The sequence below is a fragment of the Pseudocitrobacter sp. 2023LY-00077 genome (assembly GCF_055796175.1).
Genome location: NZ_JBSPEI010000010.1, coordinates 173015 through 230685 on the forward strand (window position 1 = coordinate 173015; position 57671 = coordinate 230685).

52 protein-coding genes (2 of these 52 running past the window's edge) are annotated in these 57671 nt (G+C 55.0%); 35 read left to right on the forward strand and 17 right to left on the reverse strand.

Annotation, left to right across the window (positions count from 1 at the left end):
- The 4 genes from gluQRS to thpR form a co-directional block, all read right to left on the reverse strand.
- On the reverse strand, window positions 1-106 hold the start of the coding sequence (gene gluQRS, locus ACWWFX_RS14635) for a tRNA glutamyl-Q(34) synthetase GluQRS (RefSeq protein WP_276221652.1). 785 nt of this gene lie to the left of the window's left edge; only the first 106 of its 891 coding nucleotides appear in the window; it begins with the start codon at window positions 104-106; its stop codon lies beyond the left edge, outside the window.
- 74 nt (window positions 107-180) lie between these two features.
- Window positions 181-636, reverse strand: a complete 456-nt coding sequence (gene dksA / locus ACWWFX_RS14640) for an RNA polymerase-binding protein DksA (RefSeq protein WP_002463986.1) — start codon at window positions 634-636, stop codon at window positions 181-183.
- Window positions 637-801: 165 nt separating this feature from the next.
- Window positions 802-1515 (reverse strand): DNA/RNA nuclease SfsA, encoded by a 714-nt coding sequence (gene sfsA / locus ACWWFX_RS14645; RefSeq protein WP_473224122.1) that lies wholly within the window; start codon window positions 1513-1515, stop codon window positions 802-804.
- A gap of 13 nt (window positions 1516-1528) precedes the next feature.
- Window positions 1529-2059 (reverse strand): RNA 2',3'-cyclic phosphodiesterase, encoded by a 531-nt coding sequence (thpR, locus tag ACWWFX_RS14650; protein ID WP_276221650.1) that lies wholly within the window; start codon window positions 2057-2059, stop codon window positions 1529-1531.
- A gap of 73 nt (window positions 2060-2132) precedes the next feature.
- On the opposite strand from thpR, the gene hrpB reads away from it, so the two are divergent.
- The 6 genes from hrpB (at window position 2133) to fhuB (ending at window position 13405) form a co-directional block, all read left to right on the forward strand.
- Entirely contained in the window at window positions 2133-4562 is a 2430-nt protein-coding gene (gene hrpB / locus ACWWFX_RS14655; protein ID WP_473224123.1) for an ATP-dependent helicase HrpB, read from the forward strand.
- Window positions 4563-4692: 130 nt separating this feature from the next.
- Complete coding sequence (mrcB, locus tag ACWWFX_RS14660) at window positions 4693-7236, forward strand: bifunctional glycosyl transferase/transpeptidase (protein ID WP_327621845.1); 2544 nt, start codon at window positions 4693-4695, stop codon at window positions 7234-7236.
- 241 nt (window positions 7237-7477) lie between these two features.
- Window positions 7478-9688 (forward strand): ferrichrome porin FhuA, encoded by a 2211-nt coding sequence (gene fhuA / locus ACWWFX_RS14665; RefSeq protein WP_473224124.1) that lies wholly within the window; start codon window positions 7478-7480, stop codon window positions 9686-9688.
- A 50-nt stretch (window positions 9689-9738) separates the two neighbouring features.
- Window positions 9739-10536 carry a Fe3+-hydroxamate ABC transporter ATP-binding protein FhuC gene (fhuC, locus tag ACWWFX_RS14670; protein ID WP_231825344.1) on the forward strand — a complete coding sequence of 266 codons (798 nt, stop codon included), beginning with the start codon at window positions 9739-9741 and terminating at the stop codon, window positions 10534-10536.
- Entirely contained in the window at window positions 10536-11426 is an 891-nt protein-coding gene (fhuD, locus tag ACWWFX_RS14675) for a Fe(3+)-hydroxamate ABC transporter substrate-binding protein FhuD (protein ID WP_473224125.1), read from the forward strand. Before fhuC ends, fhuD begins: the two co-directional genes overlap by 1 nt.
- Window positions 11423-13405, forward strand: coding sequence for a Fe(3+)-hydroxamate ABC transporter permease FhuB (fhuB, locus tag ACWWFX_RS14680; protein ID WP_473224126.1), 1983 nt, complete (start codon window positions 11423-11425; stop codon window positions 13403-13405). The genes fhuD and fhuB overlap by 4 nt, the downstream gene beginning before the upstream one ends.
- A 95-nt stretch (window positions 13406-13500) precedes the next feature.
- On the opposite strand, the gene hemL is transcribed toward fhuB, so the two are convergent.
- Window positions 13501-14781 (reverse strand): glutamate-1-semialdehyde 2,1-aminomutase, encoded by a 1281-nt coding sequence (hemL, locus tag ACWWFX_RS14685; RefSeq protein ID WP_456147174.1) that lies wholly within the window; start codon window positions 14779-14781, stop codon window positions 13501-13503.
- Between the two features lie 183 nt (window positions 14782-14964).
- Here hemL and clcA point away from each other — a divergent pair, with 183 nt between their 5' ends.
- The 3 genes from clcA to ACWWFX_RS14700 all read left to right on the forward strand — a co-directional run bounded on the left by clcA (window position 14965) and on the right by ACWWFX_RS14700 (window position 17417).
- Complete coding sequence (gene clcA, locus ACWWFX_RS14690) at window positions 14965-16401, forward strand: H(+)/Cl(-) exchange transporter ClcA (RefSeq protein ID WP_473224127.1); 1437 nt, start codon at window positions 14965-14967, stop codon at window positions 16399-16401.
- Window positions 16402-16482: 81 nt separating this feature from the next.
- A complete protein-coding gene (gene erpA / locus ACWWFX_RS14695) occupies window positions 16483-16827 on the forward strand; it encodes an iron-sulfur cluster insertion protein ErpA (protein ID WP_015965859.1) in 345 nt (114 codons plus the stop codon).
- 155 nt (window positions 16828-16982) lie between these two features.
- Entirely contained in the window at window positions 16983-17417 is a 435-nt protein-coding gene (locus ACWWFX_RS14700; protein ID WP_473224128.1) for a DUF3617 domain-containing protein, read from the forward strand.
- A gap of 41 nt (window positions 17418-17458) precedes the next feature.
- Here the strand turns inward: ACWWFX_RS14700 and ACWWFX_RS14705 are convergent, their stop codons facing one another.
- The 3 genes from ACWWFX_RS14705 to mtnN are packed head-to-tail and all read right to left on the reverse strand — an operon-like array spanning window position 17459 to window position 19590.
- Window positions 17459-18082 carry a TRIC cation channel family protein gene (locus ACWWFX_RS14705; RefSeq protein WP_015965857.1) on the reverse strand — a complete coding sequence of 208 codons (624 nt, stop codon included), beginning with the start codon at window positions 18080-18082 and terminating at the stop codon, window positions 17459-17461.
- A gap of 16 nt (window positions 18083-18098) precedes the next feature.
- Window positions 18099-18899, reverse strand: coding sequence for a vitamin B12 ABC transporter substrate-binding protein BtuF (gene btuF, locus ACWWFX_RS14710; RefSeq protein ID WP_473224129.1), 801 nt, complete (start codon window positions 18897-18899; stop codon window positions 18099-18101).
- Window positions 18892-19590 (reverse strand): 5'-methylthioadenosine/S-adenosylhomocysteine nucleosidase, encoded by a 699-nt coding sequence (gene mtnN, locus ACWWFX_RS14715; protein WP_253898998.1) that lies wholly within the window; start codon window positions 19588-19590, stop codon window positions 18892-18894. Before mtnN ends, btuF begins: the two co-directional genes overlap by 8 nt.
- 83 nt (window positions 19591-19673) lie before the next feature.
- Between mtnN and dgt the strand changes: the two genes are divergently transcribed.
- The 3 genes from dgt (at window position 19674) to cdaR (ending at window position 24074) form a co-directional block, all read left to right on the forward strand.
- Window positions 19674-21188: a dGTPase gene (dgt, locus tag ACWWFX_RS14720; RefSeq protein WP_473224130.1), complete on the forward strand. Its 1515-nt coding sequence runs from the start codon at window positions 19674-19676 to the stop codon at window positions 21186-21188.
- Between the two features lie 135 nt (window positions 21189-21323).
- Complete coding sequence (gene degP / locus ACWWFX_RS14725; protein WP_276221629.1) at window positions 21324-22757, forward strand: serine endoprotease DegP; 1434 nt, start codon at window positions 21324-21326, stop codon at window positions 22755-22757.
- Between the two features lie 159 nt (window positions 22758-22916).
- Entirely contained in the window at window positions 22917-24074 is a 1158-nt protein-coding gene (cdaR, locus tag ACWWFX_RS14730; RefSeq protein ID WP_015965852.1) for a DNA-binding transcriptional regulator CdaR, read from the forward strand.
- A 123-nt stretch (window positions 24075-24197) separates the two neighbouring features.
- On the opposite strand, the gene ACWWFX_RS14735 is transcribed toward cdaR, so the two are convergent.
- The 6 genes from ACWWFX_RS14735 to map form a co-directional block, all read right to left on the reverse strand.
- The gene (locus tag ACWWFX_RS14735; protein WP_015965851.1) at window positions 24198-24587 is read right to left on the reverse strand and encodes a DUF3461 family protein; all 390 of its coding nucleotides are present in this window, start codon (window positions 24585-24587) and stop codon (window positions 24198-24200) included.
- 119 nt (window positions 24588-24706) lie between these two features.
- On the reverse strand, window positions 24707-25417 hold the full coding sequence (locus tag ACWWFX_RS14740) for a hypothetical protein (RefSeq protein ID WP_473224131.1): 711 nt from the start codon (window positions 25415-25417) through the stop codon (window positions 24707-24709).
- 11 nt (window positions 25418-25428) lie between these two features.
- Window positions 25429-26259 (reverse strand): phosphodiesterase YaeI, encoded by an 831-nt coding sequence (yaeI, locus tag ACWWFX_RS14745; RefSeq protein ID WP_473224132.1) that lies wholly within the window; start codon window positions 26257-26259, stop codon window positions 25429-25431.
- Window positions 26260-26313: 54 nt separating this feature from the next.
- Window positions 26314-27138 carry a 2,3,4,5-tetrahydropyridine-2,6-dicarboxylate N-succinyltransferase gene (gene dapD / locus ACWWFX_RS14750; RefSeq protein ID WP_231825335.1) on the reverse strand — a complete coding sequence of 275 codons (825 nt, stop codon included), beginning with the start codon at window positions 27136-27138 and terminating at the stop codon, window positions 26314-26316.
- Window positions 27139-27170: 32 nt separating this feature from the next.
- Window positions 27171-29843 carry a bifunctional uridylyltransferase/uridylyl-removing protein GlnD gene (gene glnD, locus ACWWFX_RS14755; protein ID WP_473224133.1) on the reverse strand — a complete coding sequence of 891 codons (2673 nt, stop codon included), beginning with the start codon at window positions 29841-29843 and terminating at the stop codon, window positions 27171-27173.
- A 120-nt stretch (window positions 29844-29963) separates the two neighbouring features.
- Window positions 29964-30758 (reverse strand): type I methionyl aminopeptidase, encoded by a 795-nt coding sequence (gene map, locus ACWWFX_RS14760; RefSeq protein WP_276221620.1) that lies wholly within the window; start codon window positions 30756-30758, stop codon window positions 29964-29966.
- A 321-nt stretch (window positions 30759-31079) separates the two neighbouring features.
- Between map and rpsB the strand changes: the two genes are divergently transcribed.
- The 20 genes from rpsB to tilS all read left to right on the forward strand — a co-directional run bounded on the left by rpsB (window position 31080) and on the right by tilS (window position 54620).
- The gene (rpsB, locus tag ACWWFX_RS14765) at window positions 31080-31805 is read left to right on the forward strand and encodes a 30S ribosomal protein S2 (protein WP_015965847.1); all 726 of its coding nucleotides are present in this window, start codon (window positions 31080-31082) and stop codon (window positions 31803-31805) included.
- A 138-nt stretch (window positions 31806-31943) separates the two neighbouring features.
- Window positions 31944-32795, forward strand: a complete 852-nt coding sequence (tsf, locus tag ACWWFX_RS14770) for a translation elongation factor Ts (RefSeq protein ID WP_015965846.1) — start codon at window positions 31944-31946, stop codon at window positions 32793-32795.
- A gap of 146 nt (window positions 32796-32941) precedes the next feature.
- The gene (pyrH, locus tag ACWWFX_RS14775) at window positions 32942-33667 is read left to right on the forward strand and encodes a UMP kinase (RefSeq protein ID WP_276221617.1); all 726 of its coding nucleotides are present in this window, start codon (window positions 32942-32944) and stop codon (window positions 33665-33667) included.
- A 143-nt stretch (window positions 33668-33810) separates the two neighbouring features.
- Window positions 33811-34368: a ribosome recycling factor gene (gene frr, locus ACWWFX_RS14780; RefSeq protein ID WP_276221616.1), complete on the forward strand. Its 558-nt coding sequence runs from the start codon at window positions 33811-33813 to the stop codon at window positions 34366-34368.
- 106 nt (window positions 34369-34474) lie between these two features.
- A complete protein-coding gene (gene ispC, locus ACWWFX_RS14785; protein ID WP_473224134.1) occupies window positions 34475-35671 on the forward strand; it encodes a 1-deoxy-D-xylulose-5-phosphate reductoisomerase in 1197 nt (398 codons plus the stop codon).
- 189 nt (window positions 35672-35860) lie between these two features.
- On the forward strand, window positions 35861-36613 hold the full coding sequence (gene ispU, locus ACWWFX_RS14790) for a (2E,6E)-farnesyl-diphosphate-specific ditrans,polycis-undecaprenyl-diphosphate synthase (RefSeq protein WP_015965842.1): 753 nt from the start codon (window positions 35861-35863) through the stop codon (window positions 36611-36613).
- 18 nt (window positions 36614-36631) lie between these two features.
- The gene (gene cdsA / locus ACWWFX_RS14795) at window positions 36632-37489 is read left to right on the forward strand and encodes a phosphatidate cytidylyltransferase (protein WP_041686315.1); all 858 of its coding nucleotides are present in this window, start codon (window positions 36632-36634) and stop codon (window positions 37487-37489) included.
- Window positions 37490-37500: 11 nt separating this feature from the next.
- Entirely contained in the window at window positions 37501-38853 is a 1353-nt protein-coding gene (gene rseP / locus ACWWFX_RS14800; protein WP_015965840.1) for a sigma E protease regulator RseP, read from the forward strand.
- Window positions 38854-38882: 29 nt separating this feature from the next.
- Complete coding sequence (bamA, locus tag ACWWFX_RS14805) at window positions 38883-41303, forward strand: outer membrane protein assembly factor BamA (RefSeq protein ID WP_473224135.1); 2421 nt, start codon at window positions 38883-38885, stop codon at window positions 41301-41303.
- A 124-nt stretch (window positions 41304-41427) separates the two neighbouring features.
- Window positions 41428-41913, forward strand: a complete 486-nt coding sequence (skp, locus tag ACWWFX_RS14810) for a molecular chaperone Skp (RefSeq protein ID WP_276221604.1) — start codon at window positions 41428-41430, stop codon at window positions 41911-41913.
- A 3-nt stretch (window positions 41914-41916) separates the two neighbouring features.
- On the forward strand, window positions 41917-42942 hold the full coding sequence (gene lpxD / locus ACWWFX_RS14815; RefSeq protein WP_456147182.1) for a UDP-3-O-(3-hydroxymyristoyl)glucosamine N-acyltransferase: 1026 nt from the start codon (window positions 41917-41919) through the stop codon (window positions 42940-42942).
- Between the two features lie 145 nt (window positions 42943-43087).
- The gene (gene fabZ / locus ACWWFX_RS14820) at window positions 43088-43543 is read left to right on the forward strand and encodes a 3-hydroxyacyl-ACP dehydratase FabZ (protein WP_015965836.1); all 456 of its coding nucleotides are present in this window, start codon (window positions 43088-43090) and stop codon (window positions 43541-43543) included.
- A 3-nt stretch (window positions 43544-43546) separates the two neighbouring features.
- The gene (lpxA, locus tag ACWWFX_RS14825) at window positions 43547-44335 is read left to right on the forward strand and encodes an acyl-ACP--UDP-N-acetylglucosamine O-acyltransferase (RefSeq protein ID WP_276221599.1); all 789 of its coding nucleotides are present in this window, start codon (window positions 43547-43549) and stop codon (window positions 44333-44335) included.
- On the forward strand, window positions 44335-45483 hold the full coding sequence (lpxB, locus tag ACWWFX_RS14830) for a lipid-A-disaccharide synthase (protein ID WP_276221597.1): 1149 nt from the start codon (window positions 44335-44337) through the stop codon (window positions 45481-45483). Before lpxA ends, lpxB begins: the two co-directional genes overlap by 1 nt.
- Window positions 45480-46076 carry a ribonuclease HII gene (gene rnhB / locus ACWWFX_RS14835; protein ID WP_149463183.1) on the forward strand — a complete coding sequence of 199 codons (597 nt, stop codon included), beginning with the start codon at window positions 45480-45482 and terminating at the stop codon, window positions 46074-46076. The genes lpxB and rnhB overlap by 4 nt, the downstream gene beginning before the upstream one ends.
- A 39-nt stretch (window positions 46077-46115) precedes the next feature.
- Complete coding sequence (gene dnaE, locus ACWWFX_RS14840) at window positions 46116-49598, forward strand: DNA polymerase III subunit alpha (protein ID WP_276221593.1); 3483 nt, start codon at window positions 46116-46118, stop codon at window positions 49596-49598.
- A gap of 12 nt (window positions 49599-49610) precedes the next feature.
- On the forward strand, window positions 49611-50570 hold the full coding sequence (gene accA, locus ACWWFX_RS14845; protein WP_276221591.1) for an acetyl-CoA carboxylase carboxyl transferase subunit alpha: 960 nt from the start codon (window positions 49611-49613) through the stop codon (window positions 50568-50570).
- A 104-nt stretch (window positions 50571-50674) separates the two neighbouring features.
- Window positions 50675-52828 carry a lysine decarboxylase LdcC gene (gene ldcC, locus ACWWFX_RS14850; protein WP_276221589.1) on the forward strand — a complete coding sequence of 718 codons (2154 nt, stop codon included), beginning with the start codon at window positions 50675-50677 and terminating at the stop codon, window positions 52826-52828.
- 45 nt (window positions 52829-52873) lie between these two features.
- Window positions 52874-53263, forward strand: a complete 390-nt coding sequence (locus tag ACWWFX_RS14855; protein ID WP_473224136.1) for a VOC family protein — start codon at window positions 52874-52876, stop codon at window positions 53261-53263.
- A gap of 61 nt (window positions 53264-53324) precedes the next feature.
- Window positions 53325-54620, forward strand: a complete 1296-nt coding sequence (tilS, locus tag ACWWFX_RS14860; RefSeq protein ID WP_473224137.1) for a tRNA lysidine(34) synthetase TilS — start codon at window positions 53325-53327, stop codon at window positions 54618-54620.
- A gap of 16 nt (window positions 54621-54636) precedes the next feature.
- Here tilS and rof read toward each other — a convergent pair whose 3' ends face one another.
- Together rof and ACWWFX_RS14870 are read right to left on the reverse strand one after the other, a co-directional pair.
- A complete protein-coding gene (gene rof, locus ACWWFX_RS14865) occupies window positions 54637-54897 on the reverse strand; it encodes a Rho-binding antiterminator (protein ID WP_015965827.1) in 261 nt (86 codons plus the stop codon).
- Window positions 54884-55084: a YaeP family protein gene (locus ACWWFX_RS14870; protein WP_015965826.1), complete on the reverse strand. Its 201-nt coding sequence runs from the start codon at window positions 55082-55084 to the stop codon at window positions 54884-54886. The genes rof and ACWWFX_RS14870 overlap by 14 nt, the downstream gene beginning before the upstream one ends.
- Window positions 55085-55278: 194 nt before the next feature.
- Between ACWWFX_RS14870 and ACWWFX_RS14875 the strand changes: the two genes are divergently transcribed.
- Genes ACWWFX_RS14875 through nlpE form a run of 3 tightly spaced genes read left to right on the forward strand, consistent with a single transcriptional unit; the run spans window position 55279 to window position 56970 of the window.
- Window positions 55279-55824, forward strand: coding sequence for a YaeQ family protein (locus ACWWFX_RS14875; RefSeq protein WP_473224138.1), 546 nt, complete (start codon window positions 55279-55281; stop codon window positions 55822-55824).
- Window positions 55821-56234, forward strand: a complete 414-nt coding sequence (gene arfB, locus ACWWFX_RS14880; protein WP_231825321.1) for an alternative ribosome rescue aminoacyl-tRNA hydrolase ArfB — start codon at window positions 55821-55823, stop codon at window positions 56232-56234. Before ACWWFX_RS14875 ends, arfB begins: the two co-directional genes overlap by 4 nt.
- Before the next feature lie 37 nt (window positions 56235-56271).
- Entirely contained in the window at window positions 56272-56970 is a 699-nt protein-coding gene (nlpE, locus tag ACWWFX_RS14885) for an envelope stress response activation lipoprotein NlpE (RefSeq protein WP_456147186.1), read from the forward strand.
- 83 nt (window positions 56971-57053) lie between these two features.
- On the opposite strand, the gene proS is transcribed toward nlpE, so the two are convergent.
- Window positions 57054-57671: the 3' portion of a proline--tRNA ligase gene (gene proS / locus ACWWFX_RS14890; protein ID WP_276221578.1), read on the reverse strand. Its footprint extends 1101 nt past the window's final position; only the last 618 of its 1719 coding nucleotides appear in the window; its start codon lies off the right edge, out of view; the stop codon is at window positions 57054-57056.

Consider the following 57671-nt stretch of genomic DNA (forward strand, 5'->3'; position numbering starts at 1 on the left):
GGGCGCGTGCCTGGAGATAGCTGCCAAGCGCGGCTATCAGCGAACCAAAATGCAGCTCACCGGATGGGGAGGGGGCAAATCGCCCGATGTAAGGTTGTGATGACATGCTTATAGCGTCTATAAAAACGGCAAGGCGGGAATCGCTCCCGCCTTGAGAATAGTTATGGTCGTTAGCGCTGGTTAGCCGGCCATCTGTTTTTCGCGGATTTCCGCCAGCGTCTTGCAGTCAATGCACAGATCGGCAGTCGGACGCGCTTCCAGACGACGGATGCCAATTTCGACACCGCACGATTCGCAGAAGCCGAAATCTTCGTCCTCTACTTTCTTCAGCGTTTTCTCGATCTTTTTAATCAGCTTACGCTCGCGATCGCGGTTACGCAGTTCGAGGCTGAACTCTTCTTCCTGGGCTGCACGGTCAACCGGGTCCGGGAAGTTGGCTGCTTCATCCTGCATGTGTGTAACGGTGCGATCGACTTCATCCCGAAGTTGATTACGCCATGCTTCCAGAATACGACGGAAGTGCGCCAGCTGGGCTTCGTTCATATACTCTTCGCCCGGCTTCTCCTGGTACGGCTCCACCCCAGCGATGGCGAGAATACTCAGGGACGATGTTTTACGGTTTTGCCCTTCTTGCATGTTGCTTCTCCTTAACACGCACTATCGATCCCCGTGTTCGGGGGAAAAATCAGGCCGCTATAAATAGCAGATGCGATTCCGTATGGCAATTATCTAAACGTAACACTTGACAATGCTGTGAGGAAAAGCGTATTTGCGACGCAGCCCGAACACTTAATATCCAGATCACACCCGTGGTAACGTGACGGGCAACGGTGATCTCAGAGTGATGTTATCGGCAGAAAGTTCCGCTTTATAAGCCAGAATCTCTACCCCCCGTTTATGTGCTTCCGCTAACAGTTGTGCGTATTGAGCATCAATATGGTGTGCAGGTGCGAAATATTCAATGGCTGAGTGTAAAACAGTGAACAATAACACCGCCCGATCGCCCGCTGCGACAACGCCCATCAGCTCGCGTAAATGCTTCTGCCCGCGCAAAGTGACTGCATCCGGGAAGTAGCCATACTCCTTTTCCGCCAGCGTGACCGATTTCACTTCAATATAGCACCGGGGGCGATTATCCGCCTGTAACATAAGGTCAATTCTGCTGCCTTCTGCACCATATTTCACTTCAGTTTTCAGTGAACTATAGCCAACCAGCGCCGGAATCGTTTCAGACAGAATCGCCTCTTTGGCAAGCTGATTGGCGCGTTGCGTATTGACACAAATGAATGCCCCGGACTGGGTCTGAGTCATTTCCCACGTATGCGGATATTTGCGTTTAGTATTTTCTGACGTGGAATACCACACTGTGTCGCCAGGCGTGGCGCAGCCGGTCATTGCGCCGGTATTTGGGCAATGAATGGTGAGAGTTTCGCCTTCCGGCGTAACCACGTCGGCAAGGAAGCGTTTATAGCGTTGAATCAGCGTGGCGTGCTGGAGAGCGGGCGTAAAATCCATAAGGCGTCCTTGATTATTCTGAAAGTGTCCAGCGTTGAAGTGGGGTATAGCGCGTTCGACCGTTAATGAAGTTCGACTCATAAAGCACAAACTCGCTCACCGGGATTTCCCAGTGAAAGCCGGGAGCCGGAATCGGCACCGCATGCGCCGTATTACGCAGCAAAGTAAGATGCGGATGAAACGGCTGCGGGCTCTGATAACAGCCGCTACGCGCCGCCTGGGCTCTTAGCAGATTAGCCAGCTGTAACAAGCCACGCGGCGGCTGACGCGTGCCCAGCCACACCACGCGGGAACGCAGCCATTGCCCGGCGTCGTCGAGATGCAGCGTAAAGCCCGGCTGGCGGATGCGGCCCGCCATTGTCGCCAGAGCGGCCTGCTTCTCGGCGCTAATCTCACCCAGAAACGCCAGAGTGATGTGCATATTCGCCGCCGCAACCGGCCTTCCCGCGTCATCCGGGAAGTTATCCGCTCGCCAGCGCACAATCTGGCGCTGGATTTTGGTCGGGATCTCAATGGCGAAAAAGACTCTTTTCGACTCAGACATAGTGGGTACTCGGTAATGAATTGTGGCGATGCTACAATGTCCGCCTTTCAATGTTAACCCTTTGGAGCCAAACGTGTCGCTGTTGCCGGTCGCCGCTGTTCTACCCGATCTTCTTTCCGCACTGGCAAACGCGCCTGTGGTACTGCTTAACGCGCCGACGGGGGCGGGGAAATCGACATGGCTGCCGCTGCAAATTTTGCGCGAGGGTAACATTAACGGGCGGATTATTCTGCTTGAGCCGCGCAGGCTGGCGGCGCGGAATGTCGCGCAACGACTGGCTGAACTACTGGATGAAAAGCCCGGCGAAACGGTCGGTTACCGGATGCGTGCGGAAACCTGTGTGGGGCCGAATACGCGTCTTGAAGTGGTGACTGAAGGTATTCTGACGCGCATGATCCAGCACGATCCCGAACTGACGGACGTAGGGCTGGTGATCCTCGATGAATTCCATGAACGCAGTTTACAGGCGGACCTCGCGCTCGCCCTGCTGCTGGACGTTCAGCAGGGGCTTCGCGACGACCTGAAACTACTGATTATGTCCGCCACGCTGGACAACGATAAGCTGCAAAGCTTGTTGCCGGATGCGCCGGTGGTCGCCTCGGAAGGGCGCGCATTCCCGGTGGATCGCCGCTATCAGGCGCTACCTGCCCATCAACGATTTGATGAAGCTGTGGCCATCGCCACGGCGGAACTGCTCCGCGCAGAGCCGGGCTCGCTGCTGCTGTTTTTGCCTGGCGTGGGTGAAATCCAGCGCGTGCAGGCGCATCTGGCATCGCGCGTGGCTTCTGATGTGCTGCTGTGTCCACTCTACGGTGCATTGCCGCTCAGCGAACAGCGTCAGGCTATTCTTCCTGCGCCTGTCGGCAAGCGTAAAGTCGTGCTGGCCACCAATATTGCCGAAACCAGTCTGACTATCGAAGGTATCCGCCTGGTGGTCGATTGCGCGCAGGAGCGCGTGGCACGCTTTGACGTGCGCACGGGCTTAACCCGATTGTTAACCCAACGCATCAGTCAGGCATCGATGACCCAGCGTGCAGGCCGCGCAGGGCGACTGGAACCGGGTATCTGTTTACATCTGCTGGGAAAAGAGCAGGCGGAACGCGCCACTGCGCAAAGCGATGCGGAAATTCTGCAAAGCGACCTCTCTTCGCTTCAGTTAGAGCTGCTGCAATGGGGTTGCTATGACCCTCAGCAGTTAAGCTGGCTGGATGCGCCGCCCGCGGCCAATCTGGCTGCCGCACGTCGCTTACTTACGCAGTTACAGGCGCTGGACGGCGAACGTCTGACCGCGCAGGGGCAGAAAATGGCGGTGCTGGGTAACGACCCGCGTCTGGCGGCGATGCTGATTGCGGCGAAAAGTGACGATGAGGCTGCCACGGCGGCCCGACTGGCGGCGATTCTCGAAGAGCCGCCGCGGGGTGCGGGTAGCGATTTGGGTCAGGCGTTTTCGCGCAATCAGTCGAACTGGCAACAGCGTAGTCAGCAGTTGCTCAGGCGTTTGAATCGGCGCGGCGGCAAAGCGGATAGCGACGCCATTCCCGCGCTGCTGGCGCAGGGTTTTCCTGACCGTATCGCCCGCCGACGCGGGCTGGATGGGCGCTATCAGCTGGCGAACGGTATGGGCGCAATGCTCGATAGCGATGATGCGTTAAGCCGCCATGAATGGCTGATTGCGCCGCTGCTGTTACAGGGCAACGCGTCGCCCGATGCGCGTATTTTACAGGCGTACGCGCTGGATGTTGACGCACTGGCGGCACGATGCCCTCAGCTGCTTGAACAGTCCGATACCATCGAATGGGACGAGGCGCAGGGAACCCTGAAAGCCTTGCGCCGTAGCCGCATTGGGCAACTGACGGTAAAAGTCCAGCCGCTGGCAAAACCCTCGGAAGACGAATTGCATCAGGCGATGCTCAACGGCATTCGCGATAAGGGTTTAAATGTTCTGAACTGGACAGAAGACGCGCAGCAGCTACGCTTGCGTCTGCAATGTGCTGCGCGCTGGTTGCCAGATGAAGCCTGGCCGGCGGTTGATGAGGCGTCGCTGCTGGCGGAACTCGAAGCCTGGCTGCTGCCGCATATGAATGGCGTAAAATCGCTGCGCGCGTTGAAAAACGTCAATGTCAGGGCGGCGTTACACGACTGGCTTCCCTGGTCATTACGACAACGTCTGGATAGTGAGCTACCAACTCATTACACTGTGCCCACCGGAAGCCGGATAGCTATTCGCTACGATGATGAAAATCCGCCCGCGCTGGCGGTGCGAATGCAGGAGATGTTTGGTGAGGCGAGCACGCCGACTATCGCCCAGGGGCGCGTGCCGCTGGTGCTTGAATTGCTCTCCCCGGCGCAGCGGCCATTGCAGATTACGCGCGATTTAAGCGCATTCTGGCAGGGGGCGTACCGGGAGGTGCAAAAAGAGATGAAAGGGCGTTATCCCAAACATGTCTGGCCGGACGATCCGGCGAACACCGCGCCGACGCGGCGGACGAAAAAGTATTCGTGAGGGAATTTTCCCCCCTCTCCCTCAAGGGAGAGGGGATAGATCGAGCAAAAATTGAGAGATATCTTCTTCTGTTCCAAAACGGAAGAACTGAGAATCAGGCCTTTGCGCCTGAATGTTGCGGAGAGAAAGCATGGCGGGGAATGACCGCGAGCCGATTGGACGTAAAGGCAAGCCTGCGCGTCCGGCGAAACAAAAGGTGAGCCGTCGTCGCCTCAGAGATGAGGATTACGACGACGATTATGATGATGACTATGAGGATGATGAGCCAATGCCACCACGTAAAGGAAAGGGCAAGGGCGGCAAGCCTCGTAGAAAACACGGCTGGTTCTGGCTGCTGGTGAAGCTGGCTATCGTTTTTGCCGTTCTGCTGGCGATTTACGGTGTCTATCTGGACCAGAAAATTCGCAGCCGTATCGACGGTAAAGTCTGGCAGCTGCCGGCGGCGGTGTATGGCCGCATGGTTAACCTTGAGCCGGATATGCCCATCAGCAAGAAAGAGATGGTGCAGCTGTTAACGGCGACACAGTACCGCCAGGTGACCGCGATGACGCGTCCGGGCGAGTTCACGGTGCAGGCCAACAGCATTGAGATGATCCGTCGTCCATTCGATTTCCCGGACAGTAAAGAAGGGCAGGTACGCGCACGTCTGACCTTTGACGGCGATCATCTGGAAACCATTGAGAATATTGAAAATAACCGCCAGTTCGGTTTCTTCCGTCTCGATCCGCGTCTGATCACCATGCTCTCGTCACCAAACGGCGAGCAGCGCCTGTTTGTGCCGCGTAGCGGTTTCCCGGACCTGCTGGTGGATACTCTGCTGGCAACCGAAGACCGCCACTTCTACGAGCATGATGGTGTGAGCCTCTACTCTATCGGTCGTGCGGTGCTGGCGAACCTGACGGCGGGCCGGACGGTGCAGGGCGCGAGTACGCTGACTCAGCAGCTGGTGAAGAACCTGTTCCTCTCCAGCGAACGTTCCTACTGGCGTAAAGCCAACGAAGCGTACATGGCTGTGCTGATGGATGCGCGCTACAGCAAGGATCGCATCCTTGAGCTGTATATGAACGAGGTCTATCTCGGTCAGAGCGGCGATAACGAAATTCGCGGTTTCCCGCTGGCTAGCCTGTACTACTTTGGCCGTCCGGTGGAAGAGCTGAGTCTCGATCAGCAAGCGCTGCTGGTAGGGATGGTGAAAGGGGCGTCCATCTACAACCCGTGGCGTAACCCGAAACTGGCGCTGGAGCGTCGTAACCTGGTGCTGCGTCTGCTACAGCAGCAGAACGTTATCGACCAGGAGCTGTATGACATGCTCAGCGCGCGTCCTCTGGGCGTGCAGCCGCGCGGTGGGGTGATTTCACCGCAGCCAGCGTTTATGCAGATGGTGCGTCAGGAACTGCAGGCGAAACTGGGTGATAAAGTGAAAGATCTCTCCGGCGTGAAGATCTTCACCACCTTCGACTCAGTGGCACAGGATGCGGCAGAAAAAGCCGCAACGGAAGGCATTCCGGTGCTGAAGAAACAGCGTAAGTTGAGCGATCTCGAAACGGCGATGGTGGTGGTTGACCGCTTTAGCGGTGAAGTCCGCGCGATGGTCGGCGGCGCAGAGCCGCAGTTTGCCGGTTATAACCGCGCGATGCAGGCCCGTCGTTCCATTGGCTCGCTGGCGAAACCGGCTACCTATCTGACGGCATTAAGTCAGCCGAATCAGTATCGCCTGAACACCTGGATTGCCGATGCGCCGATTTCTCTGCGTCAGCCAAATGGCCAGGTGTGGTCTCCGCAGAACGATGACCGTCGCTTTAGCGGTCAGGTGATGCTGGTGGATGCACTGACGCGTTCCATGAACGTGCCGACGGTTAACCTCGGTATGGCGCTGGGCTTGCCGGCAATTACCGATACCTGGCAGAAACTGGGCGTGCCGAAAGATCAGCTGCACCCGGTTCCGGCGATGATCCTGGGCGCACTAAACCTGACGCCGATCGAAGTGGCGCAGGCGTTCCAGACCATCTCCAGCGGCGGTAACCGCGCGACGCTTTCTGCATTGCGTTCGGTAATTGCGGAAGACGGCACGGTGCTGTATCAGAGCTACCCGCAGGCTGAGCGTGCCGTTCCGGCACAGGCCGCGTATATGACGCTGTGGACCATGCAGCAGGTTGTCCAACGGGGTACGGGTCGTCAGCTGGGCGCAAAATATCCGGGCCTGCATCTGGCGGGTAAAACGGGTACCACCAACAACAATGTCGATACCTGGTTTGCCGGGATCGACGGCCGTGAAGTGGTGATCACCTGGGTCGGTCGCGATAACAACCAGCCGACTAAGCTGTACGGGGCGAGCGGTGCAATGTCGATTTATCAACGCTATCTGGCAAACCAGTCACCGATCCCGCTGGTGCTGACGCCGCCGGAAGATATTGTCGATATGGGCGTCGATTACAACGGCAACTTTGTGTGCTCTGGCGGTTCACGTATGTTGCCGGTGTGGACGACCGACCCGGATGCACTCTGCCAACAGGGTGAGATGATGCAGCAGCAACAGGAGCAGCAGTCGGGCAATCCGTTCGACCAGTCCTCTCAGCCGCAGCAGCAACAGCAGCCACAGGAGCAGCCGAAGAAAGAAGAGAAAGACAGCGACGGCGTCGCTGGCTGGATCAAGGATATGTTTGGCGGTAATTAATATCGTCAACGCGCAAAGCCCGCTGAGTTAAGCGGGCTTTTTTATGCGCGATTGTCAGAATGTCGTAATGACTAAAACCAATCTATTAACCCTCTGTTTTCATCTGGTTATTTCTTGAACCTTTAACCCACCATACCCCCTATATTGCTTGCTATATCGCCGCCGTTTGGCCTATTATTCGGCGGTTATAATAATAATTCTCGTTTACGTTATCATTCATCATTTCATCAGAGATATACCAATGGCGCATCTGAAAACTGCTCAGCCAAACCACTCGCTGCGTAAAATCGCAGTCGTAGTAGCCACAGCGGTTAGCGGCATGTCTGTCTACGCACAGGCGGCGGTTGAACCGAAAGAAGAAACTATCACCGTCACTGCGGCTCCTGTTTCCCAGGAAAGCGCGTGGGGCCCGGCACCGACTGTCGCGGCGAAACGTTCAGCGACCGCAACCAAGACCGACACGCCGATTGAAAAGACGCCGCAGTCTGTTTCGGTTATCACTCGTCAGGAAATGGATACTCGTCAGCCGACTACGGTAAAAGATGCGATGGCCTATACGCCGAGCGTTTTCTCTACCCGTGGTAGCTCTTCCACTTATGATGTTGTTTCTATTCGCGGATTTACTGCACCTACTACCGTAAACACCAACCAGTATCTGGATGGTATGAAACTTCAGGGTAACAACTATTCTGAAGTCTCCATGGACCCCTATTTCCTGGAACGCGTTGAAGTTATGCGCGGGCCAACGTCTGTGCTGTACGGCAACAGCAACCCAGGCGGTATCGTGAGCATGGTCAGCAAACGCCCGACCACCGAACCCCTGCGCGAAATTCAGTTTAAAATGGGAACGGACAACCTGTGGCAGACCGGCTTTGACTTCAGCGACGCGATCGATGATGCGGGCGTGTGGTCCTATCGTCTGACGGGTTTAGGACGCAGCCAGGACACCCAGCAAGAGATGGCGAAATCAACTCGCTACGCGATTGCGCCTTCCTTCAGCTGGCGTCCGGATGATAAAACTGACTTCACCTTCCTGAGCAACTTCCAGAGCGATCCGGATGCGGGTTACTATGGCTGGCTGCCGCGTGAAGGCACAGTTGTGCCTTATGTTGATGCGAACGGTAACTCACATAAGTTGCCGACCGATTTCAACGAAGGCGAAAAAGACAACAAGATGCAGCGTCGCCAGCAGATGGTGGGCTACAACTTCTCTCATGCGTTTAACGATACCTTCACCGTGCGCCAGAACCTGCGCTACGACCAGGTGAAAACGCTTTATAAAGCGGTATACGGTTTTGGCTATGACGGCGCGGGTAAAATTAACCGCAACTATGTTCGTTCTGACGAAGCCCTGAATGCCTTTACCGTTGATACGCAACTCCAGTCCAACTTTGCTACCGGCGACGTTGACCATACGTTGCTGACCGGCGTCGATTACTCGCGTATGCGTAATGACGTTGATGCGCTTTACGGCTCTGCCAGCCCGCTGGATATGAGCAACCCGCAGTATGGTAATGCGAATGTGTCCGTCAACTTCCCGTACGCGGTACTCAACCGTATGGAACAGACGGGGCTCTACGCGCAGGATCAAATCGAGTGGGACAAGTGGGTGCTGACGCTGGGTGGTCGCTACGACTACGCGAAAACCTCAACTCTTACCCGTTCAAGTAACTCTTTAGCTGAGAAGAACGACCAGCAGTTCACCTGGCGCGGTGGCCTGAACTATCTGTTCGATAACGGTATTTCTCCGTACTTCAGCTACAGTGAATCTTTCGAGCCGACTTCTGGCTCAACGAAAGAGGGCACGCCGTTTGATCCGTCTCGCGGTAAGCAGTACGAAGCGGGCGTGAAGTACGTGCCTAACGACCGACCGATTGTGCTGACTGCGGCGCTGTATGAGCTGACCAAAAATAAAAACCTGACGGCGGATCCGAACGATCCTACCGGTATGTATAGCGTACAGGCGGGTGAAATTCGCTCTCGCGGCGTTGAGCTGGAAGCAAAAGCGGCGCTGAATGCGAACATCAACCTGACGGCTGCCTACAGCTACACCGATGCAGAATATACTGAAGATACTATCTTCAAAGGTAAGCGTCCGGCGGAAGTTCCGCGTAATCAGGCTTCCCTGTGGACGGACTATACCTTCTACGATACCGTTCTGAGCGGTCTCACCTTCGGTGCGGGTGTACGTTATACGGGTTCAACCGTCAGCTACTACAAAAACGATACCTCGACCGGGAAGAAAAACGATTCGTTCAATGTCGGCAGCTACACCGTGGCTGATGCGATGGTAAAATACGATCTGGCGCGTTTCGGCCTGCCGGGTTCGTCTGTTGCTGTGAACGTCAACAACCTGTTTGACCGTGAATATGTCTCCAGCTGCTATAGCGAATATGCATGCTACTGGGGTGCGGAACGTCAGGTTGTCGCGACAGCGACCTTCCGCTTCTAATCTCTCCTATCGGGCGCGGTTTATCCGCGCCCTTTGACAAGTTGACGGCTATGCAGGACATCACAACCCCTCCAGATACCACCTTTGCACTCGATAGCGTCTCGTTTCGGGTTCCAGGTCGCACGCTGCTTCATCCTCTCTCGCTCACCTTTCCGGTTGGGAAAGTGACCGGCCTCATCGGTCACAATGGCTCCGGTAAATCCACACTGCTGAAAATGCTTGGGCGTCATCAGCCGCCATCGGAAGGTGAGATTCTGCTGGACGGACAACCGCTCGACAGCTGGAACAGCAAAGCGTTTGCCCGCAAAGTCGCCTATCTGCCGCAGCAGTTGCCGCAGGCGGAAGGGATGACGGTGCGGGAGCTGGTGGCGATTGGTCGCTACCCGTGGCACGGGGCGTTGGGGCGTTTTGGCGCAGCCGACCGCGAAAAAGTGGAAGAAGCGATTACCCTGGTCGGGTTAAAACCGCTGGCCAATCGTCTGGTGGATAGCCTCTCCGGCGGTGAACGTCAACGCGCGTGGATTGCCATGCTGGTGGCGCAGGACAGCCGCTGCTTACTGCTGGATGAGCCGACCTCGGCGCTAGATATCGCGCATCAGGTTGATGTACTGGCGCTGGTGCACCGCTTAAGCCAGCAGCGCGGGCTGACGGTGGTGGCAGTGCTGCACGACATCAACATGGCCGCGCGTTACTGTGACTATTTAGTGGCGCTGCGTGGCGGCGAAATGATCGCTCAGGGCACGCCTGCTGAGCTGATGCGCAGCGAAACGCTGGAACATATTTATGGTATCCCGATGGGGATACTGCCACACCCGGCAGGCGCAGCGCCGGTAAGCTTTGTCTATTGATGGATGCCTCCTCTTTGATTAGCCGTCGGCGTTTACTGACGGCGATGGCGCTCTCGCCGCTGCTCTGGCAAATGCGCAACGCGCAGGCGGCGACGGTCGATCCTCATCGTATTGTGGCGCTGGAGTGGCTCCCGGTTGAGCTGCTGCTGGCGTTGGGCGTCACGCCTTACGGTATTGCCGATATCCCAAACTATAAGCTGTGGGTGAATGAACCCGCCTTGCCGGACTCGGTGATTGACGTTGGCCTGCGCACCGAACCCAACCTCGAACTGCTTACCCAGATGAAACCCTCGTATCTGGTCTGGTCGGCGGGCTATGGCCCTTCGGCAGAGACACTGGCAAAAATTGCGCCGGGGCGCGGTTTTGCTTTTAGCGATGGTAAGCAACCGCTGGCGCAGGCGCGTCACTCGCTTGTCGAAATGGCGCAACTGATTGGCCGCGAGCCGCAGGCGCAACAGCACCTGCGTGATTATGATGCCTTTGTTGAAAGCCTGAAGCCGCGCTTTGCGATGCGCGGCGAACGCCCGTTATTGATGGTCACTTTGTTGGATGCGCGGCATATGCTGGTTTTCGGGCCGAACTGCCTGTTCCAGGAGATGCTCGACACGCTTGGTGTTAAAAACGCCTGGCAGGGCGAAACCAACTTCTGGGGCAGTGTGGCGGTGGGTATTGATCGCCTGGCCGCCTACAAAGATGCGGATGTGCTCTGTTTTGACCACGGCAACGACCCGGAGATGCGTAAGCTAATGGCGACGCCGCTGTGGCAGGCCATGCCGTTTGTGCGGGCGAATCGTTTTCAGCGCGTGCCGGCGGTCTGGTTCTACGGCGCGACGCTCTCGGCGATGCATTTTGGCCGCGTGCTGGATAACGCGCTGGGAGGCAAAGCATGAGAACCAAAATCTCTCCATTTGCCGCCCTGTTATTGCTGGCGTTGTTTATTGTGGCGCTGGCGCTGACCTGGTTTAACTTTAACATTGCATTGCCGCGCGGACAGTGGTTACAGGCGCTTCGTCAGCCGAATATTGATTCTATCGACCAGATGTTGTTCCACTATAGCCTGACGCCACGGCTGGCGATTTCGCTGTTGGTGGGCGCGGGGCTGGGGCTGGTCGGCGTGTTGTTCCAGCAGGTGCTGCGTAACCCGCTGGCGGAACCGACCACGCTTGGCGTGGCGACCGGCGCGCAGCTTGGCATGACCGTCACCACTCTGTGGGCGATCCCAGGCGCGTTGACCTCGCAGTTTGCCGCGCTGGCCGGAGCCTGCATTGTCGGTGCGCTGGTGTTTGGCGTGGCATGGGGCAAGCGACTTTCGCCGGTGACGCTGATTCTGGCGGGGCTGGTGGTCAGCCTTTACTGCGGCGCGATTAACCAGCTGATGGTGATATTCCATCATGACCAGCTACAAAGCATGTTCCTGTGGAGCACCGGCACGCTGACGCAAACCGACTGGAGCATCGTCGAGCGTCTGTGGCCGCAGCTGCTGGGCGGAGTGATGCTCACGTTGCTGCTGTTGCGCCCGCTGACGCTGATGGGGCTGGATGACGGCGTGGCCCGCAACCTGGGGCTGGCGCTATCGCTGGCACGTCTGGCGGCGTTGACGCTGGCGATTGTGATCAGCGCCTTCCTCGTTAATGCGGTAGGCATTATCGGCTTTATCGGCCTGTTTGCGCCGCTGCTGGCGAAGATGCTCGGCGCGCGCCGTCTGCTGGCACGTCTGATGCTGGCGCCGCTGATTGGCGCGCTGATCCTCTGGCTCTCGGATCAAATCATTATCTGGCTCACCCGTGTGTGGATGGAAGTCTCGACCGGCTCAGTTACCGCGCTGATTGGCGCGCCATTGCTGCTGTGGCTGCTCCCGCGCCTGCGCAGCATGACCGCGCCGTCGATGAATGCCAGCGACAGCGTCGCGCAGGAGCGTTATCACGTGCCTGTATGGGCCATCGCCGGGCTGGTGATTCTGCTGGTGGCGGTTTTTGTCGCGCTGGCGTTTGGCCGTGATGCCGATGGCTGGCACTGGGCGAGCGGTACGCTGCTGGATGAACTGTTGCAATGGCGCTGGCCGCGCGTACTCTCTGCGCTGATCGCCGGGATGATGCTGGCGGTGGCGGGCTGTATCATTCAGCGCCTGACGGGTAACCCGATGGCCAGCCCCGAAGTGCTGGGGATCAGTTCCGGCGCGGCGTTCGGCGTGGTGTTGATGCTGTTTATTGTGCCGGGCAACGCCTTTGGCTGGCTACTGCCTGCGGGCAGCGTTGGCGCGGCGGTGACGCTGCTGATTATTTTGATCGCCGCCGGGCGCGGTGGCTTCTCGCCGCACCGCATGCTGCTGGCGGGAATGGCGCTCAGCACTGCGTTTACCATGCTGCTGATGATGTTGCAGGCGAGCGGCGATCCGCGCATGGCGCAGATCCTGACGTGGATTTCGGGCTCAACCTACAATGCGACCAGCACCCAGGTGCTGCAATCGGCGGTGGTGATGGCGGTGCTGTTCCTGCTGGTACCGTTGAGTCGCCGCTGGTTAACGATTCTGCCGCTGGGGGGCGATACTGCGCGGTCTGTCGGTATTGCGCTAACACCTGCGCGCATTGCTTTACTCTTGTTGGCAGCCAGTCTGACGGCGGCGGCCACGCTGACCATCGGCCCGCTGAGCTTTGTTGGCCTGATGGCACCGCATATCGCGCGCATGATGGGCTTCCGCCGTACAATGCCGCATATCGTGATGTCTACGCTGGTAGGGGGCTTGCTGCTGGTGTTTGCCGACTGGTGTGGGCGCATGATCATGTTCCCGTATCAGATCCCGGCAGGGTTGCTGTCGACCTTTATCGGCGCGCCGTACTTTATTTATTTGCTGAGAAAGCAGAGTCGTTAGAAAAGACCCTCACCCCGGCCCTCTCCCTGAGGGAGAGGGGGAAAACAAGCGCCGGTCGGTTCCCTCTCCCTGTGGGAGAGGGTTAGGGTGAGGGGCTACAGCTGCGCAAACACCTTACGCGCGGCATCAATAGTTTTATTGATATCTTCCGGCGTGTGCGCCACAGACATAAAGCCCGCTTCAAACGCCGACGGCGCCAGGTAAATCCCTTCGTCCAGCATCAGGTGGAAGAAACGCTTGAAGCGCTCCACGTCGCACTTCAGGACGTCCTGATAACAGGTCACCGTTTGGGCGTCGGTGAAGAAAATCCCGAACATGCCGCCAACGTGGTTAACCACCAGAGGAATGCCCGTCTCTTCAGCCACTTCCAGCAAACCTTCTGCCAGTTGGGTAGTGAGCTCGTCTAAGGTTTCGTGCACGCCCGGCTGCGCCACCTGCGACAGGCATGCGTAGCCTGCGGCCATTGCAATCGGGTTACCGGAAAGCGTACCTGCCTGATAAACCGGGCCGGTTGGCGCCAGTGCGTCCATCACATCGCGGCGTCCGCCGAATGCGCCGACAGGCATGCCGCCACCGATGATTTTGCCAAGGCAGGTCAGATCCGGCACGACGTCATAGTAAGACTGCGCGCCCGCCAGAGCGACGCGGAAACCGGTCATGACTTCATCGATGATCAGCAGCGCGCCAAATTCATCGCACAGGGCGCGCAGGCCCGGCAGGAATTCTGGCAGCGGCGGTACACAGTTCATGTTGCCCGCGACCGGTTCCACGATGATACAGGCGATCTCCTGCGGGAACTGCTCGAACGCCTCGCGCACAGAGGTGAGATCGTTATAGGTGCAGGTCAGCGTGTGTTTGGCGAAATCTGCCGGAACGCCTGGGGAATTTGGCTGGCCGAGGGTCAGCGCGCCGGAACCGGCTTTCACCAGCAGGTGGTCGGCATGGCCGTGATAGCAACCTTCGAATTTGATGATTTTATCGCGGCCCGTGAAGCCACGCGCCAGACGAATGGCACTCATGGTCGCTTCCGTACCGGAGTTCACCATACGTACCATGTCCATGGTCGGCACCAGTTCGGTCACCAGTTCCGCCATTTTTACTTCCATTTCGGTTGGCGCGCCGAAGCTCAGACCACGCTCAGCAGCTTCAATCACCGCGTTACGGATGGTGGGGTTATTATGGCCCAGCACCATCGGGCCCCAGGAACCGACGTAATCCACGTAGGCTTTGCCATCCGCATCATACAGGTAAGCCCCGTCCGCACGTTCGATAAACAGCGGTGTGCCACCCACGCCGGTGAAGGCGCGTACCGGTGAGTTGACGCCGCCGGGAATAAGTTTTCGCGCTGCGTTGTAGAGGTTTTCCGATTTGCTCATGAAACGGCTCCTGATTCGGGGGAGGAAAATGATTAACGGGCTATTCTAATTATTCCAGGAAGGTTATGAAAGTTTTGCGGAATTGAAACACCTGGTGATTCAGGGGAATTTTTACGCGACGAGGGGCGAGAGGCCCGCTAGAATGCCCCCTTCGGATTTGTATTACCAATTAATGATAAGCAGATGAAAGCAGATTCTTCCTCTTTTGAGTCACAGCAAATTGCGCGCTTACGTCGTGGCGATACGATACGGCGGTTGTTGAACCGCGATAAAACGCCGTTAAAAATTCTGTTGATGGCCGCGCTGGTCGGTACCGTCGCTGGTTTCGTCGGCGTGGCGTTCGAAAAAGCGGTGAACTGGGTGTCTAACCTCCGGATGGCGTCGATCGCGCATGTCGCGGATCACTGGTTTATCGTCTGGCCGCTGGCCTTTATTCTTTCCGGGCTGCTGGCGATGGTGGGCTACCTGTTGGTACGCCGCTTTGCGCCGGAAGCGGGGGGCTCCGGCATCCCTGAAATCGAGGGCGCGCTGGAAGAGTTACGTCCGGTCCGCTGGTGGCGCGTGTTGCCAGTGAAATTCATCGGCGGGATGGGGACGCTCGGGGCCGGGATGGTACTCGGGCGCGAAGGGCCGACGGTGCAAATCGGCGGTAACATCGGGCGCATGATTGGCGATATCTTCCGTATGCGCAGCGCCGAAGCGCGTCACACCCTGCTGGCAACCGGCGCGGCGGCGGGGCTGTCAGCGGCGTTTAATGCGCCGCTGGCGGGGATCCTGTTCATCATTGAAGAGATGCGCTCGCAGTTTCGCTATAACCTGATCTCGATAAAAGCCGTCTTTACCGGCGTGATTATGTCCAGCGTGGTGTTCCGCATCTTTAACGGTGAAACGCCGGTGATTGAAGTGGGCAAACTGACTAACGCGCCGGTGAATACGCTGTGGCTTTATCTGATACTGGGGATGATTTTTGGTATCGTCGGCCCCATTTTTAATACGCTGGTGTTGAGAACGCAGGATATGTTCCAGCGCATTCACGGTGGCGAAATCAAAAAGTGGGTGTTGATCGGCGGCCTGATTGGTGGGCTATGCGGCGTGCTTGGGTTGATTGAACCGGCGGCGGCGGGCGGGGGGTTTAACCTGATTCCGATTGCGGCTGCGGGTAACTACAGCGTAGGTTTGCTACTGTTTATCTTTATTGCCCGCGTGCTGACCACGCTGCTTTGCTTCTCCTCCGGCGCACCGGGCGGGATTTTCGCCCCAATGCTGGCGCTGGGCACGCTGCTGGGCACCGCGTTCGGCATGGCGGCAATGAATGTGTTTCCGGGCTATCATCTGGAGGCGGGCACGTTTGCTATCGCAGGCATGGGCGCATTGATGGCTGCATCGGTACGCGCGCCGCTCACCGGAATTGTGCTGGTGCTGGAGATGACCGACAATTATCAGCTCATTTTGCCAATGATTATTACCTGCTTAGGTGCCACGCTATTAGCGCAGTTCCTGGGCGGCAAGCCGCTCTACGCCACGATCCTGGCGCGAACGCTGGCGAAACAGGAAGCGGAGCAGGCGGCAAAAGCCCAGCAAGCGGCAAAAGCCCAGCAAGCGGCCGGGCAGAATACTTGAATGAATTACCAGGGTATTAGATAATGACCAAAAGAATCGGGTTATTATTTGCCCAGATTACAGTATTAATGGGAGCAAAAAATGAGTGATGAAGTCGTGCTGCCGCTGGAGTTTACCGACGCCGCAGCCTCTAAAGTAAAAGACCTGATTGCGGATGAAGACAATCCGAATATGAAACTGCGTGTGTATATCACCGGTGGTGGTTGCAGCGGTTTCCAGTATGGCTTCACCTTTGACGATCAAATCAACGAAGGCGACATGACCATTGAGAAACAGGGCGTGGGTCTGGTCGTTGACCCGATGAGCCTGCAGTACCTGGTTGGCGGTTCTGTTGATTACACCGAGGGTCTGGAAGGTTCTCGTTTCATCGTGACCAACCCGAACGCGACCAGCACCTGCGGCTGCGGTTCTTCGTTCAGTATCTGATACTCGCCGGATCGCGTTAACGCGCATCCGGCCTGGAAAATAATATCGCTCACAGAGGCGGTAAATATAAAAAGCCTGAATACCTTTGGTGTTCGGGCTTTGTTTTTATGGCTGATAACACGGAATGTAACTTTTTAATATTAAAGGACTTAATTATGAAATACGCTACATTAGCGGCTGTTTTTGCATTTACTCTGGCGGGCTCACACAGTGCAATGGCTCTGGATATTCAGCCTGGTGAATGGGTCATGGAAAGTCAGGGGACGGCTATCCATATGTGTTATACGGAAAAAATGGCTGAAGATTCGAAAAAAATCGCCAAAGGTTTTGAAACTACCGCAGAAGGTTGTACCACGAAGTTTACTGAAAGCACGGATACGTTGCTGGTAAACGAAACCACCTGCGATAAGCCAGACAGCAAAATGCACACCGTGGTTGAGACGAAAAAAATCAGCGATACCGAGTTCCATATGACCATGAAAATGGATCTCGAAAACGGTGGCCAGAAGATGAGTACCAGCAGCGAAACCGTGCAGAAGTTTGTCGGAAAAGAGTGCTCAGAAGCGTCGAAAGGGAAGGCGCAGAAATAATTCTCAGGCCCGATGGCGTTGCGTCATCGGGCTTAATCACATCATTTCCCCGGTTCGTCCAGCGCAAAGGTCGGCAGCTTCAGATGCCAGTGAATCGCCGCCAGGCGAATGACCAGCGTCACCACCATGCCAATCATACTGGCGCTCTCCAGCGGAACGTTGAAGGTATAAAATGCCGTGGCGTGTACGATGCCGCCGATGATACAGGCGGTGGCGTAAATTTCCGTTCGCAGGATCATCGGCACTTCGCGCGCCAGCACATCACGGATAATCCCGCCACCGACGCCCGTGATCACCCCCATGCATATGGCGACCAGCGGCCCGGTTTCGGCAAGAAACGCTTTATTCACACCGATACCGACAAACACCGCGAGGCCGACGGCATCCAGCACCGGTAATACCCACTTTGGCAGGCGGCGCGGTTGACGCACCAGCACGATAGTGAGCATACAGGTGACCATCGCCACCACCAGGTCGGTAGGATCTTTTACCCAAAAGACCGGGCCGTGGTCGAGCGCCATATCGCGGATTGTACCGCCGCCGACGGCGGTGACCACGCCCAGCACCAGCACGCCAAACGGGTCCATACGCAGCTTTCCGGCGAGCAGAACGCCGGAAACGGCAAATACCATTGTGCCAAGAATATCCAGCCAGTAGACGAGCATATCCTGAGTTAACCTATCAATTAACCTGCGCCAGGGCAGTACAGAGTTGTTTCGCGGCGAGGATAATACGTGGGCTTGCACGTTCAAACCAGTCGCTATTGAGAGGAATCACCGGGATTGTGAGCTGACTGCCCCAATACTGCTCGATTTTCGGAATTTGACTCGCGCCACCGGCGACCACAATCGCCTGTGGCTGGCGGGTGAGCACCTGTTCGCGGCTCACCTGTGGCCAGGGAACGCGGCTGTCGGCGAAGATGTTTTCACCCCCGCAAATTTCCAGCACCTGGTTCTGAATGGCGGCTTTGTTGCTGGTAAAGATAGGATTGAAACCGAACTGCAGGAATACCCGTTTTTTGGGCTGATTTGCATAGCGGGCTTTGAGTTCGGCGTAGTCGTGCAGCAGCTGGCTGGCGGCCTGTTCCGCTTTATCCGGGTGTGGGCTCCACCGGGCGATTTCGCGCAGCGTAGCGGCAATGCTTTCCACCGTATGGTTGTCTATCCATACGACCTTAATTCCAAGCGAACTCAACTGGTTAACCTGCCGTTCGGCGTTGCCTTCGCGCCAGGCAAGCACCACGTCGGGCTTTAGCGCCACGATGCGTTCAAGGTTAATGCCCTGCCACGAGGCGACCTGTTCAATACTTTTCGCCGCGTCTGGGTAGTCGGAATAGTTGCTGACGCCAATCGGTGTGATCCCGGCAGCAAAGGCCAGTTCCGTATTGGCAGGAGAGAGAGTAATCACCCGCGGCGCGGCGCAAAGCCACGCCGGGGCAACCAGTGCGAGGGCGAGAAGCCCTTTAAGCAGCGACTTAACCACGCGCCAGCTTCTGCACCAGGGTTTCCACCATCAGGGTGGATTGTTTTGCTGCAACCGCCAGGAACTCGTCAAAGCTCAGGTGAGACTGCTGGTCAGCGACGTCAGAGATCGCGCGGACCACCACGAACGGGACGTTAAAGTTGTGGCAGACGTGCGCGATGGCGGTCGCTTCCATTTCAACGGCCACTGCCTGCGGGAAGTTGTGACGGATTTTCGCCAGACCTACGGAGCCGTTGATGAAGGCGTCGCCGCTGACGATCAGGCCACGTACCGCATTCAGATTTAATGCTTTAATGCACTCTTCTGCCGCAGAGATCAGCTTTTCGTCGGCTTTAAAACCTGCCGGGCAGCCCGGAAGCTGACCAAATTCGTAACCAAACGCCGTGACGTCTGCATCGTGATAACGCGCTTCATCAGAAACCACGATATCGCCCACTTTCAGCGTCGGCGCCAGGCCACCCGCAGAACCGGTGTTGATAATCACGTCCGGCTGGCAACGTTCCAGCAGCAGGGTTGCGCCCATCGCGGCAGCGACTTTACCAATACCAGATTTCAGTAACGCGACATCCACCCCGTTAAGCTGCCCGGTATAAATTTCACTTCCGCCGATGGAGAGAGTTTCACGGTTTTCGATTTTGTCACGCAGCAGCGTAACTTCTTCTTCCATTGCGCCAATGATGCCGATTTTCATAGATTTACTCGCGATATGCCCTATTTGGATGCATAGTCTACCATGGGGTTCAGGGGAAGCGCATTTCTCGCGATGGAGAGGCTATGGCTAAGATTGATTTTCGCAACAAGATTAACTGGGGCCGGCGCTATCGCTCGCCAGAAGGCGTCAGTTCTGAGCATGAAATTCTGCAAATATTCGAAAGCGATCGCGGGCGCATTATTAACTCCCCGGCGATTCGTCGTTTACAGCAGAAAACCCAGGTTTTCCCGCTGGAGCGCAACGCGGCCGTGCGCACGCGTCTAACCCATTCGCTGGAAGTTCAGCAGGTGGGGCGTTACATCGCGAAAGAAGTACTCAGCCGTCTGAAAGAGAAAAAGCTGTTAGCCGCTTATGGGCTGGATGAGCTGACCGGGCCGTTCGAAAGCATCGTTGAGATGGCCTGCCTGATGCACGACATTGGTAACCCGCCGTTTGGTCATTTTGGCGAAGCGGCGATTAACGACTGGTTCCGCCAACGGTTGGTTCCGGGGGATGCCACCCAACAGCCGCTCAGCCACGATCGCTGCGTGGTGGCTACGCTGCGTTTGCAAGAAGGCGATGAGACGCTGAACGAATTACGTCGAAAAGTGCGTCAGGATCTCTGCCATTTCGAAGGCAACGCGCAAGGGATCCGCATGGTGCATACCTTAATGCGTATGAATCTTACGTGGGCGCAGGTGGGGTGTATCCTGAAATATACGCGACCGGCCTGGTGGGCCAGCGATGTGCCGGCAAGCCACAGCTATTTAATGAAAAAACCTGGCTATTATTTAGCCGAAGAGCACTATATTGCGCGCTTACGTAAAGAACTGGATTTAGCCCCTTACAATCGTTTCCCCTTAACCTGGATTATGGAGGCGGCGGATGATATCTCCTATTGCGTGGCGGATCTTGAGGATGCCGTAGAAAAACGTATCTTTAGCGTCGAGCAGCTTTATCAACATTTACATGATGCCTGGCCCGAACATGGGAAAGGTTCTCTGTTTGCGCAGGTGGTCGAAAATGCCTGGGATAAATCGCGTTCCAATTCATTAAGTCGCAGCACGGTCGATCAGTTCTTTATGTATTTGCGCGTCAATACGTTAAATAAACTGGTGCCGTTCGCCGCCCAACGCTTTATTGATAATCTGCCGGATATCTATCGTGGCGACTTTAATCATGCGCTACTGGAAGACGAAAGCGATTATAGCCAGCTATTAGATCTCTATAAAAAAGTCGCTATAAAGCATGTATTTAGTCATTCTGACGTCGAGATGCTTGAGCTTCAGGGTTACCGGGTGATTAGCGGGTTGTTGGAAATCTATTCTCCCCTGTTGAAATTATCGCAAACTGACTTCACGTTGTTGGTTCAGAAAGAGCGTATCGTTTCGCTGCCGATAGAATCGCGCTTGTTCCAGAAACTCTCGCGTAACCATCGACTGGCGTATATCGAGGCCGTAAATAAAGTATCGCGTGACGCAGCAGAATTCCCGGTGATGGAATACTATTATCGCTGTCGCCTGATTCAGGACTATATCAGCGGGATGACCGATCTCTACGCGTGGGATGAATATCGTCGTCTGATGGCGGTGGAATAATCACGAGATTTGTAAAGACGGACAATAAATTTTTACTTTTTCCAGCACCTTAAGCGCGGAACTTCGCGTGAGAATATGACTCTGATAGTCACGTACACAGCAACTTTGCATAATCTGAAATTGAGATTGAAACACATGAAAAAAACCACGTTAGCAATGAGTGCACTGGCTCTTAGTTTAAGTTTGGCATTGTCTCCGTTGTCCGCTAGCGCGGCTGAGACGGCTTCATCCGCCACGACCGCACAGCAAATGCCAAGCCTGGCGCCAATGCTGGAAAAAGTGATGCCGTCCGTAGTCAGTATCAACGTTGAAGGCAGCACGACCGTGAATACCCCGCGCATGGGGCGTAACTTCCAGCAGTTCTTTGGCGACAACTCGCCGTTCTGTCAGGAGGGCTCCCCATTCCAGAACTCTCCGTTCTGTCAGGGCGGTGGGGCTGATGGCGGCCAGGGCGGCGGTCAGCAACAAAAATTCCAGGCGCTGGGTTCCGGCGTCGTGATTGACGCGGCGAAAGGCTACGTCGTCACCAACAACCACGTGGTGGATAACGCCACCACCATTAAAGTACAGCTCAGCGATGGGCGTAAATTTGACGCCAAAGTGGTCGGCAAAGATCCGCGTTCCGATATTGCGCTGATCCAGATTCAGGATCCGAAAAACCTGACGGCAATCAAGATGGCAGACTCCGACGCGCTGCGCGTGGGTGACTATACCGTCGCTATCGGTAACCCGTTCGGCCTGGGTGAAACCGTGACCTCCGGTATCGTTTCTGCGCTGGGTCGTAGCGGCCTGAACGTTGAAAACTATGAAAACTTTATCCAGACCGATGCGGCGATTAACCGGGGTAACTCCGGCGGCGCGCTGGTGAACCTGAACGGTGAACTGATCGGTATCAACACCGCGATTCTGGCACCGGACGGCGGCAACATCGGTATCGGCTTCGCAATCCCGAGCAACATGGTGAAAAACCTGACCTCGCAGATGGTGGAATTCGGTCAGGTGAAACGCGGTGAGCTGGGTATTATGGGGACCGAGCTGAACTCCGAACTGGCGAAAGCGATGAAAGTTGACGCTCAGCGTGGGGCCTTTGTCAGCCAGGTGATGCCGAACTCTTCCGCAGCAAAAGCGGGGATTAAAGCCGGTGATGTGATTACCTCCCTGAACGGTAAACAAATCAGCAGCTTCGCGGCGCTGCGTGCGCAGGTTGGCACCATGCCAATCGGCAGCAAAATCAGCCTCGGCCTGCTGCGTGACGGCAAACCGGTGACCGTGAGCCTGGAACTGCAACAAAGCAGCCAGAATCAGGTTGATTCCAGCTCCATCTTCAGCGGCATCGAAGGGGCGGAAATGAGCAATAAAGGCCAGGATAAAGGCGTGGTGGTGAATACGGTGAAAGCCGGTTCCCCTGCTGCACAGATTGGCCTGAAAAAAGGTGACGTGATTGTGGGCGCGAACCAGCAGGCGGTGAAAAACATCGCTGAGCTGCGCAAAATTCTCGACAGCAAACCGTCGGTACTGGCGCTGAACATTCAGCGTGGCGATAGCTCTATCTACCTGTTGATGCAGTAATCCCCTCAGCCAACCCTTTCCCTGTCCTGGGGAAAGGGTTTTCTCATTGTTCTGTGAAGCCTTCCACAACTCCATATTTCTGACCCTGGCTTTGTGCATTTGCACAGTGCGACGGTTAGCCATCTTCCTTATGCTGTAACCTGCTCACAGGAGGATTACATGGCTGGCTGGCATCTTGATACCAAAATGGCGCAGGATATCGTGGCGCGAACCATGCGCATTATCGACACCAACATTAACGTCATGGACGCCCGTGGTCGCATCATCGGCAGCGGCGATCGCGAGCGTATTGGTGAATTGCACGAAGGCGCGCTGTTGGTGCTTTCTCAGGGCAGGGTGGTGGACATTGATGATGCGGTTGCCAGGCATCTGCACGGCGTGCGTCAGGGGATCAACCTGCCGCTGCGGCTGGAGGGCGAGATTGTTGGCGTCATCGGCCTTACCGGTGAACCGGAAACGCTGCGTAAATACGGCGAACTGGTCTGCATGACCGCCGAAATGATGCTCGAGCAGTCGCGTCTGATGCATCTTTTGGCGCAGGATAGCCGCCTGCGTGAAGAACTGGTCATGAACCTGATTCAGGCGGAAGAGAATACGCCCGCATTAACCGAGTGGGCGCAACGTCTGGGTATCGATTTAAACCAGCCGCGCGTGGTGGCGGTGGTGGAAGTGGACAGCGGGCAGCTTGGCGTGGATAGCGCGATGGCCGAACTTCAACAGCTGCAAAATGCGCTGACCACGCCCGAACGTAATAACCTGATTGCGATTGTTTCGTTGACTGAAATGGTGGTGCTGAAACCGGCGCTGAATCAGTTTGGCCGCTGGGATGCAGAAGATCACCGAAAACGCGTTGAGCAACTCATCGCGCGGATGAAAGAGAACGGACAGCTGCGTTTTCGCGTCTCGCTGGGTAACTATTTTACCGGGCCGGGCAGTATTGCACGTTCTTACCGCACGGCGCGGACCACCATGATGGTCGGTAAGCAGCGTATGCCGGAAAGCCGCAGCTACTTTTATCAGGACCTTATGCTGCCGGTACTGCTCGACAGCTTGCGTGGTGGTTGGCAGGCCAATGAGCTGGCCCGCCCGTTAACGCGGCTCAAAGCGATGGATAACAACGGATTACTTCGGCGTACGCTGGCGGCGTGGTTCCGCCATAACGTGCAGCCGCTGGCGACATCAAAGGCGTTGTTTATTCACCGTAATACGCTGGAGTACCGCCTGAACCGCATCTCAGAATTAACGGGGCTGGATTTGAGTAATTTTGACGATAGGTTGCTGCTGTATGTGGCGTTGCAGCTGGATGAGCAGCCGTAGCTGAATCGCGGACCACCCTCACCCTAACCCTCTCCCTGAGGGAGAGGGGACTGATTGTGCACAACGGTTATTTCGCGCGCCGGTTTTCTCCCTCTCCCTGTGGGAGAGGGCCGGGGTGAGGGGCTATTTATTCCGCGTCAGTTTTTCCAAATCCGCTTCAATCTCGCTGATCTTATTGGTCACCACCGACTCCAGGTGACGCAGATCGTCCAGGATCTTACGCTTCAGATCCACCTCGGTGCGATCGCGCTGGCAAATCTGATCCAGTTCATCAATCACATAGCGCAGATTAGGGCTTATCTCCTGCACCTCTTTGTAACCCTGCCCAACGCCGTCGGCGGCAACGGTTTTGCGCTGACGCGGATACTTAAATTTCACGCTTTTGGCGAAAAACTCACCCTTATCCTTCTGGAAGTAGATTTTCAGGATATCGTTGTTGGCTTCCTGCCGGAGGCTGTAACGATCGATTTCATCAGGATTGGTAATGCCCAAACTTTTCAGATTATCGTACATAGCGGTACCTCAAAAGGAGTCAGTTAATTTTGATTATCTTATCATCCAGCCCGGTGGCCCCGGCTCGACTGAGATCGCACGAAAGCCTTTTTTGCCCGACTATTATCATGGCGTAAAAATTAGAAAATTACCTGTTTTATCTTAGCGATACCCCACGGCACCGGTTCGCATCCAGTTGTTTCATCATTCATATAGTCAACGACGGGTTGCCAGTCGGGAATGTTGTTGTAGAGACCGTGTTCATTGAGTGTGAGGCCGAAGCGCTGGTGGAGATTATCGTGCAGATAGTGGCAGTGCGAGGTATGGAATTCACCACCATAATCCAGGCCAACAATATCATAGCCAATAAGCTGTTCATTAACGTTTTGCTTTTCCATCCCGTGAGCGGTCAGCCTCATCGGGATGCCTTCCGTTTTGTAACACGCGAGGAAGCTATTGATGTCACGTTCGGTGAAATAGAGGGCAAAGAGATAAGTGTTATCAATCTCCGGCAGAAATGTTTTCTTATAGTCTATGGCGGTTTTCGCATCCATAAATACATTAGGCCAGCCTATCTTTTCCTCATTAAATTTTTCATCGGCCCAAATATGGATGCGTTCCCTTGCTGAATCATCAATGGCGAAAACAGCATTGATGTGTTCATGAATGGTCATGTTAGCGTCGTAAAGGCTCTCTGCAGAGCTGGCCCAGGATAATGACCATGTAGAAAAGAGGCTTTCATTAAAACAGGTGCTGCACGTCAGCAGCGGTTTGCCATCCAGTTGCGGGTGTAAATGGTTAACCGGTAAACAACGCAATAAAAGATAGCCGCCCAGATAATAATCCATCATTTTCTCTCCCTTTAAACCAATTCCAGAATCGTCACTTCAGGCCGGCAGTTCAGCCGCAATCCATATAAGCTTCCCACGCCGCGCGTCGTGTAGATTTGTCGTTCGCCATACTCATTCAGCCCTGCGACATACCTTTTGTCCTCGACGGGGGCAAAAGGTTCGCCAATCAGCGGGATGTGCATTTGCCCACCGTGGGTATGCCCACACAGCATCAAATCCCATATGCCATCGCGCAGTACTGCTTTGCTATCGGGATTATGTGCCAGCACCAGGCGCGGTAATATGCCGTTGCGCCAGCCGGGAACCGCTGCGCTGTTACATTGCCCACACCATAAATCGCCCACGCCGGTTAATTCAAATTGTTGTTTCCCCTTGGTAATAACCGTGGTGCGATTAAATAAAGGCGTTACACCCGCATGGATAATTGCCTGACTTATCGCATCATTGTGCGGGCTGCCAACTTTGTGGTCGTGGTTGCCGAAACAGGCAAAAACCGGCGCGTGCGCGGCCAGTGGCGAGAGTACCTGACTGAATGCCGGAAAATTCAGCGGCATATCAAATAATACATAATCGCCACCCAACAGAATGAGGTCAGGATCGTGTGCAAGCCCCAGAGTGATTGCTTCTGAAATCAGGGATAAAGGAACATAACGCGAGTAATGAAGATCCGCCAGAAACAGGATTTTAAAGGTTTGCGTAGAAGGTGAGGGAGAATGAAAGAAAGGGATTCGCTGGTGGATAACCTCAAGCCAGCCGGGCTCCCAGTAATGGGCGTAACTTATACCGCTTGCGGCGCCAAGCGTAGCGGCTGCCCCTAACAGAAAACGTCTGCGAGAAATCATTGGTCGTCCATGATGTAAAAACGGGTGACTTCATGTCACCCGTTGTCGCGATGATTAATCGATCGTGCGCAGCAGTTCGTTGATCCCCACTTTACCGCGAGTTTTGGCGTCCACTTTCTTCACGATGACCGCGCAGTACAGGCTGTATTTGCCATCTTTCGACGGCAGGTTGCCGGAAACGACAACGGAGCCCGCCGGAACGCGACCATAGAAGACTTCGCCGGTTTCGCGGTCGTAGATTTTGGTGCTCTGGCCCAGGTATACGCCCATGGAGATAACAGAGCCTTCTTCGACAATCACGCCTTCAACCACTTCAGAGCGCGCGCCGATGAAGCAGTTGTCTTCGATGATGGTCGGGTTAGCCTGCAGCGGTTCCAGGACGCCGCCGATGCCGACGCCGCCGGACAGGTGGACGTTTTTACCGATTTGCGCGCAGGAGCCAACGGTCGCCCAGGTGTCAACCATAGAGCCTTCGTCAACGTAAGCGCCGATGTTAACGTAAGACGGCATCAGTACGGTGTTGCGAGCAATATACGCGCCCTGACGAACAGCTGCTGGCGGAACCACGCGGAAGCCTTCTTTCTGGAAGCGCGCTTCGTCGTAGTCGGCGAATTTCATCGGCACTTTATCGAAGTAGCGGCTTTCCGCACCATCGATAACCTGGTTATCGTTAATACGGAAAGAGAGCAGAACCGCTTTCTTCAGCCACTGGTGAGTGACCCACTGGCCGTCAATTTTTTCAGCGACACGCAGCGCGCCGGAATCCAGTAAGGCGATAACCTGGTTTACCGCTTCGCGGGTTACGGTGTCGACATTGTTTGGGGTAATGTCGGCGCGACGCTCGAAAGCGGACTCAATAACGTTCTGTAATTGCTGCATTGTTACTCTTTCCATCTGTGTAAAAAAAATGATTACCCTTTATCGTTTGGATTGAGGGCTGCTGTCAACCGTTGTTGTACCTCTAATTGCAGCGCATTATTAAGCGCACGCCGGTCGGCGGTGGCGATTATAAATAAATCTTCTACTCGTTCACCAATTGTCGTAATTCTGGCCCCGTGAAGGGAAATTCCGAGGTCGGCAATGACTTTCCCGACGCGCGCTAACAGACCAGGCTGATCGAGCGCAATCAGTTCGAGGAATGATTTTCGGTCCGTATGGGTCGGCAGGAAATTCACCTCGGTATCGACGGAGAAGTGACGCAATTTTGCCGGTTGACGACGCGGTTGCGGCACCTGCCAGCTGCGTTGGCTAATCGCCTGTTCCAGCCCAAGGCGGATAGCCTCATGGCGATCGGATGAGAGCGGGCTACCGTCGGGTTCCAGCACGATAAAGGTATCCATTGCCATGCCATCGCGGGTGGTGAATATCTGCGCGTCGTGCACGCTGAGGTTTCGTCTATCCAGCTCCGCACACACTGCCGCAAACAGGTAAGGGCGATCCGGGCTCCAGATGAAAATCTCGGTGCCGCCACGGGTGGCCTGCGGGCTTAACAGGATCATCGGTTCCGCGAGATCGTGCTGCAACAGGTGTCGGGCATGCCAGGCGAGCTGATTTGGCGTGTGGCGTACAAAGTAGTTGGCGCGGCAGCGGTTCCAGATTTGATGCAGCTTCTCTTCGTCGATGTTATCCATGCGCAGCAGCGCCAGCGCCTGCATCTGGTGATGACGCACGCGTTCGCGCATGTCCGGCGTATTATCCATTCCCCGGCGCAGCTGTTTTTCGGTGGCGAAATAGAGTTCGCGCAACAGGCTCTGTTTCCAGCTGTTCCACAGGGTTTCGTTGGTGGCGCAAATATCGGCAACCGTCAGACACACCAGATAACGCAGACGGTTTTCCGTTTGCACAATTTCAGCGAACTGTTTAATCACTTCCGGGTCCTGAATATCACGCCGCTGGGCGGTGACGGACATTAACAGGTGATGACGTACCAGCCAGGCAACCAGCTGCGTTTCGCGGGAGTTCAGGCCGTGCAACTCGGCAAACTTCAGCACGTCTTCCGCGCCAAGAATCGAGTGATCGCCCCCGCGTCCTTTGGCGATATCGTGGAACAGCGCGGCCATCAGAATCAGTTCGGGATGGGTAAGGCGCGGCCAGAGATCGACGCACAAAGGGTGGCGCGGGCGCGTCTCTTCTTCGGCAAAACTTTCCAGTTTGAGCAGCACGCGGATGGTGTGTTCATCCACCGTGTAGGCGTGGAACAGGTCAAACTGCATCTGACCGACGATGTGCGACCACTGCGGCATATAAGCCCACAGCACGCTGTGGCGATGCATTGGCAGCAGGCCGCGTTTCACCGCGCCGGGGTGGCGCAGCATACTGAGGAAAATCGAGCGAGCTTCCGGGATATAGCACAACGGCTGCGCCAGATGGCGACGCGCATGGCGCAGGTGGCGCAGGGTCGTGGAGTAAATTCCGGTAATGCTGCTGTTGCGCACCATAATAGAGAACATGCGCAGAATCGCCTGCGGCTCGCGCATAAACAGCGTGTCATCGCGCAGGTCGATAAGCGTGCCGCGTAGCTGGAAATCATCGTCAATCGGACGCGGTTTTTCATCTTCGGTCAGGGCGAGAATCGCCTCGTCAAAAAGCTGAAGCAGCATGTGATTAAGCTCGCCGACGCGGCGCGTCACGCGGTAGAAATCTTTCATCATGTGCTCGACCGGCTGATTGCCTTCGCCGCCGTAGTTCAGGCGCTGGGCGACGCTAAGCTGACGGTCGAACAGCAGGCGATTGTCGTAGCGGTTGAGTTCCAGATGCAGAGCAAAGCGGATGCGCCACAGCAGATGCAGACACTCATTGAGCTCGTTGCGCTCGGCTTCAGTCAAAAAGCCGAAACCGACCATTTCATCCAGCGACGTGGCACCAAAGTGGCGGCGGGCGACCCACTGTAAGGTGTGGATATCGCGCAGGCCGCCGGGGCTGCTTTTAATATCCGGCTCAAGATTATAGCTGGTGCCGTGATAGCGCTGGTGGCGTGCGTTTTGTTCTTCCACTTTCGCCGGGAAGAATTTTTCGGACGGCCAGAAACCTTCGCTGAAAATGTGTTTTTGCAGTTCCAGGAACAGCGCGACGTCGCCAATCAGCAGGCGTGATTCAATCAGGTTGGTGGCGACGGTCAGGTCTGAAAGACCTTCCAGCAGGCACTCTTCCAGCGTTCGTACGCTATGGCCCACTTCCAGTTTGAGATCCCAGAGGAGCGTTAACAGCTCGCCGATTTTCTGCGCCTGCTCGTCGGGCAGTTTCTTACGGCTTAAAATCAGCAGGTCGATGTCCGAGAGCGGGTGCAGCTCACCGCGCCCGTAGCCGCCAACGGCAACCAGCGCCGCGTCTTCCACATCGCCAAAACCGTACTGAAGCCACAGGCGTTGCAGGAGCTGGTCGATGAATTCGGTGCGCGCTTCGATGAGCTGTTCGGCGGAAATCCCGCTATCAAAGGCTTCGCCCAGCCAGCGCTGGAAATCATCAAGATGGGATTTGATTGTGGCAATGTTCAGCGCATCCGCAGGCCAGGCACCGGGATTTTGCGGCTGATTGGGAAGGGTGGGGAGTGCGGTATTCGCGAGCTGTTCAGGAAGAGTTTTCATTTATGTTTGCGCCACCCATGTAAAAAGCCGGATGACGGCGCAAGCGCCTTATCCGGCCTACTGGATAGTGCAATTTGTAGGCCTGATAAGATGCGTGAGCATCGCCATCAGGCAAATCAATTATTCGTCGTGCGAGATGACAGCCGGGATGGTGTCATCCTTACGCAGTGTCAGAATTTCGCAGCCGTTTGCCGTTACCACAATAGTATGCTCGTACTGAGCAGACAAGCTGCGGTCTTTGGTTTTTACCGTCCAGCCATCTTTCATCGTGCGGATGCGGTAATCACCGGCGTTCAGCATCGGTTCGATGGTGAAGGTCATGCCTTCTTTAAGCACCACGCCGCCGTCATCTGCATCATAGTGCAGCACCTGCGGTTCTTCGTGGAAGCCGCGACCGATACCGTGACCGCAGTATTCGCGTACCACAGAGAAACCTTCCGCTTCCGCGTATTTCTGGATTGCCGCGCCGATGGTGCGCAGGCGAATACCCGGTTTCACCATCTTGATGCCGAGATAGAGGCTTTCCTGGGTGACGCGGCACAGGCGCTCGCCCAGAATGGTCGGTTTGCCGACGATGAACATTTTTGAGGTGTCACCGTGGAATTCGTCTTTAATCACGGTCACATCGATGTTGACGATATCGCCATCTTTCAGATGCTTAGCATCGTCCGGGATCCCGTGGCAGACCACTTCGTTAATGGAGATGCAGACCGATTTCGGGTAACCGTGGTAGCCAAGGCAGGCGGAGATCGCGTGCTGCTGGTTGACGATCCAGTCGTCACAGATGCGATCCAGCTCGCCGGTGCTCACGCCCGGTTTGATGTGCTGCTCGATCATCTCCAGCACTTCAGCTGCCAGACGACCCGCGACGCGCATCTTTTCGATTTCTTCAGGTGTTTTAATAGAAATAGCCATGGAGTTTGTCCATCAGGGTCGAATTTATCGACAATAATTGTGTAAGTGCTGTCAATGTTAACAGTCTGAAGCATCCACTACCAGATTGAGAATCAGTTACAGCATAGAGTGCCAACAATTATTGGTGTCGGTGGCGTATTTGTGGTATAAAGCGCGCCGGACTTCCGTTCCATTTGATATACACAGAATGGACTGAAGCGACAATCTCACTTTGTGTAACAACACACACGTATCGACACATATTCCGGGGTGCCCTTTGGGGTCGGTAATATGGGATACGTGGAGGCATAACCCCAACTTAATCTATAGAGGTTTTAAATCATGGCAACTGTTTCCATGCGCGACATGCTCAAGGCTGGTGTTCACTTTGGTCACCAGACCCGTTACTGGAACCCGAAAATGAAGCCTTTCATCTTCGGCGCGCGTAACAAAGTTCACATCATCAACCTTGAGAAAACTGTACCGATGTTCAACGAAGCTCTGGCTGAACTGAACAAGATCTCTGCTCGTAAAGGTAAAATCCTTTTCGTTGGTACTAAACGCGCTGCAAGCGAAGCGGTGAAAGAAGCTGCTAACAGCTGCGACCAGTTCTTCGTGAACCATCGCTGGTTGGGCGGCATGCTGACTAACTGGAAAACCGTTCGTCAGTCCATCAAACGTCTGAAAGACCTGGAAACTCAGTCTCAGGACGGTACTTTCGACAAGCTGACCAAGAAAGAAGCGCTGATGCGTACTCGTGAGCTTGAGAAACTGGAAAACAGCCTGGGCGGTATCAAAGACATGGGCGGCCTGCCGGACGCACTGTTCGTAATCGATGCTGACCACGAGCACATCGCTATCAAAGAAGCGAACAACCTGGGTATCCCAGTGTTCTCTATCGTTGATACCAACTCCGATCCAGACGGCGTTGATTTCGTTATCCCGGGTAACGACGATGCAATCCGTGCTGTAACCCTGTACCTGAGCGCTGTAGCGGCTACCGTTCGTGAAGGCCGTTCTTCTGACCTGGCTTCCCAGGCTGAAGAAAGCTTCGTAGAAGCTGAATAATAAGGAACGCTCGTTAGAGCCCCCTTATAGACCAGGTAGTATCAAGTTTGGTTAAGGGGCCCTTTATGGCCCCTTTTTCACTTTTTTAAATCCGTTCGGTTATCAGGCCGGGCGGATCACTCTTCCGAGGATTTTAGAATGGCTGAAATTACCGCATCCCTGGTAAAAGAGCTGCGTGAACGTACCGGCGCAGGCATGATGGATTGCAAAAAAGCACTGACTGAAGCTAATGGCGACATCGAGCTGGCAATCGAAAACATGCGTAAATCTGGCGCGATCAAAGCGGCTAAAAAAGCAGGCAACGTTGCTGCTGACGGCGTGATCAAAACCAAAATCGAAGGCAACTTCGGCGTGATTCTGGAAGTTAACTGCCAGACTGACTTCGTTGCTAAAGACGGTGGTTTCCAGGCGTTCGCAGACAAAGTTCTGGACGCAGCTGTTGCTGGCAAAGTGACTGACGTTGAAGTCCTGAAAGCACAGTTCGAAGAAGAGCGTGTTGCACTGGTTGCTAAAATCGGTGAAAACATCAACATCCGTCGCGTTGCAATCCTGGAAGGCGACGTTCTGGGTAGCTACCAGCACGGTGCGCGCATCGGTGTTCTGGTTGCGGCTAAAGGCGCTGATGAAGAGCTGGTTAAACACCTGGCAATGCACGTTGCTGCAAGCAAACCAGAATTCGTTAAACCAGAAGACGTGTCCGCTGAAGTGGTAGAGAAAGAATACCAGGTACAGCTGGATATCGCGATGCAGTCTGGTAAGCCGAAAGAAATCGCAGAGAAAATGGTTGAAGGCCGCATGAAGAAATTCACCGGCGAAGTTTCTCTGACTGGTCAGCCTTTCGTTATGGACCCGAGCAAAAACGTTGGCCAGCTGCTGAAAGAGCACAACGCTGACGTGACTGGCTTCATCCGCTTTGAAGTGGGCGAAGGCATCGAGAAAGTTGAAGCTGACTTCGCAGCAGAAGTTGCTGCAATGTCTAAACAGTCTTAATTGTACTGTTCGGAGCCGCCTCAGGGCGGCTCCTTTTTGTACCCGTCATGTGAAAATCAGCCAGCTCTTATAGGGGCAAATCGGCAGAAAGCGCATGATGTCACCTGATTTAAATCATCCCATTCGTGACACTCGCAGGAAAGAAAATGGCTACCAACGCAAAACCCGTCTACAAACGCATTCTGCTTAAACTGAGCGGCGAAGCATTGCAGGGGACTGAAGGTTTCGGTATTGACGCAAGCATCCTTGACCGTATGGCGCAAGAGATTAAAGAACTTGTTGAACTGGGCATTCAGGTTGGCGTAGTGATTGGCGGCGGTAACCTGTTCCGCGGTGCAGGTCTGGCGAAAGCGGGTATGAACCGCGTTGTGGGCGACCACATGGGCATGCTGGCCACGGTAATGAACGGCCTGGCAATGCGTGACGCACTGCATCGCGCCTATGTGAACGCTCGCCTGATGTCTGCTATTCCGCTGAACGGCGTGTGCGACAACTACAGCTGGGCAGAGGCGATTAGCCTGCTACGCAACAATCGCGTGGTGATCCTCTCCGCAGGTACCGGTAACCCGTTCTTCACAACCGACTCCGCAGCCTGCCTGCGCGGTATTGAAATCGAAGCCGACGTGGTGCTGAAAGCGACCAAAGTTGACGGCGTATTTACCGCTGACCCGGCGAAAGATCCTGCGGCGACCATGTACGAACAGCTGACCTACAGCGACGTGCTGGAACAAGAACTGAAAGTCATGGATCTGGCGGCGTTTACGCTGGCTCGTGACCATAAATTGCCGATTCGCGTCTTCAACATGAACAAACCTGGCGCACTGCGTCGCGTGGTCATGGGCGAAAAAGAAGGCACTTTAATCACGGAATAATTTCCGTCGAGGCCAAATACGGGTAAGATTCCGCTTTAATCATGCGGGTCACTTACCCGGTGGCATATTTTAAACAGGACTATACTTAGCGCATCTGTGCTACCGTCTGGTCTGACTGAGACAAGTTTTCAAGGATTCGTAACGTGATTAGCGATATCAGAAAAGATGCTGAAGTGCGCATGGAAAAATGCGTAGAAGCGTTCAAAACCCAAATCAGCAAAATACGCACGGGTCGTGCTTCTCCCAGCCTGCTGGACGGCATCGTCGTTGAGTATTACGGCACCCCAACTCCGCTGCGTCAGCTGGCAAGTGTAACGGTAGAAGATACCCGCACGCTGAAAATCAACGTGTTCGACCGTTCTATGGGCCCGGCTGTCGAAAAAGCGATTATGGCGTCTGACCTTGGTCTGAACCCAAGTTCTGCGGGTACCGATATCCGCGTTCCGCTGCCGGCTCTGACGGAAGAACGTCGTAAAGACCTGATCAAAGTGGTACGCGGTGAAGCTGAGCAGGGGCGTGTCTCTGTGCGTAACGTCCGTCGCGACGCGAACGACAAAGTGAAAGCGCTGCTGAAAGAAAAAGAGATCAGCGAAGATGACGATCGCCGTTCTCAGGACGACGTGCAGAAACTGACCGACGCAGCTATCAAGAAAATTGATGCGGCGCTGGCAGATAAAGAAGCGGAACTGATGCAGTTCTAATCTGCATTCGTTTGCAGGAAAAACGCCGTACAGGAAGCGTATCGCTTTGCTGGCGGCGTTTTGCATTTATACTCTTCACCCTTCAAGTCGCTAAGCTGGACCTTTCATGAAGCAAATAACCGTTCTTGGCTCAACGGGCTCAATTGGCTGTAGCACGCTGGACGTTGTGCGCCATAACGCTGACCATTTCTCCGTTGCCGCGCTGGTAGCCGGTAAAAACGTCGATCGCATGGTCGAGCAGTGTCTGGAGTTTTCTCCGCGTTTCGCGGTGATGGATGACGCCCATAGCGCCGAAGCTGTGAAAATCGCTCTGCGTGAACACGGTAGCCGCACCGAAGTGATGTGCGGGCAACAGGCGGCGTGTGAGGTGGCCGCGCTGGACGACGTTGATCAGGTGATGGCCGCCATCGTGGGCGCGGCGGGCCTGGTACCGACGCTTGCCGCTATTCATGCCGGCAAAACGGTTTTACTGGCGAACAAAGAGTCATTGGTGACCTGCGGACGCCTGTTCCTTGAAGCGGTGAAAGCCAGCGGCGCGCAACTTTTACCGGTCGATAGCGAACATAACGCCATCTTTCAGAGTTTGCCGCAAACTTTTCAGCAAGACCTGGGGTACGCTGATCTCGGGCAGCATGGCGTTACGTCCATTCTGCTTACCGGGTCTGGTGGCCCGTTCCGTGAGACGCCAATCAGTGAACTGCGCGCAATGACGCCGGATCAGGCTTGCCGTCATCCGAACTGGTCGATGGGGCGTAAAATTTCCGTCGACTCTGCCACCATGATGAATAAAGGTCTCGAATACATTGAAGCCCGCTGGCTGTTTAACGCCTCTGCCGCGCAAATGGAAGTGGTGATTCATCCGCAATCGGTGATCCACTCGATGGTTCGCTATAAAGATGGCAGCGTCATTGCGCAACTCGGCGAGCCGGATATGCGTACGCCTATCGCCAATGCGATGGCCTGGCCTGGACGTGCGGAATCAGGCGTTAAACCGCTCGATTTCTGCAAACTGGGCGCACTGACGTTTAGCGAACCGGATTACGATCGTTACCCTTGCCTTAAGCTGGCGATGGACGCGTTCGAGCAGGGGCAGGCGGCGACAACCGCACTGAATGCGGCGAACGAAATTACCGTTGCCGCATTCCTGGATTCGCAGATTCGCTTTACCGATATCGCGGCGGCGAACCTGGCCGTGATTGACGCGATGTCGCTTGCGGAGCCGCAGTCCGTCGATGAGGTGCTGGTGATTGACGCGCATGCGCGTGATGTGGCGCGAAAACAAGTGATGCGTTTCGCAAGCTGAGGATTATCAGCCTGGGAACTGTCATGGTATTTGTTAGCGTCTGGCTTCAGTGATATAGTCTGCGCCACCGATTGCGCCTCTATTTTCAGGGGCAATCGTGAAAGCCGTGCTTCAACACGGCTTTTTTGCGACAGAAATATCAGTATTCCGGGGTACCGCTCATTCCTTTTCATGGACTAAAAACGCGTTATGTTGTCTGCTAATCAACCAATCAGCGAAAATGTGCCTGCCCACGGGTGTCGCCATGTGGCTATCATCATGGACGGCAATGGTCGCTGGGCGAAGAGACAAGGGAAGATTCGCGCCTTTGGACATAAAGCCGGGGCGAAGTCTGTTCGCCGCGCCGTGTCGTATGCGGCGAATAATGGCATTGAAGCATTAACCCTTTATGCGTTCAGCAGTGAAAACTGGAACCGCCCCGAGCAAGAAGTTAGCGCATTGATGGAGCTTTTCGTGTGGGCGCTTGATAGCGAAGTAAAAAGCCTGCATCGCCACAATGTACGGTTGCGTATCATCGGTGATACCAGCCGGTTCAACGCCCGCCTACAGGAGCGCATCCGTAAAGCGGAAGCGTTAACCGAAAATAATACCGGGCTGACGTTAAATATCGCCGCTAATTATGGTGGGCGTTGGGATATTATTCAGGGAGTTCAGCGACTGGCTGAACAGGTTCAGGAAGGGTTACTCCGTCCCGACAACATCAGTGAAGATCTGCTGAGTCAGCAAATCTGCATGCATGAACTGGCTCCCGTGGATTTAGTAATTAGGACAGGGGGAGAACATCGCATCAGTAATTTTCTTATCTGGCAAATCGCCTATGCTGAACTTTACTTTACCGATGTTCTTTGGCCCGATTTCGATGAACAAGACTTTGAGGGTGCGCTGCATGCTTTTGCAAATCGCGAGCGTCGTTTCGGCGGCACCGAGCCTGGTGGCGAATAGGCCTGATGGGGGTAGCTTTTGCTGAAGTATCGCCTGATTTCTGCATTAATTTTAATACCCGTTGTTATTGCGGCGCTGTTTTTGCTGCCGCCAGTCGGGTTCGCCATTGTTACGCTGGTTGTCTGTATGCTGGCCGCGTGGGAATGGGGACAACTGAGCGGATTTAGCTCGCGTACGCAGCGGGTGTGGCTGGCGGTACTTTGCGGCCTGTTGTTGGCGGTGATGCTCTTCTTGCTTCCTGAGTATCATCATAACCTCCATCAACCGGTTGTTGAGATTTCGCTCTGGGCCTCACTGGCCTGGTGGGTCGTGGCGCTGTTACTGGTGCTGACCTATCCGGGTTCAGCGTCGTCATGGCGTCATTCAAAAACGCTGCGTCTGCTGTTTGGCCTGCTGACTATCGTGCCGTTCTTCTGGGGCATGGTGGCGTTGCGCGCATGGCACTACGACGATAACCACTACAGCGGTGCGCTGTGGCTGCTGTATGTCATGATCCTCGTATGGGGTGCGGATTCCGGCGCGTATATGTTTGGCAAACTGTTTGGCAAACATAAGCTGGCGCCTAAAGTTTCACCGGGGAAAACCTGGCAAGGATTCATCGGCGGCCTGTTAACGGCTGCGGTTATTTCCTGGGCCTATGGATTGTGGGCAAATCTGGACGTAGCCCCCTCAACCCTATTAATATGCTCCATTGTCGCTGCGCTGGCTTCTGTGCTCGGCGATCTGACCGAGAGCATGTTTAAACGTGAAGCCGGCATCAAGGACAGTGGACATTTGATCCCCGGTCACGGCGGAATTCTGGACCGTATTGACAGCCTGACGGCGGCGGTTCCTGTATTCGCGTGCTTGCTGTTGTTAGTTTTCAGGACGATTTAACGGATGGGTCTATGCTGAGCATACTCTGGAATCTGGCGGCATTTATTGTTGCCCTGGGTGTATTGATCACCGTCCATGAATTTGGTCACTTCTGGGTTGCTCGCCGCTGTGGCGTTCGCGTAGAGCGTTTTTCAATTGGTTTTGGGAAATCGCTCTGGCGTCGTGTTGATAAACACGGCACCGAATTTGTTATCGCCCTTATCCCCCTGGGCGGCTACGTCAAAATGCTGGATGAGCGTGTCGAGCCGGTTGCACCGGAGATGCGCCACTTCGCATTCAACAACAAAACGGTCGGCCAGCGCGCCGCCGTTATTGCTGCCGGCCCTGTCGCCAACTTCCTTTTTGCCATCTTCGCTTACTGGCTGGTGTTTATCATCGGCGTCCCTGGCGTTCGTCCGGTTGTCGGTGAAATAACCCCCAATTCGATTGCGGCAGAAGCACAAATTGCACCAGGTACGGAACTAAAAGCCGTAGATGGTATCGAAACGCCTGATTGGGATGCAGTGCGTTTGGCGATGGTCGCTAAAATTGGCGACGAGCGCGCCACCCTCACTGTTGCCCCTTTCGGGAGTGAACAGCGTCAGGATAAAATCCTGAATTTGCAGCACTGGGCGTTCGAACCGGATAAAGAAGATCCTATCGCTTCACTCGGTATTCGCCCGCGCGGTGCGCAGATTGAACCTGTCCTCGCCGAGATTCAGGCCGACTCTGCTGCCAGCAAAGCCGGTTTGCAAGCTGGCGACAGGATCGTTAAAGTCGATGGTCAGCCGCTGGAAAACTGGATGATGTTTGTCACGCTGGTGCGTGATAACCCCGGTAAAGGACTGCGGTTAGATATCGAAAGGCAGGGGAGTCCCTTGTCTTTGACGCTGATACCGGATACAAAACACGGTAACGGAAAGGCGGAAGGGTTTGCGGGTGTGGTACCAAAAGTTATCCCGCTGCCTGACGAATACAAAACAGTGCGCCAGTATGGGCCGTTCAGCGCCATCGCCCAGGCCACGGATAAAACGTGGCAGTTGATGAAGCTGACGGTTAGCATGCTGGGAAAATTGATCACCGGTGACGTCAAACTGAACAACCTCAGTGGGCCGATTTCGATCGCTCAGGGGGCTGGGATGTCAGCGGAGTACGGGTTGATTTACTATCTGATGTTTCTTGCGCTCATCAGTGTAAATCTGGGCATCATCAACCTGTTCCCGCTCCCCGTGTTAGATGGGGGCCATCTGCTGTTTTTGGCGATTGAAAAGCTGAAGGGCGGTCCGGTATCCGAGCGAGTTCAAGACTTTAGTTATCGCATTGGCTCAATACTGCTGGTGTTGTTAATGGGGCTTGCACTTTTCAATGATTTCTCTCGGTTATGAGAGTTAGTTAGGAAGAACGCATAATAACGATGGCGATGAAAAAGTTGCTTATAGCGTCGCTGCTGTTTAGCAGCGCGACCGTATACGGTGCTGACGGGTTCGTAGTGAAGGACATTCATTTCGAAGGCTTGCAGCGAGTCGCTGTTGGTGCGGCCCTCCTCAGTATGCCAGTACGTCCTGGTGATACCATAACTGATGACGATATCAGTAATACCATTCGCGCACTGTTTGCCACTGGCAACTTTGAGGACGTTCGCGTCCTGAGAGACGGCGATACGTTACTGGTACAGGTCAAAGAGCGTCCAACGATTGCCAGCATCACCTTCTCCGGCAACAAGTCGGTGAAAGATGACATGCTCAAGCAGAACCTTGAAGCATCTGGCGTTCGCGTGGGTGAATCTCTTGACCGCACCACGCTTTCGGATATCGAAAAAGGGCTCGAAGACTTCTACTACAGCGTGGGTAAATACAGCGCGAGCGTAAAAGCCGTTGTCACCCCGCTGCCGCGTAACCGTGTCGACCTGAAACTGGTCTTCCAGGAAGGCGTCTCCGCGCAAATCCAGCAGATCAACATCGTGGGTAACCACGCGTTCAGCACGGAAGATCTCATCTCGAATTTCCAGCTGCGTGATGAAGTGCCGTGGTGGAACGTGGTGGGCGATCGCAAATACCAGAAACAGAAACTGGCGGGCGACCTTGAAACCCTGCGCAGCTACTATCTGGATCGCGGTTACGCACGTTTCAACATCGACTCCACGCAGGTGAGCCTGACGCCTGATAAAAAAGGCATCTACATCACCGTTAACGTGACGGAAGGCGATCAGTACAAACTCGATAGCGTACAGGTGAGCGGCAATCTGGCCGGGCACTCCGCTGAAATCGAAGCGCTGACCAAAATCGAGCCGGGCGAGCTGTATAACGGCACCAAAGTGACCAAAATGGAAGATGACATTAAAAAGCTTCTGGGTCGCTATGGTTACGCCTATCCGCGCGTTCAGTCTCAGCCTGAAATCAACGATGCGGATAAAACCGTTAAGCTGCATGTGAACGTTGATGCGGGTAACCGTTTCTACGTGCGCAAAATCCGCTTTGAAGGTAACGACACTTCCAAAGATGCCGTCCTGCGTCGCGAAATGCGTCAGATGGAAGGGGCATGGCTGGGCAGCGATTTAGTTGACCAGGGTAAAGAGCGTCTGAACCGTCTGGGTTACTTCGAAACCGTCGATACCGACACCCAACGCGTATCGGGCAGCCTGGACCAGGTGGATGTGGTTTACAAGGTGAAAGAGCGTAACACCGGTAGCTTCAACTTCGGTATCGGTTACGGTACGGAAAGCGGCGTCAGCTTCCAGGTTGGCGTACAGCAGGATAACTGGTTAGGTACGGGCTACTCCGTTGGTATCAACGGCACCAAGAACGACTACCAGACCTATTCTGAGTTTTCTGTGACCAACCCGTACTTTACGGTCGATGGCGTGAGCCTCGGCGGTCGTATCTTCTACAATGACTTTAAAGCGGATGATGCGGACCTCTCCTCCTATACCAACAAAAGTTATGGTTTAGATGGAACGCTGGGCTTCCCGATCAACGAATACAACACGCTGCGTGCGGGTCTGGGCTATGTCCATAACGACCTGTCTAACATGCAGCCGCAGGTAGCGATGAACCGTTATCTGGATTCAATTGGTCAGAATGCCAGCACGACGTCTGATGATAATAACTTCTCGGCGGATGACTTCACCTTCAACTATGGTTGGACGTATAACAAACTGGACCGCGGCTACTTCCCGACGGACGGTTCGCGCGTTAACCTGAACGGTAAGGTCACGATTCCGGGCTCTGATAACGAGTTCTATAAAGTCACGCTGGATACCGCGTCCTACTTCCCGATTGATGACGACCACAAGTGGGTTGTTCTGGGTCGTACACGTTGGGGTTACGGTGATGGCCTGGGCGGCAAAGAACTGCCGTTCTATGAAAACTTCTATGCCGGTGGTTCCAGCACCGTGCGTGGCTTCCAGTCGAACAACATCGGTCCTAAAGCGGCTTACTATGGCCCGGGTACCGATAACTGTGAAACCACCAAAGACGGCAAACCTGGCATCTGTGATTCAGATGATGCAGTCGGCGGTAACGCCATGGCTGTTGCCAGCATGGAACTGATTGTACCTACGCCGTTCGTGAGTGATAAATACGCGAACTCTATTCGTACTTCTGTCTTCTGGGATGCGGGTACCGTGTGGGATACTAACTGGAAAGACACTGCAGAGACACGTGCTGCGGGGATCCCTGACTACAGCGATCCAAGCAACATCCGTATGTCTGCGGGTATCGCATTACAATGGATGTCCCCATTGGGGCCGTTGGTCTTCTCCTACGCCCAGCCGTTCAAGAAATACGATGGAGACAAAGCCGAGCAATTCCAGTTTAACATTGGTAAAACCTGGTAATTGCTCACTTGCAAAGGAATGCAGTGCAGTGTAGTGACGCTGTATAGGCATAGCGTTAAGTGGCCTTCGGGCCACACAAAAAACGGTACCTTCGGGTACGCATGGGATGGTAAGGAGTTTTATTGTGAAAAAGTGGTTAGTAGCTGCAGGTTTAGGTTTAGCAATGGCTGCGTCTGCTCAGGCAGCAGATAAAATCGCAATTGTTAACATGGGCAACCTGTTCCAACAAGTTGCACAGAAAACCGGTGTTTCCAGCACGCTGGAAAATGAGTTCAAAGGCCGTGCCGGCGAACTTCAGCGTATGGAAGGCGACCTGCAGTCTAAAATGCAGCGTCTGCAATCCATGAAAGCAGGTGCAGACCGCACCAAGCTGGAAAAAGACATCACTTCTCAGCGCCAGACTTTCGCACAGAAAGCTCAGGCATTTGAGCAGGATCGCCAGCGTCGTACCAACGAAGAGCGCGGCAAACTGGTTACTCGTATCCAGACTGCTGTGAAATCTGTTGCAAGCAGCCAGAGCATCGACCTGGTTGTTGACGCTAACGCCGTTGCATTCAACAGCAGCGATGTTAAAGACATCACCGCTGATGTACTGAAACAGGTTAAATAAGTAATGCCTTCAATTCGACTGGCTGATCTCGCGCAGCAGTTGGATGCGGAATTACACGGTGATGGCGATATCGTCATCACCGCTGTCGCGTCCATGCAAACCGCGACCACAGGCCATATTACGTTCATGGTGAATCCTAAATACCGTGAGCACCTGGCCGCTTGCCAGGCCTCTGCAGTCGTCATGACCGCAGACGATCTTCCTTTTGCCAAAAGCGCGGCGCTGGTAGTGAAGAATCCCTACCTGACTTACGCCCGTATGGCCCAAATTTTAGATACCACGCCGCAACCGGCGCAGGATATCGCGCCCAGCGCAGTCATCGATCCTACGGCGACGCTCGGCAAAAACGTCTCTATCGGCGCCAACGCGGTGATAGAATCGGACGTTGTGCTTGGCGATAACGTGGTGATTGGCGCAGGCTCTTTCGTCGGTAAAAAGACGAAAATCGGTGCCGGCTCGCGTCTGTGGGCAAACGTCAGTATTTACCACGACATCGAGATCGGTGAGAATTGCCTGATCCAGTCCAGCACCGTGATCGGCGCGGATGGTTTTGGTTATGCCAACGATCGCGGTAACTGGGTGAAGATTCCACAATTAGGTCGCGTGATTATTGGCGATCGCGTGGAGATCGGCGCTTGTACTACCATTGACCGTGGCGCACTTGACGATACGGTGATCGGCAACGGTGTTATCATTGATAACCAGTGCCAGATTGCGCACAACGTGGTGATTGGCGACAATACCGCCGTCGCCGGCGGCGTCATTATGGCCGGTAGCCTGAAAATTGGCCGTTACTGCATGATTGGCGGTGCCAGCGTCATTAACGGACACATGGAAATTTGCGACAAAGTGACAGTAACCGGCATGGGTATGGTGATGCGCCCGATTACTGAGCCTGGCGTCTATTCTTCTGGTATTCCGCTTCAGCCGAATAAGGCGTGGCGTAAGACAGCAGCACTGGTGATGAATATTGATGATATGAGCAAGCGCCTGAAAGCTGTAGAGCGCAAGATCAATCAACAAGACTAAACAGTCACCCACATTGGATTGTCGCCGAATTGACTGGGCTAAGCCCTGTGATGACGGAGCGACATTTATCGGCCTGTCGGCTTTCTGAAAATCCGGCAGGCCGTGTTATTATTGCCATTCAGTATATTTTGACAGGAAGAGTATTTTGACTACCGACACTCATACTCTGCACATTGAAGAGATTTTAGAACTTCTGCCGCACCGTTACCCGTTCTTACTGGTTGATCGCGTGCTGGATTTTGAAGAAGGTCGTTTTCTGCGCGCAGTGAAAAACATTTCCGTAAATGAGCCGTTTTTCCAGGGGCACTTCCCTGGTAAGCCGATTTTACCTGGCGTGCTGATTCTGGAAGCGATGGCGCAGGCGACCGGTATTCTGGCGTTCAAAAGCGTGGGTAAACTGGAACCAGGCGAACTTTACTATTTCGCAGGTATCGACGAAGCGCGCTTCAAGCGCCCGGTTGTGCCTGGCGATCAGATGATTATGGAAGTCACCTTCGAGAAAACCCGTCGCGGCCTGACTCGCTTTAAAGGCGTTGCGCTGGTTGACGGCAAGGTTGTTTGCGAAGCGACTATGATGTGTGCGCGTAGCCGGGAGGCCTGATCCGTGATTGATAAAACCGCCTTTATCCATCCTACCGCCATTGTTGAAGACGGTGCCGTTATCGGTGCTAACGTTCACATTGGCCCGTTTTGTATTGTGGGGTCCAACGTCGAAATCGGCGAAGGTACCGTACTGAAGTCTCACGTTGTAGTTAACGGCATCACCAAAATTGGCCGTGATAACGAGATTTATCAGTTCGCCTCCATCGGTGAAGTGAACCAGGATCTGAAATATGCTGGCGAACCAACCCGTGTGGAGATTGGCGATCGCAACCGCATTCGCGAAAGCGTCACCATTCATCGTGGCACAGTACAGGGCGGTGGATTGACGAAGGTGGGTAGCGATAACCTGCTGATGATCAACGCGCACGTCGCGCATGATTGCCAGCTCGGCGATCGCTGTATCCTTGCCAACAACGCCACGTTGGCAGGACACGTTACGCTCGACGACTACGTAATTATCGGCGGTATGACTGCGGTCCATCAGTTCTGCATCATTGGTGCACACGTGATGGTTGGCGGTTGTTCCGGCGTTGCGCAGGACGTTCCACCGTTCGTGATCGCGCAGGGCAACCATGCCACGCCGTTTGGGGTGAACATCGAAGGTCTGAAACGTCGCGGCTTTAGCCGTGAGGCGATTACTGCTATCCGTAATGCGTATAAGGCGTTGTACCGTAACGGTAAAACGCTGGATGAAGCGAAAGCTGAAATCGCTGAACTGGCTGAGCAGTACCCGGAAGTTAAAGCGTTTACGGAATTCTTCGCGCGTTCAACTCGCGGTCTGATTCGTTAATGACTGAGCAGCGTCCATTAACGATTGCCCTGGTCGCCGGAGAAACTTCCGGCGATATTCTTGGCGCTGGCCTGATCCGTGCTCTTAAAGCGCGGATTCCCAATGCGCGGTTTGTCGGCGTTGCCGGCCCGCGTATGCAGGCTGAAGGCTGTGAAGCCTGGTATGAAATGGAAGAGCTGGCGGTGATGGGGATTGTCGAAGTCCTCGGGCGCCTGCGTCGTCTGTTACACATTCGTGCCGATCTCACAAAGCGTTTTACTGAGCTGCAACCCGATGTTTTCGTCGGCATTGATGCCCCGGATTTCAACATCACGCTTGAGGGCAACCTGAAGAAGCAGGGCATTAAAACCATTCACTATGTCAGCCCGTCCGTCTGGGCCTGGCGACAGAAACGCGTTTTCAAAATAGGCAGAGCCACCGATCTGGTGCTCGCATTTCTGCCTTTCGAAAAAGCGTTTTACGACAAATTTAACGTTCCCTGCCGCTTTATCGGACACACCATGGCCGACGCCATGCCGCTGGACCCCGATAAAAATGCGGCGCGGGATGTGCTGGGTATTCCGCACGATGCGCACTGTCTGGCTTTGCTGCCGGGCAGCCGTGGCGCGGAAGTGGAAATGCTCAGCGCTGATTTTCTGAAAACGGCGCAAATCCTGCGTCATCACTATCCGGATCTGGAAGTGGTGGTCCCGCTGGTAAATGCCAAACGCCGTGAACAGTTCGAACGCATTAAGGCCGAGGTTGCGCCGGATCTCCACGTTCACTTGCTGGATGGCATGGGACGTGAAGCGATGGTTGCCAGCGATGCGGCACTGCTGGCCTCTGGCACAGCGGCGCTGGAATGCATGCTGGCAAAATGCCCGATGGTGGTGGGCTATCGCATGAAACCGTTCACCTTCTGGCTGGCGGAACGACTGGTTAAAACTGATTATGTGTCGCTGCCTAACCTGCTCGCCGGGCGCGAGCTGGTGAAAGAGCTGTTGCAGGATGAATGCCAGCCGCAGGCGCTGGCTGATGCGTTACTGCCGCTGCTGGCGAATGGCAAAACCAGCCACGCTATGCACGACACTTTCCGCGAACTGCATTTGCAAATCCGCTGTAATGCCGATGAGCAGGCAGCTGACGCGGTTCTGGAGTTAGCACGATGATTGAATTTGTGTATCCGCACACCCATTTAGTGGCTGGTGTGGATGAAGTTGGCCGTGGCCCGCTGGTCGGCGCCGTGGTGACTGCGGCGGTGATCCTCGATCCCGCCCGCCCGATTATTGGGTTGAATGATTCTAAAAAGCTGAGCGAAAAACGCCGTCTGGCGCTGTTTGATGAAATCAAAGAGAAAGCGCTCTGCTGGAGCCTGGGCCGCGCAGAACCCCATGAAATCGATGAATTGAACATTTTGCATGCCACGATGCTGGCGATGCAGCGTGCTGTTGCCGGGTTAAGCATCGCACCGGAATACGTGCTGATCGATGGCAACCGTTGCCCTGCGTTACCGATGCCTTCAATGGCGGTGGTGAAGGGCGACAGCCGGGTGGCGGAAATCAGCGCCGCATCTATCATTGCGAAAGTGACGCGCGACGCCGAAATGGCTGCCCTTGATGGTATATTTCCGCAGTACGGCTTTGCCCAGCACAAAGGTTACCCAACCGCTTTTCATCTGGAAAAGCTGGCAGAATACGGTGCCACCGAGCACCACCGACGCAGTTTTGGCCCGGTCAAACGGGCGCTGGGTCTGGTATCCTGACTCTATCTACGCCCTCAGTAAGCAACGCGGGATCTAACAATGGCTGAACCACGTTTCGTACACCTTCGGGTGCACAGTGACTACTCCATGATCGATGGCCTGGCGAAAACGGCACCGCTGGTGAAAAAGGCGGCGGCGTTAGGCCAGCCTGCACTGGCGATCACCGATTTCACCAACCTGTGTGGTCTGGTGAAGTTCTATGGTGCGGGCCATGGCGCGGGGATCAAACCGATCGTTGGGGCCGATTTCCACGTGCAGTGCGATCTGCTTGGCGATGAAATGACGCAGCTCACCGTGCTGGCGGCCAATAATACGGGCTACCAGAATCTGACGCTGCTGATTTCGCGCGCCTATCAGCGTGGCTACGGCGCCGCTGGCCCGTGGATCGATCGCGACTGGCTGGTCGAACTGAAAGAGGGATTGATACTGCTCTCCGGTGGTCGCATGGGCGATGTCGGGCGCTGCCTGCTGCGTGGCAATATGCCGCTGGTTGAGGAGTGCGTCTCGTTCTATGAAGAACATTTCCCGGATTGCTATTTTCTCGAACTGATTCGTACCGGTCGCCCGGACGAAGAACCTTATCTGCATGCCGCCGTTGAGCTGGCGGAAGCGCGTGGCCTGCCGGTCGTGGCAACCAATGACGTCCGTTTCCTCGAAACCGGTGACTTTGACGCGCACGAAATTCGCGTCGCCATCCACGATGGCTTTACGCTCGATGACCCGAAACGCCCGCGTAACTATTCACCGCAGCAGTATATGCGCAGCGAAGAGGAGATGTGCGAGCTGTTTGCCGACATCCCGGAAGCGCTGGAAAATACCGTAGAGATCGCCAAGCGCTGTAACGTCACGGTGCGTCTGGGTGAATACTTCCTGCCGCAATTCCCGACCGGGGATATGAGCACCGAAGACTTCCTGGTCGCCAAATCCCATGAAGGCCTGGAAGAGCGTCTGGCGTTTCTGTTCCCGGACGAGGAAGAGCGTAAAAAACGCCGTCCGCCGTATGATGAACGTCTGGAAACAGAACTTAAAGTTATCAACCAGATGGGCTTCCCTGGTTACTTCTTGATCGTGATGGAGTTTATCCAGTGGTCAAAAGATAACGGCGTGCCGGTCGGCCCGGGGCGTGGTTCCGGTGCGGGCTCGCTGGTGGCGTATGCGCTGAAAATTACCGACCTCGATCCGCTGGAATTTGACCTGCTGTTCGAACGTTTCCTTAACCCGGAACGTGTCTCAATGCCTGACTTCGACGTTGACTTCTGTATGGAGAAACGCGACCGGGTTATCGATCACGTGGCGGAAATGTACGGTCGCGATGCGGTATCGCAGATCATCACCTTCGGTACGATGGCGGCAAAAGCGGTTATCCGCGACGTTGGGCGCGTGCTCGGTCATCCGTACGGCTTCGTCGATCGCATCTCTAAACTGGTGCCGCCCGATCCGGGTATGACGCTGGCGAAAGCGTTTGAAGCGGAACCGCAGCTGCCAGAAATCTACGAAGCGGACGAAGAAGTTAAAGCGCTGATCGACATGGCGCGTAAGCTGGAAGGGGTCACCCGTAACGCCGGTAAGCACGCCGGTGGTGTGGTGATCTCGCCGACTAAAATCACCGATTTTGCGCCACTTTACTGTGATGAAGCGGGTCAGCACCCGGTTACCCAGTTCGATAAAAGCGACGTTGAATACGCCGGGCTGGTGAAGTTCGACTTCCTTGGCCTGCGTACGCTGACTATCATCAACTGGGCGCTGGAGATGATCAACGCCCGCCGCGAGAAGCACGGCGAACCGCCGCTGGATATCGCCGCCATTCCGCTGGATGACAAGAAAAGCTTCGATATGCTGCAACGCTCGGAAACCACGGCGGTGTTCCAGCTTGAATCGCGCGGCATGAAAGACCTGATTAAACGTCTGCAGCCTGACTGCTTCGAAGATATGATTGCACTGGTGGCCCTGTTCCGTCCGGGCCCGTTGCAATCAGGGATGGTAGATAACTTTATCGACCGTAAGCATGGTCGCGAAGAAATTTCCTATCCGGACGTACAGTGGCAGCACGAATGCCTGAAACCGGTACTGGAGCCGACCTACGGCATTATCCTGTACCAGGAACAGGTGATGCAGATTGCCCAGGAACTCTCTGGCTATACCCTTGGCGGCGCGGATATGCTGCGTCGTGCGATGGGTAAGAAGAAGCCCGAAGAGATGGCCAAGCAGCGCGGCGCGTTTGAAGAAGGCGCGAAAAAACGCGGTGTTGACGGCGAACTGGCGATGAAAATCTTTGACCTGGTGGAGAAATTCGCCGGTTACGGGTTTAACAAATCTCACTCCGCCGCTTATGCGTTGGTCTCCTACCAGACGCTGTGGCTGAAAGCGCACTACCCGGCAGAGTTTATGGCGGCGGTAATGACCGCGGATATGGACAACACCGAGAAGGTGGTCGGTCTGGTGGATGAGTGCTGGCGCATGGGGCTGAAAATCCTGCCGCCTGACATTAACTCCGGTTTATATCATTTCCACGTTAATGATGACGGGGAAATCGTGTATGGTATCGGCGCGATTAAGGGCGTCGGTGAGGGGCCGATTGAGGCTATCATCGAAGCGCGTAACAATGGCGGCTATTTCCGCGAACTGTTCGACCTGTGCGCGCGCACTGATACCAAAAAACTGAACCGTCGCGTGCTGGAAAAACTGATCATGTCCGGGGCGTTCGACCGGCTTGGCCCGCACCGCGCGGCGTTGATGAACTCGCTTGGCGATGCGCTGAAAGCGGCGGATCAACACGCGAAGGCAGAAGCCATCGGGCAGGCCGATATGTTTGGCGTGCTGGCGGAAGAACCAGAGCAAATTGAACAGTCCTACGCCAACTGCCAGCCGTGGCCGGAACAGGTGGTGCTGGATGGTGAACGGGAAACGTTGGGTCTGTACCTGACGGGCCACCCGATTAACCAGTATTTAAAAGAAATTGAGCGCTATGTCGGAGGCTACAGGCTAAAAGACATGCATCCGACAGAACGTGGTAAAGTGACCACGGCTGCGGGGCTCGTCATTGCGGCGCGGGTAATGGTCACCAAGCGCGGCAATCGTATCGGCATCTGCACGCTGGATGACCGTTCCGGGCGTCTCGAAGTCATGTTGTTTACCGAGGCACTGGATAAATACCAGCATTTGCTGGAAAAAGACCGCATACTTATCGTCAGCGGACAGGTCAGCTTTGATGACTTCAGCGGCGGGCTTAAAATGATGGCCCGCGAAGTTATGGATATTGACGAAGCCCGGGAAAAATACGCTCGCGGGCTTGCTATCTCGCTGACGGACAGGCAAATTGATGACCAGCTTTTAAACCGACTCCGTCAGTCTCTGGAACCCCACCGCTCTGGGACAATTCCAGTACATCTCTACTATCAGAGGGCGGATGCACGTGCGCGGTTGCGTTTCGGTGCAACGTGGCGTGTCTCTCCGAGCGATCGTTTACTTAACGATCTGCGTGGCCTTATTGGTTCGGAGCAGGTGGAACTGGAGTTTGACTAATACAGGAATACTATGAGTCTGAATTTCCTTGATTTTGAACAGCCGATCGCAGAGCTGGAAGCGAAAATCGATTCTCTGACTGCGGTTAGCCGTCAGGATGAGAAACTGGATATTAACATCGACGAAGAAGTGCATCGTCTGCGCGAAAAAAGCGTAGAGCTGACGCGCAAAATCTTTGCCGATCTCGGCGCATGGCAGGTAGCCCAACTGGCGCGCCATCCGCAGCGCCCGTACACCCTGGATTATGTCCGCCTGGCGTTTGATGAATTTGACGAACTGGCCGGCGACCGCGCTTATGCTGACGATAAAGCTATCGTGGGCGGGATCGCGCGTCTGGATGGACGTCCGGTGATGATCATTGGTCATCAGAAAGGCCGTGAAACCAAAGAAAAAATCCGTCGCAACTTCGGTATGCCAGCACCAGAAGGTTACCGTAAAGCCCTGCGTCTGATGGAGATGGCCGAGCGCTTCAACATGCCGATCATCACCTTCATCGACACCCCGGGTGCATACCCTGGCGTGGGCGCGGAAGAACGCGGTCAGTCTGAAGCGATTGCGCGTAACCTGCGTGAAATGTCACGTCTGAGCGTGCCGGTTATCTGTACCGTTATCGGTGAAGGTGGCTCCGGCGGCGCGCTGGCGATCGGCGTGGGTGATAAAGTGAATATGCTGCAGTACAGCACCTATTCGGTGATTTCACCGGAAGGCTGTGCGTCTATTCTGTGGAAAAGCGCGGATAAAGCCCCGCTGGCCGCAGAAGCGATGGGCATCATTGCCCCGCGTCTGAAAGAGCTGAAGCTGATTGACTCTATCATTCCAGAACCGCTGGGCGGCGCGCACCGCAACCCGGAAGTGATGGCGGCATCGCTGAAAGCACAACTGCTGGAAGATCTGGCCGATCTTGACGTGCTGAGCAAAGACGACCTTAAAAATCGTCGTTATCAGCGCCTGATGAGCTACGGCTACGCGTAAGCGGTTAATCAGATATTTGCTAAAAAAGGGTCACATTGCGTGACCCTTTTTTTTATCTGTGATTTAGCTGGGCTATGATTAGCTAACATTTCCAGGAGGAGCGCATGAATATAATCGCCATTATGGGGCCGCACGGCGTCTACTACAAAGACGAGCCTATCAAGGAGCTGGAAAGCGCGTTACTCGCGCAGGGCTTCAAAATTATCTGGCCGCAAAACAGCGCTGACCTGCTGAAATTCATCGAACATAACCCGCGTATCTGCGGCGTTATCTTCGACTGGGACGAATACAACGTTGACCTGTGTAGCGAGATCAATCAACTAAACGAATATCTCCCGCTTTACGCCTTCATTAACACCCATTCGACGATGGACGTCAGCGTCCACGATCTGCGGATGGCGCTGTGGTTCTTTGAATATGCGCTGGGGCAGTCTGGCGATATCGCCACCCGCATCCGCCAGTACACCGATGAGTACCTGGATAACATTACGCCTCCGTTCACCAAAGCGCTGTTTACCTATGTGAATGAGGGTAAATACACCTTCTGTACGCCCGGTCATATGGCGGGAACGGCGTATCAAAAAAGCCCGATTGGTTGCCTGTTCTATGATTTCTTTGGCGCCAATACGCTGAAGGCGGATGTCTCGATTTCCGTCACCGAGTTGGGTTCGCTGCTCGATCACACCGGCCCGCATCTGGAAGCGGAAGAGTATATTGCCCGCACCTTTGGCGCAGAACAGAGTTATATGGTGACCAACGGGACCTCGACGTCGAACAAAATTGTCGGCATGTATGCTGCACCGGCGGGCAGCACGTTGTTGATTGACCGTAACTGCCATAAATCACTCGCCCATTTGCTGATGATGAGTGATGTAGTGCCATTGTGGCTGAAGCCAACCCGGAACGCGCTCGGTATTCTCGGGGGGATCCCGCGGCATGAATTTACCCGCGACAGCCTGCAACAGAAAGTTGATGCGACTAAAAACGCACAGTGGCCGGTGCATGCGGTGATCACGAATTCCACCTACGATGGCCTGCTGTATAACACCAACTGGATCAAGCAAACGCTGGATGTGCCGTCGATTCACTTCGACTCGGCGTGGGTGCCGTATACCCACTTCCACCCAATTTATCAGGGCAAAAGCGGCATGAGCGGCGAGCGCGTGCCGGGGAAAGTGTTCTTCGAAACGCAATCGACGCATAAAATGCTGGCCGCGCTGTCGCAGGCTTCGCTTATTCACATCAAAGGCGACTACGATGAAGATACCTTCAACGAAGCCTTTATGATGCACACCTCGACATCGCCGAGTTACCCGATTGTCGCCTCAATCGAAACGGCAGCGGCGATGCTGCGCGGCAATCCTGGAAAGCGTCTGATCACCCGTTCGGTGGAGCGTGCGTTGCATTTCCGCAAAGAGGTTCAGCGACTGCGTGAAGAGTCGGATAGCTGGTTCTTTGACATCTGGCAGCCGGAAGAGATCGACGAAGCGGAATGCTGGCCGGTCTCGCCGGGGGAAGACTGGCATGGATTTGCCGATGCCGACAGCGATCATATGTTCCTCGATCCGGTCAAAGTGACCATCCTGACGCCAGGTATGGACGAGCAGGGCAACATGAGCGACGAGGGTATTCCTGCGGCGCTGGTGGCGAAATATCTCGATGAGCACGGCGTGGTGGTGGAGAAAACCGGGCCGTATAATCTACTGTTCCTGTTTAGCATCGGTATTGATAAAACCCGGGCAATGGGCCTGCTGCGCGGGTTAACGGAGTTCAAGCGCGCCTACGATCTTAATCTGCGGGTGAAAAACATGCTGCCGGATCTCTACGCGGAAGATCCGGATTTCTACCGCAATATGCGTATTCAGGATCTGGCGCAGGGGATCCACAAACTGATCCGCCAGCACGATCTGCCGCGTTTAATGCTGCGTGCGTTTGACGTGCTGCCGGAAATGAAGATGACGCCGCATCAGGCATGGCAGCGTCAGATTAAAGGCGACGTTGAAACGGTGGCGCTGGAAGAAGTCGTGGGGCGCGTTTCCGCTAATATGATCCTGCCGTATCCGCCGGGCGTGCCGCTGTTGATGCCGGGCGAGATGATCACCGAAGAGAGCCGCTCGGTGCTCGATTTTCTGCTGATGCTGTGCTCGGTCGGGCGTCACTATCCGGGCTTCGAGACGGATATTCACGGTGCGAAGCGTGATGAGAACGGCGTTTACCGGGTTCGAGTCTTAAAAAGCGGCGAAGGGGTTGCGCGTTAAGCCCCGGCACAGGTAACGTGCTGAAAACGATAAAGGAGAATAAGAATGCTGGGTTTAAAACAGATTCACCATATTGCCATTATTGCGACCGACTACGCGAAGAGTAAGGCATTCTACTGCGACATTCTGGGGTTTACCCTGCAGAGTGAGTTTTATCGCGGAGAGCGCGATTCCTGGAAGGGCGATCTGGCGCTGAACGGGCAGTATGTGATTGAGCTGTTTTCGTTCCCGTTTCCGCCCGCGCGTCCAAGCCGCCCGGAAGCCTGCGGCCTGCGTCATCTGGCCTTTAGCGTGGACAATCTCGATGCAGCGGTCGCGCATTTGCAGGCACATGGCGTAACCTGCGAAGCGATTCGCGTTGATCCGTTTACGGACAAGCGCTTTACCTTTTTTAATGACCCTGACGGCCTGCCGCTGGAACTGTACCAGCAGTAGGGCTTGCAACCCTGAGTCCGGCCCGGTAACGTGCCGGGCTTAGCCTTCTAATGACAACATCATGACGACGCCTGCTTTCACTTCATCCCTTGAGCCTCACCGCCAGTTTCTGGTGGCCTTCAGCGGTGGCCTGGACTCCACGGTATTGCTGCATCAGCTGCTCTGCTGGCGGCGGGAAAATCCATCCGTCACGCTGCGGGCAATACATATTCACCACGGCCTGAGTCAGCACGCGGATGCCTGGGTTGCCCATTGCCAGCAGCTGTGTACAGCGTGGAATGTCCCGTTACAGGTTGTGCGCGTGACGCTGGCGCAGGATGGTCTGGGAATTGAAGCGCAGGCCCGGCAGGCGCGTTATCAGGCATTCAGTGAAGCGTTACAGGATGGCGAGGCGCTGGTTACGGCGCAGCATCTGGACGATCAGTGTGAAACCTTCCTGCTGGCGCTCAAACGCGGAAGCGGCCCGGCGGGGCTTTCCGCCATGCCCGCCTGCATGCCGTTTGCGAGCGGGTATCTGCTTCGCCCCTTACTGAATGCATCGCGTGCTTCACTGCTGGCGTGGGCGCAAGTGCACCAGCTCTCATGGATTGAAGATGAGAGCAATCAGGATGATGCCTACGATCGAAACTTCCTCCGTTTACGTGTCGTACCGCTGCTCAGCGAGCGCTGGCCCCATTTTGCACAAGCCACGGCCCGTAGCGCGGCGCTCTGTGCTGAACAGGAGCAACTGCTGGATGAACTGCTGGCCGGGGAACTGATCCGCCTGGTGACGCCGGAAGGCGCGCTGAATCTGTCGCCGATGCTAACTATGAGCGCCCCGCGCCGCGCCGCACTGTTACGCCGTTGGCTGGCATTACATCATGCGGCTATGCCGTCGCGCGATATGCTGACGCGCATCTGGCAGGAAGTTGTCGAGGCGCGCGAGGATGCGGCCCCGTGCCTGCGCCATGGCGATCACGAGATTCGTCGCTATCAGCAACAACTTTGGTGGGTGAAAACGCGCGTATCGCCGGGGGATAAAACGTTTCTCTGGCCTGATATTGCGCAGTGCCTGAGTTTACCCGTTGGAGACGTGCGTTTGGTTTCGGGGGGCGATATCCGTCCACCGCACGAAAATGAAATCGTCACCATTCGTTTTAAAGCCCCAGGCACGCTTCACATCGTGGGGCGCAACGGTGGTCGCAAGCTGAAAAAAATCTGGCAGGAACTGGGTGTCCCGCCGTGGCTGCGCGACACCACGCCGCTGCTGTTTTATAACGATGTGTTGGTGGCAGCGGCGGGGCGGTTTGTGACGCAGGAAGGGGCGATAACGCCAGGAACCGGTTTACAGCTGGAATGGAAAAAAACGGGCAGCTAAGCTGCCCGTTGTTCACTCAGGATTCGCTCACCACGACGGTGCCGATTTGCGGATGGCTGAAGCTGGTAATGCGGTCGAGGCGCACTTCGCGGCTCTCTCCGCCAGCTTCAAGGACCAGATACTCTACGTTTTTGCGTGAGAGCAGGTCGCTGGCTTTCGCTTGCAGCACTTCGCCGTCTTTAAGTTCCAGCGTCAGCACGAGGTGATGCTGGCAGGCGAGCTCGAGATTGTCATAGTCATCACAATTGATAGGTTGATAGGTCTCATTCATTGACATAATCGCTCACCAGTAAGTTTGCCGCCGCATAGGCCGCTTTTTCCCTGATCGACTCTGAAAGGGCGCTATCCGCCGCAACTTCGTTCAATACTTTCAGTACACAACCCAGCGCATCCGGGATGTACCCTAAATCTCCGCTGGCAATTTCCGCATAGCGTTGACGAATCAACTCACAATAATTGTCCACATGCCCTCCTGTCAGCGTTCTGACTCAACCGTGGATGCAAGTTAAGCCTACGAAGATAAACTCTGTTTAGCAAGGTGACTATATCATACTCATTTAAGCATTATCAGCAGGATGAATGTCGGCTCCTGTAAATCCCGACAGCCTTTTACCGTTGATTTCGTTACAATGAGCGCCATTTTTACAGGAGCTAATGTATGGCACTGAAAGCGACAATTTACAAGGCGGTGGTCAATGTGGCCGACATCGACCGCAACCAGTTTCTCGATGCGTCCCTGACGCTGGCACAGCATCCGTCCGAAACGCAGGAACGCATGATGCTACGCCTGCTGGCGTGGATTAAATATGCCGATGATCGTCTCCAGTTCACCCGTGGCCTGAGCGCCGATGATGAGCCGGAAATCTGGCTGCGTAACGACCATCTGGGCATCGATCTGTGGATTGAACTCGGCCTGCCGGACGAGCGCCGCATCAAGAAAGCGTGCAGCCTGGCGAAGGAGGTAGCGCTGTTCACCTATAACAGCCGCGCGGCTGAAATCTGGTGGCAACAAAACCAGAGCAAACTGGCGTCATTCGATAAACTGAGCGTCTGGTATCTGGATGATGAGCAGCTGGCGAAGCTCAGCGCCTTTGCCTCTCGCACCATGACGCTTCAGGCGACGCTGCAGGAAGGCGCGATTTGGTTATCGGATGCTCAGAATAATCTGGAAATTCATTTTACGCCGTGGCAGCAACCGGCATGATTGTTCTCTCACGGGCGGTCAGTATCCCGGATGAAGAGATAACCATTACCGCCATCCGGGCGCAGGGGGCGGGGGGCCAGCACGTCAATAAGGCCTCGACGGCTATCCATTTGCGTTTCGATATCCGCGCTTCCAGCCTGCCGGACTATTATAAAGAGAAGCTGCTGGCAGCCAGTCACCACTTAATTTCTGCCGACGGTGTGTTTATCATTAAAGCGCAGGAGTATCGCAGTCAGGAGATGAACCGCGAAGCGGCGATTGCGCGGCTGGTGGCTGTCATTAAGGAATTAACGACAGAACAGAAAAGTCGTCGTGCAACCCGGCCAACGCGCGCGTCCAAAGAACGCAGGCTGAATGCCAAAGCGCAAAAATCGAATGTAAAAACATTGCGTGGCAAGGTGAACTACTAACGACTGCGGACGTAATAAGAAATCAAAGAGGGAATTGATGGTGAAAAAAGCAATATTGACGATAGCTGCCGCCGGTATGCTGTTTGCACTGTTTGGGTGTAACAATCGTGCGGAAGTGGAAACACTGGCCCCGGCCCAAATGGCGGAGTTGAAACCGATGCAGCAAAGCTGGCGCGGTATTTTACCTTGCGCCGATTGCGAAGGGATTGAAACCTCGCTGTTCCTCGCCAAAGATGGCACGTGGGTAATGAATGAACGCTATCAGGGCGTGGCAAAAGAGCCGTCATCGTTCGCCAGCTATGGCACCTGGGCGCGTACCGCCGGGAAGCTGGTGTTAACCGACAGTAAAGGCGAGAAGTCCTGGTATCGGGTGAAAGGTGATAACCTGGAGATGCTCGACCAGGAAGGAAACCCGATTGAGTCCACGCTTAACTACACGCTGGCGCCGGTGAAGGCGAGCCTGCCGACAACGCCAATGGCGATGCGCGGGATGTATTTCTACATGGCGGATGCGGCAATCTTTACCGATTGCGCCACAGGCAAGAAGATGGCGGTGGCCAGCAATGCGCAGTTAGAACGTGATTATGCGGTGGCGCGTGGCACGGAAACTAAGCCTGTACTGCTGGTGGTGGAAGGGCATTTCACCCTCGAAGCTAACCCGGATACGGGCGAGATGGTGAAAACGTTACAACCGGACAGCAACACGAAGTTTATTCCGGGGAAAGATTGTAACTGATCCGGCCTGTAGGTCGGGTAAGCGCAGCGCCACCCGACAAAAAAGCCCCGCAATCGCGAGGCTTTTTCATAACTTAACCCGAATTAGCCTTTGATGGCTTTCACCAGGTAATCGACGATATCGCCGGTTTTAATCAGCTGTTTCTCGCCGTTGCGACGGTATTTGTATTCGATATCGTCGTTGTCGAGGTTACGGTCGCCCAGCACGATGGTGTGCGGAATACCGATCAGCTCCATATCCGCGAACATTACGCCCGGACGCTCTTTACGGTCGTCCATCAGCACTTCGATACCCTGCGCACGCAGCTCAGCGTACAGCTTCTCAGCCAGCTCCTGCACGCGGTAGGATTTGTGCATATTCATCGGCAGAATCGCTACCTGGAACGGTGCGATAGCTTCTGGCCACAGGATCCCACGGTCATCAAAGTTCTGCTCGATCGCCGCCGCCACCACGCGAGTTACCCCGATACCGTAGCAGCCCATGGTCAGGATCTGGTTACGGCCATCTTCGCCCTGTACGGAGGCTTTCATCGCTTCGGAGTACTTGGTACCCAACTGGAAGATGTGACCGACTTCGATACCACGTTTAATCAGCAGCGTACCTTTACCATCCGGGCTCGGGTCGCCGGCAACCACGTTACGGATATCCGCAACTTCAGGCGTCGCGACATCACGATCCCAGTTGATACCGAAGTAGTGTTT

Coding starts and splice junctions, on each gene's coding strand:
- dnaE (WP_276221593.1), top strand. CDS start 46,116: ATGGCTGAACCACGTTTCGTACACCTTCGGGTGCACAGTGACTACTCC.
- fhuD (WP_473224125.1), top strand. CDS start 10,536: ATGGATGCCTCCTCTTTGATTAGCCGTCGGCGTTTACTGACGGCGATG.
- nlpE (WP_456147186.1), top strand. CDS start 56,272: ATGGTGAAAAAAGCAATATTGACGATAGCTGCCGCCGGTATGCTGTTT.
- ACWWFX_RS14875 (WP_473224138.1), top strand. CDS start 55,279: ATGGCACTGAAAGCGACAATTTACAAGGCGGTGGTCAATGTGGCCGAC.
- yaeI (WP_473224132.1), bottom strand. CDS start 26,259: ATGATTTCTCGCAGACGTTTTCTGTTAGGGGCAGCCGCTACGCTTGGC.
- ispC (WP_473224134.1), top strand. CDS start 34,475: ATGAAGCAAATAACCGTTCTTGGCTCAACGGGCTCAATTGGCTGTAGC.
- dksA (WP_002463986.1), bottom strand. CDS start 636: ATGCAAGAAGGGCAAAACCGTAAAACATCGTCCCTGAGTATTCTCGCC.
- ACWWFX_RS14700 (WP_473224128.1), top strand. CDS start 16,983: ATGAAATACGCTACATTAGCGGCTGTTTTTGCATTTACTCTGGCGGGC.
- clcA (WP_473224127.1), top strand. CDS start 14,965: ATGAAAGCAGATTCTTCCTCTTTTGAGTCACAGCAAATTGCGCGCTTA.
- erpA (WP_015965859.1), top strand. CDS start 16,483: ATGAGTGATGAAGTCGTGCTGCCGCTGGAGTTTACCGACGCCGCAGCC.
- ACWWFX_RS14740 (WP_473224131.1), bottom strand. CDS start 25,417: ATGATGGATTATTATCTGGGCGGCTATCTTTTATTGCGTTGTTTACCG.
- dgt (WP_473224130.1), top strand. CDS start 19,674: ATGGCTAAGATTGATTTTCGCAACAAGATTAACTGGGGCCGGCGCTAT.
- arfB (WP_231825321.1), top strand. CDS start 55,821: ATGATTGTTCTCTCACGGGCGGTCAGTATCCCGGATGAAGAGATAACC.
- ACWWFX_RS14705 (WP_015965857.1), bottom strand. CDS start 18,082: ATGCTCGTCTACTGGCTGGATATTCTTGGCACAATGGTATTTGCCGTT.
- mrcB (WP_327621845.1), top strand. CDS start 4,693: ATGGCGGGGAATGACCGCGAGCCGATTGGACGTAAAGGCAAGCCTGCG.
- thpR (WP_276221650.1), bottom strand. CDS start 2,059: ATGTCTGAGTCGAAAAGAGTCTTTTTCGCCATTGAGATCCCGACCAAA.
- cdaR (WP_015965852.1), top strand. CDS start 22,917: ATGGCTGGCTGGCATCTTGATACCAAAATGGCGCAGGATATCGTGGCG.
- hemL (WP_456147174.1), bottom strand. CDS start 14,781: ATGAGCAAATCGGAAAACCTCTACAACGCAGCGCGAAAACTTATTCCC.
- lpxB (WP_276221597.1), top strand. CDS start 44,335: ATGACTGAGCAGCGTCCATTAACGATTGCCCTGGTCGCCGGAGAAACT.
- ldcC (WP_276221589.1), top strand. CDS start 50,675: ATGAATATAATCGCCATTATGGGGCCGCACGGCGTCTACTACAAAGAC.
- sfsA (WP_473224122.1), bottom strand. CDS start 1,515: ATGGATTTTACGCCCGCTCTCCAGCACGCCACGCTGATTCAACGCTAT.
- dapD (WP_231825335.1), bottom strand. CDS start 27,138: ATGCAGCAATTACAGAACGTTATTGAGTCCGCTTTCGAGCGTCGCGCC.
- mtnN (WP_253898998.1), bottom strand. CDS start 19,590: ATGAAAATCGGCATCATTGGCGCAATGGAAGAAGAAGTTACGCTGCTG.
- glnD (WP_473224133.1), bottom strand. CDS start 29,843: ATGAAAACTCTTCCTGAACAGCTCGCGAATACCGCACTCCCCACCCTT.
- fhuC (WP_231825344.1), top strand. CDS start 9,739: ATGCAGGACATCACAACCCCTCCAGATACCACCTTTGCACTCGATAGC.
- rof (WP_015965827.1), bottom strand. CDS start 54,897: ATGTCAATGAATGAGACCTATCAACCTATCAATTGTGATGACTATGAC.
- rseP (WP_015965840.1), top strand. CDS start 37,501: ATGCTGAGCATACTCTGGAATCTGGCGGCATTTATTGTTGCCCTGGGT.
- rnhB (WP_149463183.1), top strand. CDS start 45,480: ATGATTGAATTTGTGTATCCGCACACCCATTTAGTGGCTGGTGTGGAT.
- ispU (WP_015965842.1), top strand. CDS start 35,861: ATGTTGTCTGCTAATCAACCAATCAGCGAAAATGTGCCTGCCCACGGG.
- rpsB (WP_015965847.1), top strand. CDS start 31,080: ATGGCAACTGTTTCCATGCGCGACATGCTCAAGGCTGGTGTTCACTTT.
- tsf (WP_015965846.1), top strand. CDS start 31,944: ATGGCTGAAATTACCGCATCCCTGGTAAAAGAGCTGCGTGAACGTACC.
- map (WP_276221620.1), bottom strand. CDS start 30,758: ATGGCTATTTCTATTAAAACACCTGAAGAAATCGAAAAGATGCGCGTC.
- degP (WP_276221629.1), top strand. CDS start 21,324: ATGAAAAAAACCACGTTAGCAATGAGTGCACTGGCTCTTAGTTTAAGT.
- accA (WP_276221591.1), top strand. CDS start 49,611: ATGAGTCTGAATTTCCTTGATTTTGAACAGCCGATCGCAGAGCTGGAA.
- fhuA (WP_473224124.1), top strand. CDS start 7,478: ATGGCGCATCTGAAAACTGCTCAGCCAAACCACTCGCTGCGTAAAATC.
- ACWWFX_RS14735 (WP_015965851.1), bottom strand. CDS start 24,587: ATGTACGATAATCTGAAAAGTTTGGGCATTACCAATCCTGATGAAATC.
- ACWWFX_RS14855 (WP_473224136.1), top strand. CDS start 52,874: ATGCTGGGTTTAAAACAGATTCACCATATTGCCATTATTGCGACCGAC.
- pyrH (WP_276221617.1), top strand. CDS start 32,942: ATGGCTACCAACGCAAAACCCGTCTACAAACGCATTCTGCTTAAACTG.
- tilS (WP_473224137.1), top strand. CDS start 53,325: ATGACGACGCCTGCTTTCACTTCATCCCTTGAGCCTCACCGCCAGTTT.
- bamA (WP_473224135.1), top strand. CDS start 38,883: ATGGCGATGAAAAAGTTGCTTATAGCGTCGCTGCTGTTTAGCAGCGCG.
- fhuB (WP_473224126.1), top strand. CDS start 11,423: ATGAGAACCAAAATCTCTCCATTTGCCGCCCTGTTATTGCTGGCGTTG.
- lpxD (WP_456147182.1), top strand. CDS start 41,917: ATGCCTTCAATTCGACTGGCTGATCTCGCGCAGCAGTTGGATGCGGAA.